Below are 44,635 nucleotides of genomic sequence, written 5' to 3' on the forward strand. Positions count from 1 at the left end.
GGGTGGTGCGGGTGTGTCCGGCTGAATATGCTTCCTTGCTACTGCAATTGCCTCCCCGAATCAACCTCTAACTCCGGCCGGACCGAGGGGCGAATGCCCCGAAGCGTGAATATGGTGTTATAAGATGTCGGCGACTTCATCGAATTTACTAAATGATCTTTATAATGTTTCATGCATTAATAAATGATTTAATTCAATTACTCTCTCTATTGTGATTCCATTTCTTTGTTCTATTGATAGTGGATGATCAGATTCTTCTAAGATTATTATCGGACATAATCCAACATCTCTCGTATGTACTTCACACTTTAGATTTATAGTATCAGGATATAATGGCAACCTAGTTGAAACCCATCCAAAATATCCGGGCTCTCGACTTCGGTCTTCTGATTCCCATAATTCAATTGCTCTCTCAAAATTGGTATTACTTACAGATGACCAGACGCTCCAAATAAACACTTCATCAGATCCGATTACAGGAATCTCCAAATGTCCTCTGATAAAATGATCTCTGGATTCAATCACACAAATATCATTATCAATATCACATTTCTGTTGATCTTCCTCATTCAGAACAAGGTAATGAAACGGAGCATGTGCACCAAAGCAAAATGATATTTCACCAATCTCCTCATTACAATGAGAACATTTCATTGTGGCCCACCTACAATAAAGTATTTGTGTTTCTCAAGCTCTTCGCCGATTTCTTATAACGTAATATTTGCGTATTTCGCATATTGTCGATAATTATGGGTGTTTACGAACTTCGCAAATAACCGTTTTAATCATTTATTCGTGAAGAATCATTCATTTTCCTTTTTATGGAACAGATAAAACATAGAAAGTCGAGAATTGTCTATTCAACCTCCAATATACGAAATAAACTCCAGTCCCATAATTCGGGACTGAAGTTTCTACTTCCAAGACTTTAGCAATTGTGTTTTGCATCACCATATATAACCAACCCGATACACGCTACTCCAAAATGCTGCCACCTGCAATGCGATCGCCTGAGTTTCCGGAAGGATCGGTTATTCCATCATCCTCATCTGCGTGAATGATAAGGGATTTGCCCCAGATAGAAGCATTTTTCCCCTGTTTTAAGGTTACGCCTTCAAGAACGAAATCGCCCTTAACTGTACCGTCTGCTTTAACCTCTAGGTTCTGAAGATCGCCTGCATGATGGCCATCCGGGTTATGAAAGCCGTGCTTCTTACCTGTAGGGTTATAGTGACCCCCCGCAGTCTTGAAGTCATTTCCTTCAATGGCTTTCTCATGAAGGTGGAAGCCGTGTTTACCTGGGGTTAACTTCGACGCTTCCACATGAATGTTCACTCCCTTGTCGCCTTGTGAAAGGTTCACATGACCAATCACAGTACCTGCAGCATCCTTCAGAGGAATTTCTACCTCGCCCATTTGAACCGTTTTGTAAACGTTAATGGAATCGCTCTTCGCAATTGCAATCCCTGATAAGAATAAGCTTCCGCAAAGAAAGGCAGCCACCATGTGCTTCATATTAAAACGCTTGTTCATCGAACATTCCTCCATTTTTCTATATCCTTCGATAATACCGATATGATCTTTAACACTTTGTCCCACTTTTACATCAACCATACTTTCGAGCTTGTAAGACAACAGCTTATCTGATTCGACTTCATAATCATCTAGAACATAACACAAAAGACGTATCCCCCTCATTGCAGGGTGAATACGCCTTTTATGGCATTAAATAATTATGTCGTTAAATGTCGAAAGCTAAGCTTTAACAGTCCATCCTTCAGCTTGTTCAACTGCTTAAGACCATCATACGCGGACAATGTCTGCTCCCGCAGAACGCTGTCTCCGTCCACTCCGTCAAGATAGCGACCTAGAAAATGAAGGAAAACATCGAGGATCCTTAGCTCAACAAGTAAGGGGATTACTTCGACTTCCCTTCTCTCCAACTGAAGCTGTTCGCCAGCCCCGGAGAGGAATGCTTCGATGCTGTCCATCGCTTGCTCGCTAGACAGAAGCCCGGACATGATAACCGCTAGTTCCATCACACGCAAATCATGGGTGCAGAACTCGAAATCCAGTACGGCTGCAATCCCGCTTCCCGTATCATCATCCGATATGAGCAGATTCGAGTGATTGATATCTCCGTGAATGAGCTGATGCGGCAGCTCCCGGAACTGAGGAAGCTGCGCTCGAAAGCTCTCTATCGCCTCCCCAATCACTTGAAGCTCCCCCGCTTCACCATGGAACTCACTTGGTGGAATGGAGCAGAAGGAAGCCACTTTCTCCGGTGCACAAAGAGGATGAGCCGAATCCATCTCGTAGTAAGCAGGGTATATAGGCTTGCTTTTCAACTTCAGCTGACCTAACGCATTGCTCAATTGCCCAGTTGCCCGTCCGATCGACTTAACGATAGAAGTATCGTTCTCTTCCGGCCTGTGCCCCTTGATATAAGTGAACAAACACGCCCACCGCTGCGAACCGTCAGTTAATTGGACAAGAGTGCTTCCATCATCGCACCGTGCGGGTAAAGGAATACGAAATGGCAGCTCTAGCTCGTTCAGAGCAAGGAGAATCTCATGCTCGAAGCGGATTTTGTCCGCATCTCGATGAGTTTCATAGATTCGAAGCACCCAGCGCTGCCCGCCCGTTTCGACGAATCGGGTCGTGTTGTTCCAGCCAGATTGTCCTTGTATGAGTTGCCAACCTTCTTTTATTCCATAACGCTGTAAAACTTGATCGAAAGGCATGTTTATTTTCCTACCTTCTCTACAACACGGTCAATCTCATTCGCGAATTCATCACTATAAAGCTTAAGAACCCAGAAGGACGCCCCCTTAAGCCCGTAACGCTTGGCTAGTCCGAGCTTATCATCCACTGTGAACACGAATTCGCTGCCGAAACTGATGCCTAGTATGAGCTTATTCTTGGGGACACCGGCTTCAAGCATCAGGGAGATCGCTTCCTCTACCTTCGCATTCGGCTCAGGGGTGTGATCCGGCGTGCCTGGAGGATGGAAATCATAAGCCATGAGAATTAAATCTTCAGCAAGTCCGGCCAGCGTCTTGTAGTCATATCCTTTGTATGACCCATTCGGCGGTGGCACAGCAACGGAAACTGTCGCGCCAAGCGGCGACAATTGGTCTACAAGCAGCTTCACATAGTTATTCAGCAGCTTCTGCTGCTGGAGTGGATCAAGATTTAATCCTAAACCCTCTAAATCCAATACGACACCGCCGAAGCCCATATCCCTTACCAATGCCGCCATGTTCGCAATTGAGCGATTCCGCAGCGTCTCATCGCTGAGCATCTTAGTGAGCTCGCCTTTACCATCTACGGAATACACCATAAGGTAAGGCTTAGCTCCTTGAGATGCGGAATCCTTGATGAGCGATTCCGGGGTAACCTCACCCGCCGCCTCAGGCCAATAGTAATCGTCTCCGTCTAATACAAGCTCACCGTTCTCGTTGATCCTGCTCCATCCGAAGGCAACGGAATCCATCGACGAGATTCTAGCACGCTGCTGGAATGATCCGAGCGCATAAAACGCACGAAGATGCATCTGTTTCTTAGGAGATTTAATCGAGACGGTCTTCGTTTCATTGCTCCAGCCCACGTTGGCTCCGAATTGCGTGCTGAAGAAGCTAAGAGGTATTAGCACACGAGCGTTCACCATCACGGGCGGGGTTATGAGCCTAACGGATTTACCATCTACCGTCGCCGTTTTCTGGCCAATCTTAAGAACGACTTTTTTCAATACGCCGTTTACTATACCTTGAGCACGAACGACGCTATTCGCGTTGTCCCATTCCACATTTATTCCTAAAGCTTGAGCAATCGTTCGAAAAGGAACGACAGTAACGCTGTTCTGGATCATCGGTGCAACGTTAAAGGAAAGTGGAACATCATCCAATACAATCTCGATCGGTGCAGCCGCAGCAGTGACTTGTGGCATAATCGACGCTCCGCTAATGATTGTGATTCCGAGCAGTAAGGATAGAGCTGTTTTTCCCCAAAGTTTCATCTCTTAATCTCCCATGTTATCTTTAATAGAATAGGGAGAATTATAGCAGAATTAACTGTATGTCGGAACCGTCCAAGGGACTAACTTGTTCTCCAAAAATACCCCTATCAATAGAATATCCTGATCATTCGCTGCCTTCCCCAACCCATTCCGAGCGCAGAATGCCCATCTGAATCACGTCCCAATACCGTCCATTTTTGTATTGCTTTTCTCTTAATCTGCCTTCTTCCTTAAATCCGCAGGATATGTAGCAGCGATATGCACGCTCGTTGAAATCATATACTTCAAGCTCCAAGCGATTTAAGTTCATCTCACGGAAAGCGAACGCGACAAGCAGCTTCATGGCCTCCGTTCCATAACCATAGCCCATATGATCTAATGAGCCTATGACGATCCCAATGCGTCCCACTCGGTTCTTCCAATCAATGGAGTCCAGGTTTACCTGACCGATATAAGCCTCTGCCGCGAGATCGGCAATGACGAACCCGCGGCTGTCTGAGCTGCCTTCTAGATTGGCATCTATGAAAGCTTCAGTCGACTCCATCGTGTGCGGATACAGAAAGATATCCGATAGGTAGCCGACGATCTCCGGATTGTTCACCCATTGGCGAATCCAAGGGAGGTCATCCCTTCGGTATTCACGCAGCATTATTCGACTTCCAAGCAGACGCGGCATATTATCGCTCCTTCATGATCGGGTCTTCACCCAATATCCCTTGCTCTATGGAACGCTGAACAATCTCTAAGGTGAATTCCCATAATGTATCAGACACTTGTCGAATAGGAGCGAGTCGCTTCAACACCTGAGACCGAACAATACCGTTGTTCTTCCAGCTAACTCCGCCAGTATAATAGTTATGGATGACAGGCTGAAGACGATCGAGTGCTGCAGCATATTGAGCCTCATACGTCTCACCGTCCTCGAATTCTCGCCAAAGCTTCATCCACTCCCCGCGCTGATCCTCTGGAAGCAGCCCGAATAGTCTATTGGCGGCAGCTTGCTCCCGCTCCTCTTTGTCCAAGTAACCTTGTGTATCATAGGCGAAAGTATCCCCTGCATCGATCTCCACCAGATCATGGAGCAGCAGCATCCGTATGACGCGATTCAAATCCACTGCTGGATTATTCGCATGCTCTTGAAGGACGATCGCCATCAAGGACACGTGCCAGCTATGCTCTGCCGTATTCTCAAGTCGGCTCTTATCCATAAGAAATGTTTTACGAAGTACACCTTTGAGCTTATCGATCTCCACGAGAAAAGAAATTTGTCCGGCCAAACGGTCATTACTCCAAAGCTGAGAATGAGACATATTTTATACTCCTCTATGGACTTCCATTTTTTTACTCATTGTACCATGTCCAGTTTTTCTATGTTGAAATTCTCATTCTCAAACCCGTACATATTGTGTTCATATAACTCATGTATGATGGTGAAGAAATTGGATTTCTATTTCATGTAAGTTCATAATATAAGTAAAATTTATTTCTTAAACTAGAAACGAGGATTCAACATGCGTGCATCCAAATCCGATAACTTAACCGCTGCCGCTAAAAATAATTGGCAAACGTTCTTTACCCTCATCCGCAAAGCGAAGCCTCATTACACCATGCTGATCATCGCACTTGTACTCAGCTTAGTTAACACGATTGTCGGGCTGTTCGTTCCCTTATTCACCAAAAACCTTGTGGATGGCTTCACTCTAGACTCCCTTGAATCCTACCAAATCGTCCTGCTTGTCTGTGCGTTCATTGCGCAAACGGTAGCAGGCGGACTATCGATCTATTTGTTGAACAAGTTCGGCCAACAGATTCTGTCCGGATTACGAGATCTGCTGTGGCGTAAGCTCCTCTACTTACCGGTAGAACACTACGATAAAGAAGAGACGGGCGGACTAATCAGCCGGATTACCAATGATACCGGTGTCGTGAAGCAAGTGGTCTCCGAGCACATGTCGGGCTTCGTTACCGGTATTATTTCCATCGTAGGCTCCATTGTTATTTTGTTGACGCTCGATTGGCAGATGACCTTGATGCTGCTCATCGCGGTTCCGCTTACACTTATTATTCTTATCCCTCTCGGCAGGAAGATGCATGTGATTTCTCGCAACATGCAGAATGAAACCGCAAGCTTCACATCCGTGCTGACACAGGTGCTCTCCGAGGTCAGACTCGTGAAATCCTCGAATGCCGAGCCGCTCGAATATGAACGTGGGAAGCAAGGCATCGTTAAGCTGTTCAAGCTTGGCGTTCGAGAAGGTAAAATCCAAGCATTTATCGCTCCGTTAATGGGCGTTGTTATTATGACTCTAATGGTCGTTATTATCGGATATGGCGGCTTGCGTGTCTCTAATGGATCTATTAGTGCGGGTGAGTTGGTTGCTTTTATCCTGTATCTCATTCAAATTGTAATGCCTCTGGGACAGATTACAGCTTTCTTCACTCAGCTGCAGAAAGCTATAGGCGCTACGGAACGAATGGTAGATATTCTGGGCAAGCCGGAAGAAATCCAGGATCAAGGCACGATAGTTCCTGCAATAGACGCTTCAATTCAGCTGCAAAATGTAACGTTTCGCTACGACGAAGGCGAAGAAATACTCAAAGCCGTTACCTTCACCATATTGCCTGGAAAGATTACGGCGCTCGTCGGACCAAGCGGCAGCGGCAAGACAACCCTATTCTCTCTCTTGGAGCGTTATTACGAGCCCCAAAACGGCAGGATTACCTATGGGGATTACGCGATAAACGATTTCTCTCTCGCAAACTGGCGTAGTCAGATTGGTTATGTCTCACAGGAAAGTCCTCTTATGTCGGGCACGATTCGTGAGAATATTACTTACGGGCTTGACCGGGAGGTTAGCGATGAACAGTTAAGAAACGTTGCGCTAATGGCGTATGCGGTTGGGTTCATAGAAGAGCTTCCAGAAGGCTATAACACGGAGGTTGGAGAACGTGGAATGAAGCTCTCCGGCGGACAAAGGCAGCGGATTGCCATCGCAAGGGCATTACTTCGCAACCCGCGAATTCTGATGCTGGACGAAGCGACTTCGGCATTAGACAGCACATCTGAAAAGGTTGTACAGGAAGCGCTGAACAATTTAATGAATGGCCGTACGACAATCGTCATTGCTCATCGTCTCTCGACTGTCGTAGGTGCGGATCGGATTGTATTTCTTCATAAGGGAAGCATTACCGGTATCGGCACACATGAAGAGCTGGTGAAAAGTCATGAGATGTATAGGGAATTCGCCCTGCAGCAGCTAACCTATCAAGAGCAGCTTGCCTAATCACGTATATAGGAAGGCGGCTGGAAGTAGTCCCCTCCCCATTTCGCAGCATTCCATTAGTTAACAACATTAAATATTGTGAAATTATCGCTTCCGCCATCTAGGCTGGAAGCTTTTGTGATGTGAATCACACCCTCTTGAAAGTTAGGTCTGTCGATTTATGTCCTCTTTCGTTATGATAGAGAGAAAGTATGAGTACATTTTTCCACTACTGATGATTGTTTTCTATGAATTTCGCTAACAGATTCAAAGAATGTCGGGAGGTGTGATTCTGTATGTTCATGTCACTGCGTTTCAAGATCGTTATCGTGATTGTGTTGCTTAACGTCATTTCCTTCGCCGCAATTAACCTCATCAATTATGAAATATCGAACAAACAAATGAACGAGCAGCTTATCAAGCAAAGTATGTCCAACTTGAAGAACACTGTCGCCAATCTTGAAAGCGCACTCTCTCTTATGAAGAAGGAAGTAGAGCTTGTTGGTCGATCAATGCGCTTACGCTCAGGAACTATAGGCCAGAAGCTCCAATATCTAAGAGACGAGAAAGCTCTAGTCACCATACCTTTTGTCAATATGGGGGTGGATGATGGCTTAGGTTCCTTGAAGATGATTGATGGCACCACTATACGTGTCGATCATCTTCCAGCCTATCATCAAGCGTTATCCGGAACGTCCGCTTACTCGGATCCCTTCTTAGACGCTAACGGTAAGTCAATCATGTGGCTCATGGTCCCTTTATATGATTCAACCTTATTAACTCTCTATGATATATCGCATCAGGTGCAAGGTGTTCTCGGTGTGGCCCTCAACTCTTCTAAGGTGTTTGAGAATGAACTGAAAATACATACCGACAACTATAAGGATAGCGCGTTTATTCTCATCGATAGGGATACGAATGTACTCTATTATAAGAATGAATCTATTGTTCTGCGGCGCAATTACGTGCAGGACGATCCCGCAGTCATTGACTTTGCAGAGCAAATAAGAGCCAATCAAGAAGGTTATGGTGAAACAGAGGTATTCGGTCGTCTGCTGAAAATGTTCTATTCAAAGGTATCGGATCAAGACTGGTATTTAGTATTTTCAGTGAATAAGAAGGAATTCGAAGCCCCTCTGCGTAACTCAATGTGGATTAATATTTTAGCAACAGCTTTAGTCGTCATCTTGTTAGGGACAATCTTGTATATCTTTACTGAACGTGCAATTCTAAGACGACTTAAACAAGCTGTTGAGGTTACACAGAAGGTAGCATCTGGAGATTTCTATACCCATCCTCTTCTGATAAAGAGCAAGGATGAAATGGGTACACTCGCAAGCTCTATTAATGGAATGATCGAAAATTTGCAAGATTTGTTTGAGCCATTTCAAGCCTTTATTCGGCACAATCAATATGCGATGATCGTAACCGACTCTCAATTCGTCATTACTTCTTATAATAAACGCGCGGAAGAGATGCTGGGCTATTCGGAGAATGAGGTCATCGGCCAGAGAACCCTGCTGCTGTGGCATGACGAAGTTCAAATCCAAGAACGTGCTAGATACTACACCGAAAAACTGAAGGTATCGGTACATGCGAATGAAGAGGTATTGTTCGTCCTCTCCGATGAAGTTAATCTGCAAGAGTGGGAATGGACATGGATTAACCGGAACGGTCTACGTACGCTCGTATCGTTGAATCCAAGCGTCATGCGCTATCCCGATGGAACAATCAAAGGGTACGTCCTAATTGCAAGAGACATAAGCGCGATTAAGAAAGCCGTTGAGACGAACACGAGGTTGCTAGAAATCATGGAAAGCGCACATGATATGATCGCTTCCTTCGACCTGCGCGGCCATATCTTCTATCTCAACAAAGCAGGTCATTCCTTCCTAGGTGTAGATTCGCTTAATGAACAGAATAATCGCCTCAGCCTATATATGCCTATACCGACTACGATGAAATTCGCAGATGGCTTATCGGAGGCGCAGAGGCTTGGGTTCTGGCAGAGTGAGACCGAGTTCATCGCCGTCAGCGGCGAGACTCACTTCGCCTCGATTACCGTAGTTGCCCATCTAACCGAGGATAATAAGGACAGCTTCTTCTCAACCATCGTCCGAGATATCTCAGGTCAGAAGGAAATTGAGCGTCAGCTAGTCAAAGCCAAAGAACAAGCAGACGAAGGAAATGCAGCGAAGAGTTCCTTCCTCGCGCGCATGAGTCATGAGATACGAACACCTCTTAATGGAATCATTGGTTTAGCCTATCTGCTGCAACGGTCAGAATTAACGGAGATTCAAGAGGACTACCTGAGTCAAATTACATCCTCCTCGCAGAATCTTCTACATATTCTGAACGACATTCTTGATTTCTCAAAGCTCGAAGCCGGTAAAGTAACGATCGAGCAAGTTCCCTTCCAATTAGAGGAATCATTGCAACGGCTTAGCAGCTTGTTCTCTGTACTCCTAGGACCTAAGCCTGTGGATTTTATCATTCATGTAGATCCGGAAGTGCCTGATCGTCTCATTGGCGATCCATCGCGCTTAGAGCAGATATTACTTAATTTAGGTAGTAATGCTATTAAATTCACCAATTACGGATTGATAGAGCTGCGAATTGGCTTGATTGAGCTTGATGGCGGATCAGCTTGCTTGAGCTTTACTTTGAAAGACACAGGTATCGGTATGACACCAGAGCAACGCCGTTTATTGTTCATGCCCTTTGTTCAAGCCGATGAGAAAACAAGTCGTAAGTATGGAGGAACGGGCCTCGGGCTTGTTATCTCTCATACCTTAATCGAAAGTATGGGCGGGACGATTAAGGTAGAGAGCACCTATCAAGTTGGCAGCACCTTCAAATTCCAGCTTACCTTCCTGATGGAGGAGCAAGATCCATTAATCTCTATCCCCCATGAGCCCTTTCATTTTAAAGTTCTGGTCTTGGAGGATCACTCTCAGGTTGCGACACATTGGCAGATCATGCTCTCATCCATGGGGTGCAAGGTTGTCACCATTAATACATGGGAGCATGCCCAGGTTATCCTGCATGCACGGAAGTGGGATTTATTCATTGTCGATATGGAACAAGAAGACATGCACGGGGAAGAAACATGGACGGCATGGAAGAACGAGCTTGACAGTCTTGGAGTTAAAGTCATTTCCTTCACGACCTTGCTCGGCCGTGATGCTTTGCAATATTTACCGATGAGCCTTAAGCCTAGTGCTGTATTAGTGAAGCCAACTTCCGCTAGACAGGTAAGACAAACATTGTTATACCTAAGCAACTTATCTTATCAGAATCCGTCGACAGAACTTTTGTCTGAAGATTGTTCTGACATGCGGCTTACAAATTCAGCTCCGAAGGTTGGACGAATTCTAGTCGTTGATGACCAAATTATTAATCGTATAGTCGCAGAGCATCTGCTAGAACAACAAGGCTTTGATGTGGAAACAGTTGAGAGCGGTATGAAGGCCTTGCAGGTATTGAATCAGTCCTCCATGGATTTAGTATTGATGGATTTACATATGCCGGATATGGATGGAATCGAGACCACCATTCTGCTGCGCAACCGGTTCAATTCCGAGGAACTGCCTATCGTTGCTCTGACAGCAGACATAACTGAGGATATGCATGTGAAATGCTTGACTGCCGGTATGAACGACATTGTAACGAAGCCGATCCAACCTGAGATTCTGTTCTCTGTTCTGCTGCGCCTCCTTCCAACCAAGCAGTTCTCTCCTACGATGGTAGATACCGATGAAGCTTGGCCGGAGACGCCGGGCTTGTATGTGTCTCTCGCGCTGAATCGCTTGGATGGTAAGAGCAATCTCTACTTGCAGCTGCTAGAGAAGTTCCTTCAACAATATTCCGATACAAAGAATCAATTAATAAACTTCATGAATGCAGGGGACCGAGCCAGCACAATAAGGCTTGTACATTCGCTAAGCGGGGCTGCTGGACACTTAGGTGCGACAATCGTTCAGGAAAAGGCTTCCACGTTGGAGCGCTTGCTACAATCCGAAGAGTCTATCGATATCCTCATGGAAGAGTTAATCTTATCTCTTGATCAAGTGCTTGAAACTATGAATAAACTCGTATTACAAAAAAGGAGTTAGACGAACAACCTTCGACAATATATAATAGGTATAATGGCAAATGTTAGTAAAGTATTAGCGTTCTTAACAATTTCCTAAAGGGGGGTGACGTTAATTGACGAGAGTTCTCGTTATTGAAGATGACCCCATCATCGGAGAAATGCTTACTCTCTACCTCACCGAAGAGCAATTCACCGTACAACGCGTTGGGACTGCACGCGAAGGTAAGATGGCTCTTAACACCTTTCAACCCGAAATCCTATTACTTGATCTCATGCTGCCAGATGCATCGGGTACTCAGCTATGCTCAGAATTCCGACAACTGACTCATTTGCCTATTATCGTAATTTCAATGAAGACATCTGTTAATGACCGAATTCAAGCCATCAGCTCGGGTGCAGACGACTATCTATGCAAGCCTTTCAGTATGCATGAGCTTAAGGTTAGAATGAACGCCGTACTACGGCGTTCATCTCACCATGTGGCTCCATCTATGCACTTGTCAGCTCCTAATGCCGCACCTGTCGCTACCCTGCATCAAGGTCTCTCACTGGACCTCGAACGCAGAACCATTGTGCTAGACGGAGAACACATCGAGACGACATTCTCAGAATATGAGATTATGAAGCTGTTCTACCAGAATCCAGGTCGCGTATTCAGTCGCGAGGAATTAATCAATGCTGTCCGTGGCATTGATTCCTTCATTAACGATCGAGCGATTGATGTACATGTGACCAACCTTCGTCGCAAGCTGGAGAAGAACCCCAAAGAGCCTCTATACATTAAGACCGTCTGGGGCGTCGGGTACAAATTCATTCGATAATCGTCAGAACTTAAGGCTCCTAACCGGGAGTCTTTTTTTTCATTCCATTGCGCTAATATTGGACCGCGAACTTTCTAAACGAATTGCCTTTATACTTAGCTAGATCAGCTAATGTGGAGGGATTGTATTGTTCAGATGGGGCAGCATGATACACCTTGTGAAGAACATGGCAGTCTTTAAACGGTCCCGACAACGCGAATTGGTAATCGATGAAATGACTGGTCTCCCCCGCTCTAAGCCGTTCATGATCCAATTGCAGATGATGATTAAGCAACGAATTTCCTTTCACCTTATCCTAGTAAGAGTTGAAGAGCTCAAGACGATTACGGAGCATCAAGTTGAAGCCTTTCACGATGAGCTGCTTAAGCAAATCAGCCAGAGATTATTGCAATGGCTTCCTCGATCTGGATCCTTGTGCCGATTAAATATACATGATTTCCTGCTCTATGTTCCGGAAGAAAACGCCGGGAAGGTCCTGAGGCTCCAGCCTGAATATTTACGAGAGATGCAGACTCTGCTCACCGACCCATACCTTATTCATGAAAGTGCCTGCCATGTGAACATCAGCACAGGAATGACGACTTATAAAGATGAAGATATCTCGGTCGAACAAGTGCTGTCGCGTACGGTTACTGATCTTAAACTTGTCAAAACGCAAGGGATTAATCAAATCGTTCAAAATCGTGAGAAGCAATCCAAACAAATTCGTGAACGCACACTCATGGAGTTCTACTTAGGTACTGCTATTAAAGAAAGCCAATTGACCTTGCATTATCAGCCTCAATACGACTTGCAGACAGGCTCCTTAAGGGGTTTCGAGGCACTTCTTCGCTGGAACCACCCAGAGATCGGAACCGTGATGCCGCTAGATTTCATACCGCTGGCAGAAGAATCCCAGCTTATTATTCCAATTGGAGAATGGACTCTTCAGGAAGCATGTCGAACGCTACAGCAATTAGCGCCTTCCCCATCGATGCTCACAATCGCCGTTAACATTTCTGCTCTGCAGCTTATGGATGAGCTGTTTGTTGAGCGTGTTCAGAAGGTACTAACCAAAACAGGCTTGAGCCCCAATCGGTTGGAGCTAGAGTTAACCGAGAGCAAGCTCACGAGCTCTTTTGACATGGCGGAGCGGCAGCTAAAGAAGCTGCAACGGCTAGGCGTTCAGCTCGCTTTAGATGATTTCGGAATTGGTTATTCTTCTATGGACTACTTACGTAAACTGCCCTTCAATATCATTAAGATCGACAAGAGCTTTATTGATGATATCGGCCAAACTCATGAAAGAGATGTAACTGGCTTCATGATTCAGTTTATTAAGCAACTTCGATATAAGATTGTTGCCGAAGGAATTGAATCGTACGATCAATTGACCTTTCTAAAAAGAGTGAATTGCGATTTTGCACAAGGTTACTTATTCGGCCGACCGATGCCCAAGGATCAGCTCCCTGCCCTTATTCAATCAGTGAATGAGGCCGGGAACTCAGTAGAGAAACGGAAGCCCTCCCCCCCTTGATTATTGCACTATCGAGTGTTTACTCGAACTACCAGCCCATCCGTTCGCGCAACGATGTAATATGAGCAACATGATGGCGGCCGTGCCAGGAGTAAGTCCCGAGAACGATATCTAAATGGAATACCTTGAGCGACTCGGGATGATAGAAGGTGCGAGCGAAATCCTCACTGGACATGGAGCGAAGCAAATAAACCCACCGATCATGCAGCGCATCGATTAGTGCCGTAGATTTCTCAACTGGCGCTTGAAGCGTATCGCCAAGAAGTGCCCACCGCTCTTCATAGTAGGGCTTAACGGCAGGCTGATCTTCCGTTAAAGCTAGCTTGAAGCGCGTGAAGCTATTGATATGGCTATCCGCGATGTGATGGGTCACTTGCCTTACGGTCCAGCCTTCAGGACGGTAAGGCGTATCAAGCTGTGCCTCGTTTAGCCCATCAAGCGCCGCTGCTAATTGTACCGGTAATTGCGCGATATCCGAAATCCAAGCTACTCGCTGCTCCTCCGATATCTCGCCATCAGAAACAAAATGTCCAATCGGGTATCTTAAGTCTGTCGTCATCGCTCGTCCTCCTCATAGTGTATCCGACGCAGCTCGGTTCATTAACCAATCCAAGCCGAAATCCACGCAATCTCTTTGCTTGAAAAGCTTGCATGCCGAAGCTGCAACCTGATGGATGGTGACCGGATAGCTCTTCTCGAAAGCAATCCCCATATCTACGAATAGCTCCGTCTGGTATTCAATCTCGGAGTAGGTCGCCCATACACGCTCACCTGCTTCTATAACCGGTGCACTTTCCGCTTTGACAATTCGATTAGGCAGGCGATTCTCTGCTAAGTGAAAAGAAGTATTGCTATCATAGTCGACTCCAAGCAGAAGCACAGAGCTATCTAGATCATATAATCGGGCTAATGGGGATTGTTCTCCCAAACCGAAGTCCAAGGAATGTCCATCTGTTATGAACCTCGCATCCTTACCCCACGCCGCGAAGGAGACGGATGGATGATAGCTGCGGATAACCTCCGGGAATGTCCGGAATACATCCGGCACCTTCCCCATTCCCCTCGTTGGACTATAAGTCGGATGGAACGCTGGCATTGTCTCTCGAATGGTATCCCACCAGTCTTCGGGAACGGATGGACATTGCCAATGGGAGGGATCTGAATTTTCTCCAGAATGAGTTGGCATCACTAAGGTTCCTTCTTCTGTAATGACCTCCATGAGCGCTTGAACGACAGTAACAGGACCACCGCTGACCCAGCCCAATGAACGAAGAGAGGAATGGACAATTAATGTCATACCTTTATAGAGCCCCAATCTCATGAACTCCTGAATGAGCATAGTCTTCGTTATGACATGCGGATACCTTTCTATCGCCTGCTCTTCCTTATCGATGTTCAATGCTTGCCATTCCTTCCATAGTTCAAGGTAATTAACCCACTATTTGACCCATAGCAGCGACGAATGTTTCCATTTCCTCATCCGTTCCGATGCTGACTCTAAGAAATTGATTAATACGCGGCTTGTTGAAGAAACGAACGAGAATCCCTCGTGCTCTTAGCCCGTCGAATAAGTGCTGTGCCGATTGCTGAGGATGTGTGATGAAGATGAAATTGGCCTGGGACTCTATGATTCGAAACCCTATTGGCTTCAAGGCTTGGATTGTACGTTCCCTAGTCGCTGTAACTTTACGTGTTGTTTCCTCGAAATAGGATTGATCCTCAATAGCAGCAATGGAACCGGCCAATGCCAGGCGATCCAGCGTGTAGGAGTTAAATGAATTCTTGATCCGATTCAAGCCTTCAATTAAATCCTTATGTCCCATAGCCATACCTACGCGCAAGCCAGCAAGGGAACGGGATTTGGATAACGTCTGTACAACGAGCAAATTCGGATATTCAGCTATGTAACGGATAGCAGAATCTCCGCCAAAATCAATATAAGCTTCGTCCACGATAACCACTTGTTCACGATTCGCATCGAGTATGATTCTTAAGGATTCGAGGGGCATATAACGGGCCGTTGGAGCGTTCGGATTCGGGACAATAATGCCGCCGTTCGGAATACGGAAGTGCTCAGGCTCGACTTTGAAATTCTCATCAACAGGTAAAGTCTCATAGGTTAGACCATACAGCTTCGCGTAAACCGGATAGAACGAATATGTAATATCTGGGAAAAGGATTGGTCTATCCGGGGAGAAAAATCCTTGGAATGCGAATGCAAGAATCTCGTCCGACCCATTACCTACAAAAACCTGATCTTCAGTTAGTCTATAATAATGGGCAATTTTCTCGGTGAGCTTCTCACATGTGGGATCTGGATATAGTCGCAAATCTTCGTTTACTGCCGCTTGTATAGCCTCTATAACCTTTGGGGAAGGCGGATATGGGTTCTCGTTCGTGTTGAGTTTAATGTATCGTTGATCCTTGGGCTGCTCCCCAGGGACATAAGGCACTAAAGAAGCCGTAAGCTTACTCCAATATTTACTCAAACTGTCATTCTCCTCTCCATTTTGGTTCCCTAAACTAACTGCTTCCATGATTATACAACCCGAGCGCGTATCGGTCTATTATCTCGATCGGAAGCCGGATGGCAGCCAATAATGGCTTAAAGATTAAGAACTGGCCAGAAAGCCGTTGAGTTTTGCACCCTGCGCGGATTATAATGAAAATTAGTGTTTATAAATCGAGAATCGAAGAAAAAGGTGTCGAGAGATGAGTATTCTTACTGTAAAAAATTTAACCCACGGTTTCGGAGACCGTGCCATATTTAATGACGTCTCCTTCCGTTTACTGAAGGGCGAGCATATTGGATTGATTGGCGCCAATGGCGAAGGAAAGTCCACGTTTATGAATATTATTACCGGGAGCCTGGAGCCCGATGCGGGCAAAGTCGAGTGGGCTAAGAAGGTTCGCATAGGCTATCTCGACCAGCATTCCGTATTACAAAAGGGTATGACCATTCGTGACGTCCTGCGGGGTGCCTTCCAATACTTGATGGATCTCGAGACAGAGATGAACGAAATGTATGACAAGATGGGCTCAGTGACACCGGAAGAGCTTGAAGAGTTATTAGAGGAAGTGGGTACTATTCAAGATACTCTTACTAATAACGACTTCTATTTGATCGATGCTAAAGTTGAAGAAATCGCACGTGGATTAGGTCTTGGCGATATCGGGCTAGACCGTGACGTACATGACCTGAGCGGCGGACAACGGACAAAGATATTGCTTGCGAAACTTCTGCTGGAGAAACCGGAAATCCTCCTGCTCGATGAGCCTACTAACTACTTGGATGAGCAGCACATCGAATGGCTGAAACGGTATTTACAGGAGTATGAGAATGCCTTCATCCTCATTTCACATGATATTCCATTCTTAAATAGCGTAATCAATCTCATCTATCACATGGGTAATCAAGAGTTAAACCGTTATGTCGGCGATTATGATACGTTCTTGCACCAGCATGAGGCTAAGAAGCAGCAGCTTGAGTCTGCATTCAAGCGCCAGCAACAGGAAATCGATGAACTGAAGGATTTCGTCGCTCGGAACAAAGCACGCGTCTCTACTCGCAACATGGCGATGTCCCGTCAGAAGAAGCTAGACAATATGGACGTCATCGAGCTGGCTAGAGAAAAGCCGAAGCCACAATTCCTATTCAAGGAAGCTCGTTCGTCCAGCCGTCTAATCTTCGAAGCGAAGGACCTAGTTATCGGTTACGAGGAGCCTCTCTGCCGTCCTATCGATCTGCTGATGGAACGAGGACACAAAATCGCGATCGTTGGTGCTAACGGGATTGGTAAAACAACGCTGCTACGCAGCCTTATGGGAGAGATCCCTGCTCTATCCGGTTCCGTCAAACAAGGCGAGAATATGTTCACGGGTTACTTCGAGCAAGAGATTAAAGGCGGAGCAGACGAAACCTGTATCGAAGCGGTGTGGAGGAACTTTCCTTCCATGACGCAATTCGAGGTTCGCGCCGCGCTTGCCAAATGCGGATTGACCACCAAGCATATCGAGAGCAAAATATCCGTCTTAAGCGGCGGCGAGAAAGCTAAAGTCCGTTTATGTAATCTGATCAACAAACAAACGAACGTACTCGTGCTCGATGAGCCGACCAATCACTTGGATGTAGATGCCAAAGACGAGCTAAAGCGTGCGCTTCAAGCTTACAAAGGCAGTATCCTCTTGATCAGCCATGAACCCGAATTTTATCGCGAAGTCGCCACTGAGGTTTGGAATTGCGAGGCCTGGACGACTAAAGTGTTCTAAAAGCATTCATGCTCCCCTTTTCAGTAAAATGGGGAGCTTTTTTTGTTGGACTTGGATTAATCATATTTGTCCTCATTCTATTTTGTAAATCATCTTCATTTGATCTTTATAAAACCTTCATAAGATCTTCATGATCGCTTAACCTTCCCATGTTATTATTAATCTATATTTAGATTAAGTATAATTATTGAGGAGGAATAATATGAACACGATCGCTTATGTACTGAATCAGCAAATCGCTAACTGGACGGTGCTGCATATGAAACTTCACAATTATCACTGGTATGTTAGAGGACCACACTTCTTTACTTTGCACGCTAAGTTTGAGGAGCTTTATACGGAATCCGCCGCGCGCATCGATAATTTGGCAGAACGACTCCTCGCCGTTGGAGGAAAGCCGGTTGCGACTCTCGCAGAGATTGTCCGTCTGTCATCCATTAAAGAAGCTGCAGGCGGTGAATCCGCAGAGCAAATGACCTCTTCGATTGCAGCTGATTTCACACAGCTAATCAGTGAATTGAAGCAGGGAATCAAGGCAGCTGCTTCCTATGAGGATGAATTCACAGCGGATATCCTCCTTGAAATTCAAGGGGAATTGGAAAAGCAAGTCTGGATGATAAATGCGTTTAGTGAATCTAAGCTTGTTACAGCAAACTAAAAAATTAAAGAAATGACAAAAGCCGAGTAAGTTGCTCTCAAAGCACTAATTCGGCTTTTGTCACTTGAAAAAGCCAGACCGGACTAAACGGTGACCATCCTTGATCCAAATCTGAAAAGTTTTGTAGGTGGCATCTGCCATGATTTCACCTCCTTCAACTACTACGCACATATGTTCGCTAATCTATTTTTATTTTACCATAATATGTGCGATAAAGAGAGGTCTTTGAAGATATTTCACGGAAGTCGCCGATTCACACCCTCTTAGCTCCTTGTGTCACTTGAAGAGGGCGTTCTCTCGGCGGATATGATGGAACTTACGGAGCTTCTGCAAATCAATCGCGCCAATCGTAATCAAGCTAACTCTTTTGGGAACCAGATGTCACCTTCCACTTCAACTACTGATTCAATTCATAATGCTCTACGGTTGGGAATGGATCATAGAAACGATGCAGAAGCGCCTTCCATTCTTGATAAGGCTGTGAGCCTCTGAAGCCAATTGTGTGGTCTTCAAGCGTTTCCCATTTGACTAGCAGGATATACTTGTTCTCTACCTCAAGGCATTTCTGAAGCTCATGGATTATGTAACCCTTCATGGAGGAAATAATACCAGAAGCGATCCTGAAGCTCTTCTCGAATTCTTCCGCTAACCCAGGTTTAACTTGCAACATTGCGACTTCTAGAATCATGTTTGCCACTCTCCTCTACACTCGTCTGCCCATAATAACCAAATCTCTTTCAATCCCGTCTAAAATAGCCACTCGAGGCAAGCAGCCCCATTGCTCAAAGTCAAACTTCTTAAGCAATGAGATGCTGGGCTCATTATGGCCGAATACCAAGCCCACAATATTAAGAATATCAAGGCTTGGACATTGTTTAATCGCCTCATCCAAGAAAATGCTGCCGACTCCCTGCGACCGGCACGACTCCGCGATGTAGATACTGATCTCGACGGTTGCATCGTAAGCTGACCTGCTATGGAAATTCTGAAAGCTTAACCAAGCGATGACCTCGCCCTCAACCTTCATTACCCATAGCGGTCTATGATTCTCTGAATGCTCGTTAAACCACTTCAACCTGCTTTCGACAGTGACCGGACTTAGATCAGCTGTTACTTTGCGCCCAGCTATTGTCGTATTATAGATGGCCACAATACTTGCTAGATCGTCCATTACGGCATGAACGATTTCGTACTTCCCAATCAACTGTCATTCCTCCGCTCAATCTATACTTCTGTAAGCTTATTGATTATTCCACCCAGCAATCAATCGTGCTTCACGATCCAGCGCCATTCCCGCCTTACGAGATGAATCTAGTCTTTGGGAATCCCACTGTAAAGTATCTATAATCGTTTCACTTAATGGGCGGAACACAAGTCCTTCAGAAATGGCTTTATCTACGTTAACAGAGAGCATAAAAGCAACCTTCTCTGTATCGCCTATACCCGGAATCCATAGAGGCATCTCTATCCATGGGCCCACGCCCTGCTGAAGCAGAAAATCATTGCTTAGCCATGTGAATTCAGCATTGCTCCTCGTAACCTCTCTGCACTTGTCGAGCAAGGTTTGCATGGTTAGGGGATAATCTGGCCCTGTTGCATTATAAACCCCAGTATTGCGAGCTTCCACCATACGAATCGTCCAGTCCGCTAGATCCCTAACATCAATCATTTGGATTGAAGCTTCTGGATGACCGGGAGCAAGAACCGTTCCGCCCTTATTCAACCTCGTAGGCCAATAAGTAAAACGATCCGTCGGATCCTGAGGTCCTACAATTAAACCTGGACGAATAACAAGCGCTCGATCCGGCATTCGAACCATGACCTCATGCTCACAGAGTGCTTTCAGTCCACCATAAGCTGAGCTTATATCTTCTGTTATAGGATCTTCCAGCTCTTCGGCAGGCGATTGCTCATGAGCACCCGCTTCAAGAAAGTCCCGATAAACCGATATACTTGAGATGAAAGTATAATGGTCTGTTGCGTCTGCAAGCAAGCTGACAGAATCCCGAACAATTCTTGGTAAGTAACCAGAAGTATCGATGACTGCATCCCACCGCCTGCCTGCTAAAGCATTAAGGTTACCGTCTCGATCGCCAACTAGCTTTTCCACTTCAGCAAACCACTCCGGATTCGTCTTACCGCGTGTAAAGATTGTTACGTTATGCCCCGCTTTCATTGCGCTTTGGACGAGATGGTATCCTAGAAAAAAGGTTCCCCCTAAAATTAGAACTTTCATAACCTACTCCACCAGACCCCTGTCCATGAAGGTACAATTGGGCTCTCTTTGCGATTGATATCGTCTCCAACCTCATCTCCGAAGAAGTCTCGGCAAAGCGTCTCTGCTTGCTCAACTGTATCGAAGTGAAAGTCTGTTTGTATAACCTTCTTTTGTAGTCCGAAATCGCGTTCCAACGATTCAAAGTAAGGCAGCAGAAAATGAGGTGGATTAGGCTTTTCCACTCCGGTTCCCATCGTTTCGAATATAATAATTTTACCACCAGGCTTTAACACCCTTCGCACCTCAGAGAAGAACAGCTTTAAGTTTTCTTTCCAATCCGGAGAATTACTGGAGGCCACATAACAGATGCTCCAACCTGCAACAATCAAATCGAATTCCTGATCTTTAACAGGCAACTCCCGTAAATCAGCGACAGTCGTCTTCCAGTTATCCAAACCCAGCTCAACTAATTTAACGGCATTAAGCTTCAGCATATCTGCTGCAAAATCAACTGCTTGAATAGAAGAAACATGAGGTGCTATCATACGAGTCAGTCTTCCAGTACCCGCCCCAATATCCAGCACATTCTTCCCCTCTAAAGTAGTAATGTCCGTTATAGCTCGCGGGATATTGTTAAACCGGTCCTCCTTAGAAACCAACACATCGTAAGGAGCAGAAATATGGTGGTACACATCTTCATTTCTTAACATCTTTGCTCTCCCCTTTCTTACAAACAAATATGAGTTCAGGTCCTTCGCTGATCGGTCGTCTGTCATAGTAGCCGTATTCATTAACGATACTAAAGCCAGATGCTTGTAGAAGACTTCGCAATTCATCCACATAATAATATTTCATAGCAAGTTATTCGATATATACCTTCTCATGACCTTCCGAATCCTCAATATAATATAGCAATTCCGGATAAGTAACTTGATTTTTAAGATCAATTCGTCGTTTTATATTAGTCCTTCTTACCTTTGTTCCACTTATAGGAACAACTTTAATCCAATCTTCACTCTCAGGCTGCACCCAGGATTCATCGAGCACGGCGTACGGCTTGAATGCAGTCACGATAAATATCCCTTCATCCGTTAGATGAGAAGAGATTCTATTCAGGCACTTCTCTGGCTGCAATTCCTCCGTCAGCAATTGAAAGGAACGAAAAGGAATGATCAGGAGCGGGAATAGCCTATCAAGCTGAAACTCAGTCATATCCGCTTGATATAAGTCTACTCGTTTTCTCACTGCTATTGGCTCTTGTTCAAGCTTTGCTCGGAGCCTGCTAAGCATATCGGAGGAAAGATCAACTCCCGTAATGTCATAGCCAGCTCTCGCTAAAGGAATAGTCACTCGACCTGTCCCGCATGCGACTTCTAATATTTCTCCGCCTGCCTTATTCGCAAAATCCATATAGAAGGAGATGTCATCCTTAACAATCTCTCGTTCATCTAAATCATAAAGCTGGGCGGTGTTCCGATAACTGTTCATCTATACCTTTTGCTCCTTTCGCGGCTTGTCACCAAGGCTGAGCTTCATCTAAATTTAACTCGAATTCCTCTAGAAACAATCGAAATATAAACTCGCAGTTCTCATCACTGCCGCAAAATGAAGGTGATAAAGCTATAGTAACCATGTCGTAGGAATATAAGTTTTTCAAAAATTGCAGCTGTTCTCTGATTTGTTTCTCTGGGTACAGCTCTCGATCCGCCAAATCACTAAGCTTCAACTTAAACACATCTAAATCCAAATCCAGAATAACTGAGTTCGGTGTGTTAAATACTTGCTCCAGGTTCTCTGCCTTCAGCAAATGCTGCTTAAATTGTTCAATAGACTCGAATCTCAAACCATTATATTCTCTTTCCCTCAAAAGCTGCTTAATAGGCTTTAACTGCTCCCCTTCAAGATTCCAGCTAGAAAGGTCGAATGGTTCGGAGGAATCTATGTCTTTGGGACAGACATAGATGATACGATCTATAATCTTTGCAGCAAAACCAGCCCATATGAAATTATCAATCTCAAGCTTACCGGCGACCTCAAGGATCTCCTCGGTATTTCCCATCTCGTGAAGCCCCTCAACAATGACGCCATCCCAAGTGTCATCTAAATGCGCATCTACGTGCAGTAATATCGTTTTATCACCGATTATGCCCGAACCTTTACCTATCGTCCATGCAGCGAATGCCCATTGATGATTTCGAGAGATAAACACTCGTTTTTTAGGGAAGCAAATACGGTAATTATCTTCAAATATACTCATCCACTTTGCTCCTCAGAAACCTCTCATTAAGTCCATTCTTATAAAAGCTGAAAGGCTTACCCGTGAGTTCCTGCGCTCTATCAATGATTTGCCCTAAGTGATAACTCGTATGCTCTACAAGATTGTAAAGCTCGTGTAGATCTTCAAACTCAAGTTTCCGTGTGTCATTGATATACTCTGATAGGACTTCTCTCCACTCTGTAATCTGCGTACGGAGATCAGTAATCACTTCAGCAGGCTCCGTATCTGATCTAGGAAAGAAGGTAACATAATCTTCTGTAAACGTATCCTTGCGATTCTTAAGTGAAATTTCATTCATTCTTATGTGTTCGCAAATATGGTTGATCATTCCGCCAATGGAATTGTTGCTTATCGCTATTGGCTGCCACAATTGTTGTTTGGTTAGCGTAGCAAGCGCGACCTCTAACTTGCCCAAATAGAGGTCACAAATACGATGCAAGGAAATTTTCAAGAATACTTCTTGGAAGTCCTGCTTCTTCATTTTCATACACCTCAAAACCTATTAATAATTCAAAAGCCCATTAATATTAATGTCGTTAATTGATTGTACAATGTGATCTGCCTCAGATAAATCCTGATTCCCCGAGTTTTCATTCACATACCCGATACACTTCATTCCTGCTGCCTTCGCTGCTTTTATTCCATTTCTGGAATCCTCGATTACGATGCAGTGAAGCGGATTTACCCCCAGAAGCTTAGCTGCTTCAAGATAAACATCCGGTGCGGGTTTTCCTTGATTTACTTCTTCTCCACTAACTACACAATCGAAATAATGTCTGATATGAAACTTTTCTAGCACCTCTTCAATAAAAACCCTTGGAGAAGAGGATGCGATTCCGATGGGTAAATTTCGATTTTTAATTTCATGAATAAGCTCTTTAATTCCCTCAATCGGCTCGATGACTAACTCTCTCAGAGAACGAATCTTTGCTGATAGCTGATATTCTATGATCTCCGAGACTGTCTGCGTAACACCGTATTCCTCTTTAATAAGCGCCCACATCTCTGGATTTGTCATGCCTACGAATCTCTCTAACTGCTCCTTTGTAATCTGAGCACCGAGGTAACTCATTGTCTGAATATCAACCTCGAAGTGAAGTGGTTCGCTGTCTATGATGACTCCATCCATATCAAAGATAAATGCTTTCATCATTCTCCCCTCCGATTAGGTGAGCTGCTCACTTCCTAACCTTAAATGATTTAGGAGCTTTGGTAAGGTAAGCATCACTTATGACACTCGCGATTTCTTCCCAGTCGGCGTTACGATCTAATCGCAGTCCCACCCACCCAAGGTGAGCAACATAAGGGGGGAGGAAGTAGATTTCTGGGTTGGATTCGACAAGCATAGATTGTATCCCTGGCGCTGCTGCGCACCAGAGTGCGATCCGGCCGTCCCCGTGGTGATGCCAATGATATTGTACGAATGACTTCTTATCGCGGACAAAAAAAGTCGGGGAACCATGACTCACGTGCTCGTTCGTCTCTGGGAAGGATAAACATAGCTGTCTGATTTGTTCCAGAAGTGCTGCATGAAATGGAGAATCGTTGACTTCACTATTTCCTTCTTGGCTCATTTCCCTTCGCTCCTTCATCAGACGCATCTAATCGAGCATAACCTCTTTGGTATCACTTCTGATCATCTCGAAGAGCTTCTTAATCTGCTTCTCTGTATTTCGCTCAGCAGATAGATCTGGTAAGTGATCTTCATCGAAGAATGCAACCTCGGAGGTTTCTAACCCTGCCGCTATCTGACCGCCAACTATCTCGCATAGAATGAATATTTTATATACATGGGAGGCTGTCGGTGGATGATCATGAAACTTTTTGTCCAGAACTCCTAATAGCCTTATCGCCTTCACATCTAGACCGGATTCTTCCTTCGTTTCCTTCACGGCAACCTCTTTGGGTGACAGCCCAATATCTGCCCAGCCCCCTGGTAACGCCCAAGCACCATCTAGCCGTTCTTTAACGAGTAGAATCTTATTGTCTTGGAAAATAACACATCGGACATCAACCTTAGGAGTGGCATAACCCGTCTCGTTCGCGAACAGCTCTTTAATCTTCTCAACTCCAACATCCGTATACTCATTTAGAATCTCGACACTCATGTCTCGGAGCATCTCAAACCTCTCGATATCGTAAATGTCCTTAGAATATTCAAGCCCCGTCTGACTAATCGCCTGAATTTGTTTGGCCCACTCCAACCATTTGAGTTGTACGATTAAGATCGAACTCCCTTCTATTATAAAGACGAATGAGCATTCAATTTAGTTATCATGTCTTCCATTCTTTTCTCCTAATTCTTAGAACTAGGTTAAAGGGTGAGATAATAATTGTAGAATTCATTGTCTCTCTGGTAGCCATTACGTTCGTATATCCTCTGTGCGACTATATTATCGATAGCAGTCGATAGAGATAACCCCTTCGCGCAGGTACTGTTGGCGTAGTCTTGTGCCGCATCTAATAGCTGCTGAGCCGCTCCTCTACCTCTGAATTCCTCCAATACATACAGATCATTCAAGATCCAGGATCTCTTCATCGAGATCGAAGAGAATGAAGGGTATAGCTGTGTGAATCCAATGACTTTGCTGAGCTCGCCATCCTTGACCTTAAAGATGACCGATTCATCCTTCTCTATTCTCTCAAGCAAGAATGCTCTTGCTTTCTCCAAATCCGTTGGCTGCTTATAGAATATCCGATACTCGTTGAACAGAATGGCTATTTGCTGTAGATCTTCAAGGGTTGCCTTTGAAACTTCTAATAGGTTACTCATCTATTTTTCACCCTCTGCTATCTCTATTGTTCATACTCTATAGTCTCCTAGCCATTCATTTATTTCTTTCGGCTATTTTCTTCAACTCTTCAATCCGATGCTCTAAAAACTTCTTCATGTAGCTTTCTAACACAAACCTCTCCACGATCCAGCCAATTAATCCAAACGGAGCCTCAAAATAAAGAGTGTCCTTCATGATAGTCTTATTGCCGTTCTGCTCGAACTCATGAATATGTTTTAAGCTCTTAAAGGCACCCTTCTGCATCTCATCGACGAAGTGGTAGGGCTCTCTGATTTCCGTTATCCGCGAGGTCAACGTTTGTCTCACCCCGAGATGTATAGCTTCAAAGGTAAGAGTCTGATCATAGCCAATCGGACCTGTAGTTACGCCACGGATGGCTCTTTCCTTCGTATGTTTCTATACCGTTTGTGTATGTATATGGATATCCCTAGCCAAATCGAAGCAAAGCTGAATCGGCGCAGCAATCTCAATCTGTGTCTTTACAATAACCATTTCGTAGCCACCTAGCCTTATGATACAACCCAGCCTAAGATAAAGATATCTTGGACTGGGTCGCTTTATATGCTCATAAAACAAATATACCACTACCCCTAAAAAATGGTAATGGTTTTTGCTTGAAGATAACCCGAGAAACATTCAGCCAATGCTTCGGAAAATGGTAGAATCGTATTCTGATTCCATTCCGACCTTCTATTCTTATGGATCTCTACCCACAAGCGTTTCTTAGAGGGCCAATATGTCAGCTCCATCACTCCTGAGCTTTCACCTTGTTTGAGGGAGCATTCGTAATCTCGTAGTGTATCATTACATGTTTCCCCACCTACATCATATTCAATTGACCTCTTAACGTTGTAACGGATTGCCCTGAAAGGATGATTCTTTCTTGTCCTACCTCTAGCTTTAATGTACCTTGACGTGCAGAAAGTTGAATGGCATTAAGACTGCTCTTGTTTAACTTGTTCATCCAATAAGGTCCTAGGCAACAATGCGCCGAACCCGTAACGGGATCTTCATCTACGCCTACTGCTGGATAGAAGCATCGCGAAACGAAATCATAGGATGGATCTTTCGACGTGCTCGTTACAATAATGCCTCTTGCCCCAACTTCCTTTAGTAAGCTGTAATCAGGTTTCAGACTCCTAACGATTTCTTCGCTTTCTACTTCAACGATATAATCCATACGGTTTTTACCTATATATTTGTATTCTACACCCAAACCCTGAACCAACGCTTCTGGAGCTGAGCATTCTGTAGCAATCTCCACAGGGAAATTGAGATGAATCCAATTATCGCTCTTGAACGCCTTGAGTATACCACTTTTGGTCTTGAAAACAATTCCTGAGCTCTCGCAGAAATTCTCTTCCCAGAGAATATGTGCACTCGCTAGCGTAGCATGACCACACAAATCAACTTCCGCCAGCGGAGTGAACCATCTTAGATTGTAGGCATCATCTTCCTGATATAAAAAAGCAGTTTCTGACAAGTTCATTTCAGAAGCGACATCTTGCATCCACTGATCAGGTCGGATGGAATCAAGCATACAAACGGCAGCAGGATTACCTTTGTAAGGAACATTAGTAAACGCGTCAACGATATAGATCTGCATAATTACACCTCATATTAATTCCTTTTATTTAGGAAGCGTGTTGTCCCATCATCATTCCCAACGATTACTGTATCTGTCATCTGAATAAACAAACCATGATCGACAACTCCAGGTATAGAGCTAAGAATCTCACTCTGCTCCTTGGGATTAGCTATTTCTTTAAACTTACAATCGATAATCAGGTTTCCGTTATCCGTAAAGAAAACCTTCTCATCCTTTTTCCTTATAACAGGTTTACATTGAAGTGCTTCTAGCTTCTTAAGCGTTAACTCTGCTGCAAAAGGGACGATCTCGACGGGTAATGGATATTCCCCTAGTGTATTCACTAGTTTAGACTCATCAATGATAACAATAAACTTGTGACTGCTAGCTGCAAGGATCTTCTCCCTAAGCAGAGCGCCGCCTCCACCCTTGATCAAATTGAAATCAGGATCAACTTCATCCGCACCATCAATAGTGATATCAATGACACTGATTTCGGCAAATGTGACTATGGGTATTCCCCATTGAATGGCTAGCTCTTCTGAGCTTTTCGAGCTTGCTACAGCTCTAATCTCTAAGCCTTCCTGTACCCGGTCGGCAAGCTTGCGTATCGCCCAATAAGAGGTTGATCCGGATCCAAGGCCTACAACCATCCCATCCTTTATGAATTCAACAGCTTTATCTGCAGCAGCCTGTTTGGCTTTCATCTACTCGTACTCCTCTACTTCATATGTACATTTAAATCTTTCAACACCGGGATATTTCTCCCCTAGGCTTTCAATCGTAAAACCAATGTTTCTATAGAAATTAATTGCATCCTCATCGGTTTCCACTATAATCTTACTTGGCGATTTTTGATGAAGAATTTCAAGAATGATCCCTCTACCATACCCATGACCTTGTTCCTCGGGAACGACTGCAATATGCATAAGCTCTAACGTGTTATTTCCATGCATTCGATACCCTATCAGTCCGATCAATTCCTCCTCTGAATAATACCCCATAATCTCTTGGGTGGAATCATTCTTATAGCTCTCAATCACTTTTTCAACCCGCCCCGGTTCGGGAAAAATAGCAAGTTCAATCAGCTCGTGAATAGATGGATCCTCAAGCTTTGATTTAATGTCGATTAACAATTATATCGCTCCTATCTATCCGATCATTATTTTTGGTCTCTGATATCGAGAAGCTCCCCATTCGGAATGTCTTTGTTAGCTATTATTTTAAGGATATAGGCTGCGACATCACTTGGTGACTGGAGATCACCGTTCTCCTTTAAGGCAAGAAATCGATCTAAGCTATGGAAGTTTTCTTTCGGCGTCATGCGGATTTCCTGCTGCATCTCTGTGTCAATCACGCCTGGTGAAATGGAGAGTACCCGTACTGGATATTCCTCAGCCGCTTGTTCGACTCCAACACACCTGGTAAACAGATCAAGACCAGCTTTGGCACTACAGTAGTTACTCCAGCCATAATAAGGCTTCTTTCCCGCTCCAGAGGAAATGTTGATAATCTGTTTGTCGGATTGCATGTCTGATGTATTGGAAATAAATTCAGATGTGAGTATCATCGGGGCAGTCAGATTTATCTGAGTATTCATTATGATTTCCTCACTTGAACATAATTCAATAGGTTTAATCGGAGCTAATATCCCCGCATTATTAATGAGAACAACGGATCGTACGCTTGTCTTCTCCATCTTCAAGAAGATGTTCTTCATCATCAAGTCGATATCGTTAACCCGAGCTAAATCGAACTGAATATATTCTAATGGAACTTGGAGATCATCAGCTAATTCTACCAGCTTCGCGTTTTGATTCCTAGAAATACAGAATACGTGATTGCCTTGAACAAGAAGTTTCTCGGCAATGGCCTCGCCTAAGCCGCGAGAGGTGCCGGTGATGATGTAGCAGTTCATGCTTTCCCTCCTCTATTGAGCAAGCAAAATGACTCCTAAAGTTATTATAATGGAAGCGAGAATACGATTTCTTCCTTGAGATTCTTTAAGAATGAAAATCCCCATTAGTGTTCCGAATACAGTGCCAATCTCTCGCATAGGAGCTAGTTGGGAGACGGGCATGATTTCGAGACCCTTCAGAAATAAAATGTATCCACCAGGCGCCAGAAGTCCGCCTAGTATAATGGTTCGCCAATTCACCCGCCACTCCTGTCGGATTCCATTAGACTTGAAAGTTAAATAAGTAAGTGCTAGTAAATTACCGATATTCGTTGCTTGATTTAAGGTTATAGCAGGAAAGTACTCCAATGTAACCTTATCCACTACAGTGTAAGAAGTGATCATTAATCCAACCATAAAGGCCAACAAGATCGAACGGTCAAAACCTTTCCATCGATTTTTTGACTTGTAATCCCCTATAAGAATAATCCCGCCAACTATACTCATTATGCCGACCCACCCTTGAAAACGGAGTGACTCTTCTAAAATAAGAACACCAATAATGGGCACTAACAAAGGGCTTGTTCCTCGCATGATGGGATAGACTTGAGACAAGTCACCTATCATATATGTTTTTGCCAGTAAGAAGACATATGCACCATGCAGAACCATGCTAGCAACAATGAGTAACCAGCCAATGGAAGGTACAGCATCTAACGTTCTTACTTCAATAATAAACAACGGAAGGAAAATAATAATGGCCGCCCACTGACAGAACCAGAGAAATACGATCTTATTTATACTTTTCTTGGTGAAGAGGTTCCATATTGAATGAATTAACCCAGATAAGACGACAAGTACAATAGCGATGAAGGTCATTTATTCACCTTTCTTAACCACTAATCAAGATAAAATGCTGACTAATAGAATAACCGCGGCTACCCACATTACAATAGCGGACACCTTATTCAATAGAAGAACTATGTTGCCTGAATGATCTTTGCTGCCAACCAGACGTCCTAATAAGGTTAAAAGGAAAAACCAGATCCATGAAACAGTAACACATGAAAGTGTAAATACCAGCTTTTCCGATCCTTCATAATTTAATGAACTGGTCCCAATCACCCCAATAGTGTCAATAATGGCATGAGGATTAAGGATAGAAATCATGATCGTATAAGCGATCAGCTTGCTGTTTTTCTGAATTCCATCCATATTGTTGTAACTTTTCTGCGGTTTTGCCTTCCAAGTCATGTATCCCATATACAATAGGAACAATGAACCGCATAACACGAGTATTGTTTTCATCCATACAAAATTAAGCACAACTACAGAGACACCCGAAACGGCAAGCACAATGAGCAGTGTGTCGCATAATGAAGCGGTTATCGTGATTGGCAATACGTAGATCAATTTACTTTTTGTTGCTCCTTGGGAAAAAATAAAGAAGTTCTGAACACCGAGAGGAATAATTAAACCTAGTGCGAGTATAAATCCATGGAAAATGGCTGCTGTCATTGCTTCTCCTTTAGTTTTAGCATTTTTATTCTTCCTTCAACCTGACCTAAACCCATTGCTTTTCTTTAAATTTATGGTAACTAGATCTTGTAAGCTCTTCAAGTTCTGCCAATTGTTCTTGATTTATTTCCTTGAAATTAAAGCAAGATTTCCCCTGCATTCGTTTCTTAAGCATATCTGATAATCCCGCAAGCAATTCCGGAAAAACATAGACTGGCATGAGATGATAGCTAACATAGTTCTTCTTAATAACCGATGCCGCAAAAAATATAGGCTTTTTATTATTTGGATTAATCGTGTAAGTATCAAGGTAATAGTTATCCAATGAATCTATTTTTATATCTAACTCAGATTCGTACACCTTGAGAATGTCTCTTAATTGATTAAAAACTTGTCGAAAGTCTTTTTCTTTGGACATTTAAGATCCTCCTAGTCAGCTATTTTGATATTCATTTTCATCAATAATACTCAATAATTAATTCGTTAACCACCTTTAATTCGTATTCGACAAAAAATACACTCTTTAGAAGTTATCAACTTCTAAAGGGTGTATTTTTGATCTGAATTATCACTAGTATGATGTTATTTTGAATGCGAGTGTTCCCTGGTAAGCTCACGAATTCTATTTAAAGTTAGTCCAGTATTGTGCATCACATCAATGACACTAGCATTTCGATGAATCACAAGGTACTCTTTAATCTTTGTAAGATCATCCCTTTGAAGCTTGATACAGTCGTTGCACAAATCAATATATTTCTTGAGAATTACTAATCCGCAATCCGAGCAATTAATGACCCCCATATTGAACCTCCTGCATGATCATCATGACTTCATTTAGCGTCTTTACGTACTAATACGTAGAAGGCTATCATTTTTTGGGGGTCAAATCTAAAGTTCATGAATTTTTTCGAGTATGATCGACATTTTAGCGCTTATTTTGATTTTCTTCTTGTATTTTATCATCATTTTGGTTTTTCGCTTTTTCTTTCTTATTATCGATTTTATCTTCTTTCTTATCAACTTTCTTATCTTCTGCTGTGACCTCTATCTCAACTTCTTCCATCTCTTCTTCCTCATCTTCATCTAGGACTTTTTCTTCAACTTCTTTCTTATCTTCTAATTCTATATCTTTCTCAACTTTTTCGGTTACATCTTTCTCTTTATGCTTTTCTTTGACCTCGACTTTTTCTTTGATCTTGGCTTTTTCTTTGATCTTGGCTTTTTCTTTGATTTCGTCCTTTTCTTCCTTTGCCCCATTTTTATTAACGTCCTCTAACCTAACCTCTTCTTTCTTTACTGTATCCTTCTTGTCTTCTTTTTTTGCCTCTGCATTCTTGTCTTCCGTTTCCTCTACTTTTTCTATCTTTTCTTCAAACTTTTCCTCAACCACTGCTTCCCTTTCAGTTTCATGGGGAACTGATACTGGATTTTCTTGATTACTAAAAAAGCTCTCAGGATCCAAGCTTACATGGGATAATGATGCCGTTATAGAATGGGTCCGAAGCTCATCGATGTTTAGGGTAATCCCCTTTTGTTGAGCTTGCTCATAGACCATGTATTTGTTTAAGGATAATCCGATCTCTTTGGCTTGTTCTTGTTTTTGAGGGGTGAGGTGATTTAGTTTAAGGTTGTAATCTTTCAGTGTTGGCGGTAACTTCTTGAGATCGACATCAAAGATTTCCTCTCCTAAATCCACAACCGACATAAAAATATATTTCTTCTCGGATTCTGCCTTTAGATACCCTTGCTCCTCTGCTTTGGTTACGATTATTTGCATAGCATTATAGAAGGGGCTTCCAAGCAATTCCTTCTCTGCTATCAACAGCTTTGCATCGTCATTAACCAACGTCACTTTAGTCACTTTTTCACCCTTATCCACCCATAACTCGACGCTTGGATTAATATCTATAGCAATCATGGCTACTGGCTCGGATACACTGTCTACAGATCTAAGCATCCATACCAATCCGATTAATAACATCAACGAGGCAGCAACACTTCCAAACCACAGCTTACCGAACACCCTGCGGTTTGCTTGCAGCTTGGATATTGCCGGTCCTATGGGAACATCTATTTTCTCTCCTAATTTAGGCATGACAGACTTATGTGGCAGGTTACGGAATTTACCGTCTTCGGCAAGGACGATGATACGATTTTCTGTTATTTTCATGACGACTCCACGCATCATCTTCACTCCCCCAATCCAGCAAATGATATTGAACTGCGTATACGACTAAAATCTTCAAAAGTAAAGATCAGAATAAGAGCAATTAGATATTTCCGATTGCGCTCCAATGTTTTTTTACTAACGCCCGCGATCTTGAGCATTCCTTTAATCGGTAGCTGCTTCGTTCTTTGCAAAGATTCCCGCAATTCAGTGTGGTCGACTACCTGTTTGGCAAGCCGAATCATCTGTCTACGTGTATCTTGATGAGTTGGGGAACATTCCTCCAGCTCCTCCAGTTGAACGCCATACCTTTGGAGCATTTCGTCATAGCGAATTAATTCATGAGTTAATTCTTCTGATGACTTTTCTTTTTCATAAGCTTCAAGAGAACTGAAGATATCGCTAGAGGATAGCTCAAACTCATCATCGTCATTGAATACCAAATTTTCGGTTTTCAATTGTTTGCCGTTTCTACGAAATTCATCGATGAGACGATTGCGAATAATCATAAATGCAAAATTATCGAAAGTCTTCCCCTGCATCGCATCATAACGATCAATCGCCTCATTAAAAGCAATCAGACCAACGCTTGCTTCATCGTCATTCCAGTCCATATGACTTTTGCATATGTGGCAAACCGCTCGAATAATAAACGGTCGATATTGTACGATCAACCATTCACGTTGTGACGTTTCCCCGCTATGTATCTCCTGAAGAATCTGCTCTAGCGACTTATGCATATATACATGTCACTTCCTAATTCGTTATGCTTAGTCTATTTGTGAGGGTGATTTAAAAATATATTTAACAACCTACTATATATATCGAAAATAATGTCGAAATCTGTAACGTTTACTGAGCTTTCTGGCCTGAATTCAACAAAAAAGATGCCGCGATCAGAACGATTTCACGTTCCTCTCTTGGCATCCCAGCATTTCAATGGATCAACGACTTGCAAAATACTCTTTAACTTCGAGCCAGCTATCCACCCGGTCGTAGCCAATTTCATTAACGTTATGTGAAGCTGTAAATAATATACCTTGACCCTTGAAGTTCTTAAAGTGTCTCGAATTATCATCAATTAAATAATCCGCATGAATAATGCTTTTATCACCGCAGAACACAAAATTCATATCATCCAGATAATCAAAATGCTCCTTCAACCATTCATACTTTGCTGTGAATGAGGTTGGGAATTCCATTGCTGCTGTCGTAATGAATATTTCATATTGTGTGCTTAGATATCTAATCACTTCTTGGCTGTCTTTAATCGGGATAAGATCTCTGAAGAATAGAGGATCCCTGATTAGTTCTAATATTTCATTCGTCCATTCGGGTCTTATCTCTCGTAGTTTCGACCCCTGAATATCCATTAAGGTAAGACTCTCATTAAATTTCTCGTTAAACAATCTAATGTGCTTAGAAGTAAAATCTGCGATTACTTCATCCATGTCAATAGCTATTCTCTTCATTAGAATCTTTCGTCTCCGATCTCAAGCCATTTATTGTTGCAAAGAACGACCGATGTCTCTATTTGCCTATCCGGTATCTCCCAATATTTCTTTAATAAACTTACCTTCTTATCTTGAGAGACGAGCTCAAAGCCATTCCTTAAATAAAACTGTATAGCCCATTCTGCCGACTCCCACGTCCCAATCAAGAATGGTTTGTCAGTTAAATGCGTTAAATGAGAGAGTAATTTCGTTCCTATTCCGCTATTTCTTAGAATTGATCTCACATATGCATGTCGGATTAGAGAGACATCACCTTTATCCTGAATACCCATGATTCCATTTAGCATTTCATTCTCTTCATATCCCCAGAACGTAACTCCCGCCTCAATTTCAATGACTAGCTCATCCATGGTCATATAAGGCACATGATACCGATCTGCTGGAATAATTCCTTTATACGCTCTAGCTGCATCATTGATGATTTGAAATATCACTTCTAAATCCATGCTGTCGCACAATCTAATCATGATATAATCACCTCTAGTCCCAATTATTAAATATTATCTCTTCATACGTTCTTGGCTTCCAATACTGAGCCTGTTTTATTTCGGCTTCATCTAATGATTCTACTTCACTCACTAGGAGATCCTGGTTAAGAACTTCTCTGCTCAATATTTTATATTTAAATTGTTTTAGCTTGGGAAATTGTTCTTCGATTTCATCGGCATTCAAATATCCAAAATTACTTTTGGGTGACTCTCTCCTAATCGCGACGAGCGGGTAAAATGCATTCAGAAAAAAACTGAATTCTTGATCGTTCGTCGATACTAAAAACCAATAATAGTTCTTTCCTACGATATCAATATCCTCCCACTCCACCTTCCCTTGCATAATGGAATGTATGCACGTTAAAAATGATTTTGTATCTTCAAGGGTTTCATTGTTACGCGTACTAGAGAAGCCAGTAATCCCTTTCTGGATCAAATCGTTCATTATACACCTGCTATCTTTTCGTAATTTCTTCCTAAATACCATTATAATCCAAAAATCAAAAATAAAAAAAATGTTCTCTCTCACACAAAAAATGATGTTTTATAATTTCGTTATCTTGCTGTTATATACTAAAAAACATACAAACCTTCGTTTTCGGGGTTATACTGCAGTAGAGGTGAATGCGAATGGAAACACTGACGGACGATAAATGGCAAGCTATCATCAACAATGATACTTCCTACGACGGACAATTTTACTACGCGGTCAAGACCACGGGCATTTTTTGTCGACCCTCCTGTAAATCCAGACAGCCAAACAAGGAAAATATTGGCTTATTCTATACTGCCGAGCAAGCGTTGTCCGCTAAATTTCGTCCATGCAAACGTTGTAAGCCAACGGGGGAGCGGCTTCCGGATGATGAATGGATAACCTTAGTAACGGAATACATCGATAGGAACTACATGGACAATATAACGCTGGACATTCTTGCAGATATTAGTCATGGCAGTCCATACCATCTGCATCGAACTTTCAAGAAAGTTAGGGGTATCACTCCGGTTGAATATATTCAGCAGCAACGGATCGAACAGGCCAAGGAACAGCTTATAACGACGGGAAAAGCCATTGCTGAGGTAGGCTCGAGCGTAGGCTTATCGAATTCACCCTACTTTATTACTCTGTTCAAGAAGAAAACCGGATACACGCCTGCAAGCTACCGTCAGAAGCAGATTCAAAAATTGGGGGAGGTATTGGAAAATGGGAATTAAAACGGCTTTTCCGATTTATTGGACGTTATTAACGCATGAAGATTGGAATATGCACATCGCGGCCACCTCTAAAGGTCTTTGTTATACGGGGTCTCAAAATTTACCCTTCGAGGAATTGGCACACTGGGCAAAATTACGGTTTCCACGCAGCACATTGATTCAGGATAATGAAAAGCTTCAGGCCTATGTGGGAGAGCTTATCGAATATTTCCAGGGGACGCGTATAAGCTTTACAATTCCATTCGATTATCATGGAACTCCTTTTCAATTGGCTGTATGGAACGCGCTTTGCAGTATTCCCTATGGTCAAACCAAGTCTTACTCAGATATAGCCAACCAAATCCAGAAATCAGCCGCAGTTCGCGCAGTCGGCGCTGCCATTGGTGCAAATCCCATATTGATCACAATACCCTGTCATCGTGTAATCGGGAAGAACGGAGCTTTAACCGGCTACCGCGGCGGCATAGACATGAAAACGAAGCTGTTGCAATTGGAGCGCAACGGTGCACTTATTGATGAAGGTTATCTGAATTCCAGATAGTATTCAAACGTACTTTTTAGGAAACCATATTCCAGGTACATAAAAAGGAGTGAAGTTCTTGGACAGAGATATAAATGATGTTGATTCCTATACTGAAGCATCGACTCCGACGCCGCCAAATCAAGAGGATGTCTCAGCGCTCGACCTGGTCAGTGATGCAGTTGAAAAAGTTATCGATAATGTGCGTGACGGATTAGGATTGAATAAAGAAAACCTAGATAATAACAAGTAACACCTGAGGACGCCATTATTGGTGTCCTTTTTATTCTATGACTAGAATGTTTTCATTCAGCTGGTCTTCAATGTTACTAAATTCGCTCATGTTTTCTCTCCCCTATTCCCCGCAATCAGTTCCAAAATACTCCATTATTATTACTATCTACAATTAATAGTTGTTTTTCAAAGCTCTCATCTGGTATTATATCATCTACGAAATGCCATCTGTCTTTACTGTCTTTCCAATAAACTTTCCAGGTATTGTTCTCGAACCTAAATTGAGCTACTGGAAATTCGACTCTTCGTCCAGGCATGTATGACGGTCTTTCTTGAGACAACGTTAAAGTATTACCCCTGAACTTATATCTGATTTGAATTTCTTTTTTAAGATGTATAGGTATCTTTCGTTCAATGTAATGATCGAGAATTTTTTCAATCCTCTTCTTTGTAAATGCATCCAGCAACATAATCACTCCTCTATATTTAGCTTTGGCCAAATTTCTTTCCAGTTCTTATTCGTAACTCTACTTTGATAATATTCCCTATCCTTAAATAATGGACTCCTTCTTACTTTCATTTCATAAATATCATCCACCCCATATGGAGCAATTATTGTGATACGATCATCCTCTTCTAATCTTATACCGACAGCTGTCACTGTCTCAGGCCATCTACTAATTGCGTCATCTATTGAGTTATAAGGTTCGTCATTGTTCTTTATATGCATTCGTGCCTGATTTTTTACAGACCATATAGATAAGTTGGTCATATGGTTTAACCAGTTTTCAAGGTTTTTTTCATAATTCTCACTAAGATTACTTTTATCATAGTAAATAACATCAATATCATTAAGTGGTGTACAAGTAGAGTAGCCATGTAATTTATCCCAAATGTGATTCCTTACATATCCTGCTGCAATATACCAATTTGGCAAGTTTAATTGTCTTACCAGTTCAAGATCCCTCACCAAGTGTTCATGTGTCTTCATGTTCATGATAAGTTCTTCTACTAACATCTATGAATCCACCTACTTGTTTATAGAATTCTTAGTGAACTGCTATTGATTCCGCAACAATATAAAATGATTGCTTGTTGTACGTATATCAAACTTTTCTTAAACTCATACCCGACAAAGTAATTCGAGGAAATAGCTTCATCATTAACTTCTTCATTTCTAAAAAACGGTGGACAGGGATTTAGGATCGAATCCTTTTTAGTTAACTTCATTCTATCTAAGGTTATTTGAAATTTATCGATATACTCATTTGTTCGTAAATTAACGGGCATCGAATCCGTCAGAATCACATCGCTGTTCTTTAGTACAGGTATAAGATCTGTGTGAAACTTATAATTACGGTTATCCGCACTTAGTTCATTACCTCGCAAACAAACGTGGTTAAAATTGAGATCCATAATTTTCGCCATATCCGTCCATGATTTAGAGATATTACCCGCAGGACCAACGAAGGTATATACAAGGTCTCTATAATTTTCCTTTATATTTCTAATTGAGTAAAGGTCAGATATAACCTCACACGGATGATTTTCAGTGGTCATCGCGTTAATGATCGGAATTGAAGTATACTTTGATAATTCTTGAAGCTTCGAATAATCTGAGTGTCTAATGACAACCCCATCCGCCCAGTTTTCGATATATTGAATACGATCTCTTAATTCTTCTCTACCATCTAATGATTCAGGAGGAAATAATACGCAATTTGCTCCCATATCTTTTATACCTCTTTCAAAAGTAATTCTAGTTCTTATACTTGTTTCAGGGAAAAATAGTACAAATGTCTTTCCACTTAATACATTTGAATGTTTTTGCTGTTTCAGAATATCTGTTAGGTTAAATATCTCTGATACTTGGACCTCTGATAAATCATTAATATCCAATAAATGCATTTAAGCTCCACGTCCTTCTTTTAACACCTTATTAATTGTTATGACTTCTATTACCAAAATTAGTAAATACACAATTATTAACATCTCTGAAGGTAAAAATAGCCGATCATCCATATTCATAAAAGAAATCAACAACAAAATGATAGAGACAATAAACCAGGCATAAATAGATCTGTTCACCATACTTTTTTATCACCCTCACCTTTATGTTTTTCTATTCACGACTCATGTATTTATTGCCTTTGCGTCTTTCGGAAGAACACGTACCTTCTCTAAATATGCCACCACATTTGTATGATCATGGGTAGGATATCCATAGTTAAGCTTATCCCCAATCTCCTGGCCAACATCCTTTGTAAGTCTAATGACTTCAAATAGAGAGTTCCATATATCCGTATTAGCAGGACCACTATATGTATTCTCAAATGAATCCCATAACTCCACAGGCAGGTATTTCTTAAGCCATTTCAATGCGGTTCCTGTATTAACACTCCAATTATTATTCATTCCAACATACCAATTCAATAAATTCATAAAATCCTGTCTGACTATGATATCCAACATGAATTTTGCATATGGTAACTCGCTTCTCCACAAACCTTTTGCCACATTGGTCGAGCACCACAAAATATTATTAATTTTTTTATCGAATTCTTCCTTTGTCGGTTGCAATGTGAGATATGATTTCTCTGATGGAGGCTCGAAATTTTTTAGACAATTATCTTTATCCAAAAGCACCTTAGTCAGACTATCGTTAAAATGTTGATTAATTGTCTCTACTCTTCTAAATGAAAGATCAATTCGTACCCCGTCAGTAAAGAGCATTAAAAAAATATATTCATCTTCACTTTCAGTTTCAATATTGTTCTGTTGCATCATAATTAGACCACCAAAATTATTTATCCAATCTTGGTGAACTAAATAGTTTTTAGGGTCAGTAACAACAAATATCACATCATAATCACAGAGTAAATCCTTTGTAACATTCGGATTTACTCTCGACCCATTTAATATGACTGCCATTACCTTCTCGTCAGCTTGGGCAAAATGTAATAGTTCAGTTTCTATTTCTGTTTCTTTTCTCACCTGTAATCCCCCATACTTACCATCCCTTACGGGATATTAAAGATTCTATTTGAGAAATGTGATGTTGGTTGTGCCATAGAAACCTTTGAAGAGCTGTATCAATAGTTATTAACCCTAGTGCTTGCGTTCTTAATTTTCTATTAAAATCTCCCGGGTTCAAACCACCAAGTAGAACCAGAAACCGTCTGTGAAGTGTATCAAGTAATAATAGTGAGATTTCAATAGGGACAACCCTGTAATCACTTAGTTCTGCCCATAAATCCTCACGATAAGAACTTGACATTGGTTCATCTTCGGTTAACGCCCTTTTAAAACGTAAATAAGCGTTCATATCATTATCAGCTAAATGATGTACGATTTGTTGAATGGTCCATCCATCTTGACGATAAGGGATATTGAGCTGTTCAGGCTTTAGATCCTTCGTTATAATTCTAAGTTTCTTACTGATTTCTCGGATCTGATTTATGAAATTTGCTCGCTCTTCAATAGAAGGATTGATAATTGGTTCAAACTGACCGATAGGATATCGTATTTTATCCACTCCTTAACTAGCCTCCTCATTTAACTGCAGTAATTTCGCATAACGTTTCTGGACCTTGTTTTTAGTATTTTCCTTTTGACAAAATTAGAGCATCATTTATAAAAATCCTACAGCATGCAGTAACCCAACCACCTATGGAAACCTTTATTATTTCATTTGAGCCTTCTCCAGTCTTTATTCGTCCATATAATCGGACTCGTAAATCAAATCCAACTTGTTCATCTTGCAGTTCACCATCAACATATAGTTTTTCTCCACCAAACCATCTGTTTTCAACTCTTATAGTGTGACCCTTGTAATCAATTTCCCATACTTTAAGCATATTTGTCCTCATTTCATAATAAATTTTGGAATAGATGCTGTCCCGCTGCTCCGTTAGTATTCCATTGTAGATTGTACCCATCAGGATTATGTAATCTATCTAAATGTTCCTTCATTACTTAAAACTTCCTTTTGTCTCTTCCTTCATCAAGGTCCTAGCGTTTTCTAAACGCCCTACGTTCCGCATAAGGAACGCACTTAGCACACACCTTGATCCGTTTGCCTTTATCGTTCAGGTATTTTCGAGATTCTATTGCTTTCTTATTGCAAACTGCACACTTTGATCCGAGTATCCATGAAAACATTAACTTCACCTTGATAAAATAAACCTCGAATAGGTATTATATGCATGGGGAGCGTGAATATAGTGTTATATTTGGGGCCCTCATCAAATTAGCTGACTCAAATTTTGTTTTATTTCTTCGCTTAATTCCGTTTTATTTAGCAATTCTCTTAATATATCGCTATTCACTTTTTCAACATTATTTCTTAAATATTCTAGGATTAACTCCGCTTTTCTTTGCCTTTTCATTAAGGAATAAGCTACATACCAAATTTCCGGACTTGATAAGTTTATGTTGTCCCACTTACCAACGTTTTTCATTGGCAAGTGAAAGATCCCTTTTTCAGTATGAAACGCAAAATATCCTATGAACTCAACATTAATTGAAGGTAAATTTATTCTGTACTGACTTGCGAATGGATAGTCACCACTTCTTCCTTCTACCCAATCAAATTCATTAATTGCTTCTAATAATTTTTCCTTTGGACATTCTATAGTAATATCCCAATCATTTACTGTATCTATTAATCTCAAGGAATACAATAATCCACTGCCACCTAGAGAATATGAAATGTTATTTTCTTCTAATCTTGTAATTATTGGAATAAGATCATGATGATTCATTAATAATCAATCCTTTTATTGGCAGTTTCCTTGAATAACCTATACATTAATTTTCACCTGCTCTTGTTGATTGTCCGCCGGTTTAAATTTTATTCATTTAATAGTATTCATGTCGACTGATTTCATAAACTTGACCATTTATATCGATTACTGCCAAACCGCTCCTATTGCTTTACTAATCTTCATAATGAACACTCCTTCCTTCAAGAACTAACTTGTTTATGGTTTTGAACTAACGTTCTGGTATTCAGAAAATCCATATATATTCTTGCAAGAGAACTTAGAATTTCTATACTTTCTTCAACGTTATCAGTCTCCAATGAATGATTTGCATTAGGAATTTCTATTACTTTTCTATTATTGGTCATGAAAATTTGATTTGCCATTTCATTATTAAACAATTCATCCTTTGTTCCATAAATCACAAGTCCGTCTGATGAATTAATGTACTGAATTGTGTCATTGAGAGGGGTCAAATAAATATGTTTTATCGGTATTTCAAGCCTTTTATGAACTTCTCCAGCTACTATTGTCCCTAAGCTCTTACTAATAAATATGACATGATCATAATCACTAATTATTCGTTGAATTGAATCTTCGATTTCTTCTATTACTCTTGGCAAGTCATTAATATCCAAATTAGTTCTTGCAGCCTGATAACCATACTCTAAAACCATTAAGTCAAAACCACATTGAATTGCAGAAGTTCCAGCATAATGAAGACTAGGCTTCTCACATGGATAGTTCTTTCCGGGAAATAGAACAACTAATCTTGAATTTTTCTCTTTAATTTGAAAATGTCTTTGTTTCATATCCGTTTCCCAAAACGATGGAACCGTTAAAATGTCTAATTTCATGTTTCCCCATCCTTTCATGCTTCGGGTGGTTTTTCTAATCTTCTTGTATGCTATTCCACTCTTCTTCTTTCATATCCAGATTCATAGATTTACTTTCTATTATTATTGCTGTTAGGCCTTTATCTGTTCTTGTTTCATGCCATTCTTCTGCTTCCCAAAACACAGCATAACCAGTTTGTATTCTATATTCGATCCTTTCGTTGCCTTTCACCCATCCTTCACCATTAACTATTAGCAGCAGTTGAGGTATTGTGGCCTGGTGGAGGCCGACTTCTCCATTTTCCTCTATATGCATACAACCGACATAGGTATGATCAGAGTCCTTCAATATTCTTGTCATAAATAAATTATTACTATTGAATGCCTGAATGTTCTTTCCAAGCTCTTTACTAAAGTTATAAATTCTCATAATTTAGTCCTCCTAGTTTAAAAGCAGTGGTTTCTAATATAATGTTCTGCAATTTTCTTATTTATCACTTGATCGTCCCTCATCGAAAAATGTCATATGGTGCTTTTCTTTTCTATAATATTCCATACGATCCTCAAGTTTACCTGTATGAAATTCAAATTTGTGCCCGTCAGGATCTGTAAAATAAATAGATCTTTTATCCCTATCGTCTCTAGTTCTTCCTGGGAGGATAGTTACATTAAGTTTCACTAGCTTATCTATTGCTTTGTCAAATTCATCGTCGTCAATTGTAAATGCGATATGAGTATACGATTCGTTAATCTCAGTCCTTGGAATGCCTGCTTCTTCATTTAATGCAATCCATATTCCGTTTAAATCAAAATAAGCAAGCTTTCTGCCCATTACTAAAAGTTTGGCATCAAAGACTTGCTTATAAAAATCAACAGAGCGTTCTAAATTAGAGACTGAAAAACAAAGATGATTGATCCCATTTAACGACATATGCCAGAAGTCTCCTTCCTCAACGAAGTAGGTGGGGGATGAATGGCGTTTTACCGAACCTCCGAACCCCTTCGATATACGAACATATGTGTGGTATAATGAACATACTACATACCAAACAGATGTTCGTAAAGGGGGGGATAGCCATGATCCGAGCCCGAATTGTTCATATTCAGGCATCTAAACGAAATATCGACCGATTATTTGCCTGTAACCGAGAGTCTGCTCGGGTCTGGAACGAATGTTTGCAGATATCCAAAGACTATTACGCTGAGCACCAGAAATGGATATCTCAATCCGAGATTCAGAAGCAAACCAAAGGCAGGTTCCATCTGCACAGTCAATCCATTCAGGCCGTCTGCCACAAGTACCTATTTGCTCGAGATTCCGCGTATCAAGCGATACAAAAAGGAATCAGAACCGCACGGTACCCCTATAAAGGCAAGAACCACTACAACACAAAATGGGCAAAAGATGGATTCAAAGTGTATGTGAACGGCAGAATCGAACTATCCATGGGTAATCATCATGGAAAGAGAGAGAGGCCCATTGTGGTTCAAGCGACCCATCTACCCGAGGGGCATATCAAAGAAATAGAGCTTTGCTATGATAACGGATTATACCTCGCCGTCGCTTATGAGGATGGGATCGAAAGCAAACCTTATCACAAGAATCGTTCAATTGGTGTAGATCCAGGTGAAATCCATACAATCACCGCTTTTGGAGAAGATGGCGAAAGCCTGATCATAACAGGTCGAAAAGTACGTGCCATTCATCGTTTGCGCAACAAAAAGTTGGGTGAGATTCAGCGATTCCAGTCGAAATGCACGAAAGGTTCTCGCCAATGGAAGAAATACCAACAAGCCAAACGGTATATTCTCTCCAAGTCTGAAAAACAGTTGAGAGACGCCCTGCACAAGACAACGAAAAGTTTTGTGGATTGGTGTATCGCGCAGTCTGTATCGGATGTCCATATGGGAAATGTCGATGGTGTACAACGTAACACACGCAAGAAGAAACGTGTCAACCGTAAGC

54 protein-coding genes are annotated in these 44,635 nt (G+C 42.1%); 10 read left to right on the top strand and 44 right to left on the bottom strand.

What is annotated here, in order from left to right; genetic code table 11:
- Positions 1–159: 159 nt before the first annotated feature.
- The 6 genes from ACESLK_RS23685 to ACESLK_RS23710 all read right to left on the bottom strand — a co-directional run bounded on the left by ACESLK_RS23685 (position 160) and on the right by ACESLK_RS23710 (position 5,328).
- Complete coding sequence (locus tag ACESLK_RS23685) at positions 160–654, bottom strand: DUF2199 domain-containing protein (RefSeq protein ID WP_373232185.1); 495 nt, start codon at positions 652–654, stop codon at positions 160–162.
- A gap of 321 nt (positions 655–975) precedes the next feature.
- On the bottom strand, positions 976–1,680 hold the full coding sequence (locus tag ACESLK_RS23690; protein ID WP_373232186.1) for a superoxide dismutase family protein: 705 nt from the start codon (positions 1,678–1,680) through the stop codon (positions 976–978).
- A 53-nt stretch (positions 1,681–1,733) separates the two neighbouring features.
- Entirely contained in the window at positions 1,734–2,744 is a 1,011-nt protein-coding gene (locus ACESLK_RS23695) for a phosphotransferase enzyme family protein (protein ID WP_373232187.1), read from the bottom strand.
- Between the two features lie 2 nt (positions 2,745–2,746).
- A complete protein-coding gene (locus ACESLK_RS23700; protein WP_373232188.1) occupies positions 2,747–4,018 on the bottom strand; it encodes a stalk domain-containing protein in 1,272 nt (423 codons plus the stop codon).
- Between the two features lie 124 nt (positions 4,019–4,142).
- Complete coding sequence (locus ACESLK_RS23705) at positions 4,143–4,694, bottom strand: GNAT family N-acetyltransferase (RefSeq protein WP_373232189.1); 552 nt, start codon at positions 4,692–4,694, stop codon at positions 4,143–4,145.
- 1 nt (position 4,695) lies between these two features.
- Complete coding sequence (locus ACESLK_RS23710; RefSeq protein WP_373232190.1) at positions 4,696–5,328, bottom strand: HD domain-containing protein; 633 nt, start codon at positions 5,326–5,328, stop codon at positions 4,696–4,698.
- Between the two features lie 201 nt (positions 5,329–5,529).
- Here ACESLK_RS23710 and ACESLK_RS23715 point away from each other — a divergent pair, with 201 nt between their 5' ends.
- The 4 genes from ACESLK_RS23715 to ACESLK_RS23730 all read left to right on the top strand — a co-directional run bounded on the left by ACESLK_RS23715 (position 5,530) and on the right by ACESLK_RS23730 (position 13,714).
- Complete coding sequence (locus ACESLK_RS23715; protein WP_373232191.1) at positions 5,530–7,302, top strand: ABC transporter ATP-binding protein; 1,773 nt, start codon at positions 5,530–5,532, stop codon at positions 7,300–7,302.
- A 275-nt stretch (positions 7,303–7,577) separates the two neighbouring features.
- On the top strand, positions 7,578–11,396 hold the full coding sequence (locus tag ACESLK_RS23720; RefSeq protein ID WP_373232192.1) for a response regulator: 3,819 nt from the start codon (positions 7,578–7,580) through the stop codon (positions 11,394–11,396).
- Positions 11,397–11,490: 94 nt separating this feature from the next.
- Positions 11,491–12,198 (top strand): response regulator transcription factor, encoded by a 708-nt coding sequence (locus ACESLK_RS23725; protein WP_373232193.1) that lies wholly within the window; start codon positions 11,491–11,493, stop codon positions 12,196–12,198.
- Between the two features lie 127 nt (positions 12,199–12,325).
- Complete coding sequence (locus tag ACESLK_RS23730; protein ID WP_373232194.1) at positions 12,326–13,714, top strand: putative bifunctional diguanylate cyclase/phosphodiesterase; 1,389 nt, start codon at positions 12,326–12,328, stop codon at positions 13,712–13,714.
- Between the two features lie 28 nt (positions 13,715–13,742).
- Here the strand turns inward: ACESLK_RS23730 and ACESLK_RS23735 are convergent, their stop codons facing one another.
- From ACESLK_RS23735 to hisC, 3 genes are all read right to left on the bottom strand, one after another.
- Positions 13,743–14,273, bottom strand: coding sequence for a YfiT family bacillithiol transferase (locus tag ACESLK_RS23735; protein ID WP_373232195.1), 531 nt, complete (start codon positions 14,271–14,273; stop codon positions 13,743–13,745).
- 12 nt (positions 14,274–14,285) lie between these two features.
- Positions 14,286–15,053, bottom strand: a complete 768-nt coding sequence (locus ACESLK_RS23740) for an AAC(3) family N-acetyltransferase (protein WP_373232238.1) — start codon at positions 15,051–15,053, stop codon at positions 14,286–14,288.
- Positions 15,054–15,144: 91 nt separating this feature from the next.
- Entirely contained in the window at positions 15,145–16,203 is a 1,059-nt protein-coding gene (gene hisC, locus ACESLK_RS23745; protein WP_373232196.1) for a histidinol-phosphate transaminase, read from the bottom strand.
- A 223-nt stretch (positions 16,204–16,426) separates the two neighbouring features.
- Here hisC and ACESLK_RS23750 point away from each other — a divergent pair, with 223 nt between their 5' ends.
- Together ACESLK_RS23750 and ACESLK_RS23755 are read left to right on the top strand one after the other, a co-directional pair.
- Positions 16,427–17,983, top strand: coding sequence for an ABC-F family ATP-binding cassette domain-containing protein (locus ACESLK_RS23750; RefSeq protein WP_373232197.1), 1,557 nt, complete (start codon positions 16,427–16,429; stop codon positions 17,981–17,983).
- 202 nt (positions 17,984–18,185) lie between these two features.
- Positions 18,186–18,641 carry a Dps family protein gene (locus ACESLK_RS23755; protein WP_373232198.1) on the top strand — a complete coding sequence of 152 codons (456 nt, stop codon included), beginning with the start codon at positions 18,186–18,188 and terminating at the stop codon, positions 18,639–18,641.
- 397 nt (positions 18,642–19,038) lie between these two features.
- On the opposite strand, the gene ACESLK_RS23760 is transcribed toward ACESLK_RS23755, so the two are convergent.
- From ACESLK_RS23760 to ACESLK_RS23880, 25 genes are all read right to left on the bottom strand, one after another.
- On the bottom strand, positions 19,039–19,329 hold the full coding sequence (locus tag ACESLK_RS23760) for an antibiotic biosynthesis monooxygenase family protein (RefSeq protein WP_373232199.1): 291 nt from the start codon (positions 19,327–19,329) through the stop codon (positions 19,039–19,041).
- A gap of 15 nt (positions 19,330–19,344) precedes the next feature.
- Positions 19,345–19,812: a GNAT family N-acetyltransferase gene (locus ACESLK_RS23765; RefSeq protein WP_373232239.1), complete on the bottom strand. Its 468-nt coding sequence runs from the start codon at positions 19,810–19,812 to the stop codon at positions 19,345–19,347.
- 69 nt (positions 19,813–19,881) lie between these two features.
- Positions 19,882–20,877: an NAD-dependent epimerase/dehydratase family protein gene (locus tag ACESLK_RS23770; protein ID WP_373232200.1), complete on the bottom strand. Its 996-nt coding sequence runs from the start codon at positions 20,875–20,877 to the stop codon at positions 19,882–19,884.
- Entirely contained in the window at positions 20,874–21,569 is a 696-nt protein-coding gene (locus tag ACESLK_RS23775) for a class I SAM-dependent methyltransferase (RefSeq protein ID WP_373232201.1), read from the bottom strand. Before ACESLK_RS23775 ends, ACESLK_RS23770 begins: the two co-directional genes overlap by 4 nt.
- The gene (locus ACESLK_RS23780; RefSeq protein ID WP_373232202.1) at positions 21,556–21,714 is read right to left on the bottom strand and encodes a hypothetical protein; all 159 of its coding nucleotides are present in this window, start codon (positions 21,712–21,714) and stop codon (positions 21,556–21,558) included. Before ACESLK_RS23780 ends, ACESLK_RS23775 begins: the two co-directional genes overlap by 14 nt.
- A gap of 6 nt (positions 21,715–21,720) precedes the next feature.
- Entirely contained in the window at positions 21,721–22,347 is a 627-nt protein-coding gene (locus tag ACESLK_RS23785) for a class I SAM-dependent methyltransferase (RefSeq protein WP_373232203.1), read from the bottom strand.
- A gap of 28 nt (positions 22,348–22,375) precedes the next feature.
- Positions 22,376–23,116, bottom strand: a complete 741-nt coding sequence (locus ACESLK_RS23790; protein ID WP_373232204.1) for a peptide arginase family protein — start codon at positions 23,114–23,116, stop codon at positions 22,376–22,378.
- Complete coding sequence (locus ACESLK_RS23795; protein ID WP_373232205.1) at positions 23,103–23,618, bottom strand: hypothetical protein; 516 nt, start codon at positions 23,616–23,618, stop codon at positions 23,103–23,105. Before ACESLK_RS23795 ends, ACESLK_RS23790 begins: the two co-directional genes overlap by 14 nt.
- 21 nt (positions 23,619–23,639) lie before the next feature.
- Positions 23,640–24,287, bottom strand: coding sequence for an HAD family hydrolase (locus ACESLK_RS23800; RefSeq protein WP_373232206.1), 648 nt, complete (start codon positions 24,285–24,287; stop codon positions 23,640–23,642).
- Between the two features lie 28 nt (positions 24,288–24,315).
- Positions 24,316–24,711 carry an MmcQ/YjbR family DNA-binding protein gene (locus ACESLK_RS23805; RefSeq protein WP_373232207.1) on the bottom strand — a complete coding sequence of 132 codons (396 nt, stop codon included), beginning with the start codon at positions 24,709–24,711 and terminating at the stop codon, positions 24,316–24,318.
- A 27-nt stretch (positions 24,712–24,738) separates the two neighbouring features.
- Positions 24,739–25,341, bottom strand: coding sequence for an NUDIX hydrolase (locus ACESLK_RS23810; RefSeq protein WP_373232208.1), 603 nt, complete (start codon positions 25,339–25,341; stop codon positions 24,739–24,741).
- Between the two features lie 110 nt (positions 25,342–25,451).
- A complete protein-coding gene (locus tag ACESLK_RS23815) occupies positions 25,452–25,910 on the bottom strand; it encodes a GNAT family N-acetyltransferase (protein WP_373232209.1) in 459 nt (152 codons plus the stop codon).
- Between the two features lie 55 nt (positions 25,911–25,965).
- Positions 25,966–26,238: an SRPBCC family protein gene (locus ACESLK_RS23820; RefSeq protein WP_373232210.1), complete on the bottom strand. Its 273-nt coding sequence runs from the start codon at positions 26,236–26,238 to the stop codon at positions 25,966–25,968.
- Between the two features lie 514 nt (positions 26,239–26,752).
- Positions 26,753–27,538: a PhzF family phenazine biosynthesis protein gene (locus tag ACESLK_RS23825; RefSeq protein ID WP_373232211.1), complete on the bottom strand. Its 786-nt coding sequence runs from the start codon at positions 27,536–27,538 to the stop codon at positions 26,753–26,755.
- A 14-nt stretch (positions 27,539–27,552) separates the two neighbouring features.
- The gene (rpiA, locus tag ACESLK_RS23830; RefSeq protein ID WP_373232212.1) at positions 27,553–28,227 is read right to left on the bottom strand and encodes a ribose-5-phosphate isomerase RpiA; all 675 of its coding nucleotides are present in this window, start codon (positions 28,225–28,227) and stop codon (positions 27,553–27,555) included.
- Positions 28,228–28,656 carry a GNAT family N-acetyltransferase gene (locus ACESLK_RS23835; RefSeq protein ID WP_373232213.1) on the bottom strand — a complete coding sequence of 143 codons (429 nt, stop codon included), beginning with the start codon at positions 28,654–28,656 and terminating at the stop codon, positions 28,228–28,230.
- A gap of 26 nt (positions 28,657–28,682) precedes the next feature.
- Positions 28,683–29,438, bottom strand: coding sequence for a (S)-benzoin forming benzil reductase (locus tag ACESLK_RS23840; protein WP_373232214.1), 756 nt, complete (start codon positions 29,436–29,438; stop codon positions 28,683–28,685).
- A gap of 12 nt (positions 29,439–29,450) precedes the next feature.
- On the bottom strand, positions 29,451–30,296 hold the full coding sequence (locus ACESLK_RS23845) for a DMT family transporter (RefSeq protein WP_373232215.1): 846 nt from the start codon (positions 30,294–30,296) through the stop codon (positions 29,451–29,453).
- A gap of 24 nt (positions 30,297–30,320) precedes the next feature.
- Positions 30,321–30,935 (bottom strand): LysE/ArgO family amino acid transporter, encoded by a 615-nt coding sequence (locus ACESLK_RS23850; RefSeq protein ID WP_373232216.1) that lies wholly within the window; start codon positions 30,933–30,935, stop codon positions 30,321–30,323.
- Positions 30,936–30,981: 46 nt separating this feature from the next.
- On the bottom strand, positions 30,982–31,353 hold the full coding sequence (locus tag ACESLK_RS23855) for a hypothetical protein (RefSeq protein WP_373232217.1): 372 nt from the start codon (positions 31,351–31,353) through the stop codon (positions 30,982–30,984).
- A gap of 507 nt (positions 31,354–31,860) precedes the next feature.
- On the bottom strand, positions 31,861–33,123 hold the full coding sequence (locus ACESLK_RS23860) for an anti-sigma factor domain-containing protein (RefSeq protein WP_373232218.1): 1,263 nt from the start codon (positions 33,121–33,123) through the stop codon (positions 31,861–31,863).
- Between the two features lie 2 nt (positions 33,124–33,125).
- A complete protein-coding gene (gene sigI, locus ACESLK_RS23865) occupies positions 33,126–33,842 on the bottom strand; it encodes an RNA polymerase sigma-I factor (RefSeq protein ID WP_373232219.1) in 717 nt (238 codons plus the stop codon).
- Between the two features lie 204 nt (positions 33,843–34,046).
- Positions 34,047–34,574, bottom strand: a complete 528-nt coding sequence (locus tag ACESLK_RS23870) for a 5' nucleotidase, NT5C type (RefSeq protein WP_373232220.1) — start codon at positions 34,572–34,574, stop codon at positions 34,047–34,049.
- Positions 34,574–35,083, bottom strand: coding sequence for a GNAT family N-acetyltransferase (locus ACESLK_RS23875; RefSeq protein ID WP_373232221.1), 510 nt, complete (start codon positions 35,081–35,083; stop codon positions 34,574–34,576). Before ACESLK_RS23875 ends, ACESLK_RS23870 begins: the two co-directional genes overlap by 1 nt.
- 13 nt (positions 35,084–35,096) lie before the next feature.
- Complete coding sequence (locus ACESLK_RS23880; RefSeq protein WP_373232222.1) at positions 35,097–35,549, bottom strand: hypothetical protein; 453 nt, start codon at positions 35,547–35,549, stop codon at positions 35,097–35,099.
- A 185-nt stretch (positions 35,550–35,734) separates the two neighbouring features.
- Between ACESLK_RS23880 and ACESLK_RS23885 the strand changes: the two genes are divergently transcribed.
- Genes ACESLK_RS23885 through ACESLK_RS23895 form a run of 3 tightly spaced genes read left to right on the top strand, consistent with a single transcriptional unit; the run spans position 35,735 to position 37,089 of the window.
- The gene (locus ACESLK_RS23885; RefSeq protein WP_373232223.1) at positions 35,735–36,316 is read left to right on the top strand and encodes a bifunctional transcriptional activator/DNA repair enzyme AdaA; all 582 of its coding nucleotides are present in this window, start codon (positions 35,735–35,737) and stop codon (positions 36,314–36,316) included.
- Positions 36,306–36,857 (top strand): methylated-DNA--[protein]-cysteine S-methyltransferase, encoded by a 552-nt coding sequence (locus ACESLK_RS23890; RefSeq protein ID WP_373232224.1) that lies wholly within the window; start codon positions 36,306–36,308, stop codon positions 36,855–36,857. Before ACESLK_RS23885 ends, ACESLK_RS23890 begins: the two co-directional genes overlap by 11 nt.
- A 58-nt stretch (positions 36,858–36,915) precedes the next feature.
- Complete coding sequence (locus ACESLK_RS23895) at positions 36,916–37,089, top strand: hypothetical protein (RefSeq protein ID WP_373232225.1); 174 nt, start codon at positions 36,916–36,918, stop codon at positions 37,087–37,089.
- Between the two features lie 115 nt (positions 37,090–37,204).
- Here the strand turns inward: ACESLK_RS23895 and ACESLK_RS23900 are convergent, their stop codons facing one another.
- From ACESLK_RS23900 to fosB, 10 genes are all read right to left on the bottom strand, one after another.
- Positions 37,205–37,540 carry a DUF3024 domain-containing protein gene (locus tag ACESLK_RS23900; RefSeq protein ID WP_373232226.1) on the bottom strand — a complete coding sequence of 112 codons (336 nt, stop codon included), beginning with the start codon at positions 37,538–37,540 and terminating at the stop codon, positions 37,205–37,207.
- Between the two features lie 2 nt (positions 37,541–37,542).
- Positions 37,543–38,088, bottom strand: a complete 546-nt coding sequence (locus tag ACESLK_RS23905) for a nucleotidyltransferase family protein (RefSeq protein ID WP_373232227.1) — start codon at positions 38,086–38,088, stop codon at positions 37,543–37,545.
- Positions 38,089–38,108: 20 nt separating this feature from the next.
- Complete coding sequence (locus ACESLK_RS23910) at positions 38,109–38,978, bottom strand: ornithine carbamoyltransferase (protein WP_373232228.1); 870 nt, start codon at positions 38,976–38,978, stop codon at positions 38,109–38,111.
- A 225-nt stretch (positions 38,979–39,203) separates the two neighbouring features.
- Positions 39,204–40,064 (bottom strand): aminoglycoside 6-adenylyltransferase, encoded by an 861-nt coding sequence (locus tag ACESLK_RS23915; protein ID WP_373232229.1) that lies wholly within the window; start codon positions 40,062–40,064, stop codon positions 39,204–39,206.
- Positions 40,065–40,080: 16 nt separating this feature from the next.
- Entirely contained in the window at positions 40,081–40,605 is a 525-nt protein-coding gene (locus tag ACESLK_RS23920; RefSeq protein WP_373232230.1) for a YfiT family bacillithiol transferase, read from the bottom strand.
- Positions 40,606–40,666: 61 nt separating this feature from the next.
- A complete protein-coding gene (locus ACESLK_RS23925) occupies positions 40,667–40,927 on the bottom strand; it encodes a hypothetical protein (protein ID WP_373232231.1) in 261 nt (86 codons plus the stop codon).
- Between the two features lie 387 nt (positions 40,928–41,314).
- Positions 41,315–41,833: a hypothetical protein gene (locus ACESLK_RS23930; RefSeq protein WP_373232233.1), complete on the bottom strand. Its 519-nt coding sequence runs from the start codon at positions 41,831–41,833 to the stop codon at positions 41,315–41,317.
- 203 nt (positions 41,834–42,036) lie between these two features.
- Complete coding sequence (locus tag ACESLK_RS23935; protein ID WP_373232234.1) at positions 42,037–42,690, bottom strand: alpha/beta hydrolase; 654 nt, start codon at positions 42,688–42,690, stop codon at positions 42,037–42,039.
- A 34-nt stretch (positions 42,691–42,724) separates the two neighbouring features.
- Complete coding sequence (locus ACESLK_RS23940) at positions 42,725–43,099, bottom strand: cupin (RefSeq protein ID WP_373232235.1); 375 nt, start codon at positions 43,097–43,099, stop codon at positions 42,725–42,727.
- Between the two features lie 57 nt (positions 43,100–43,156).
- Positions 43,157–43,600: a metallothiol transferase FosB gene (gene fosB, locus ACESLK_RS23945; RefSeq protein ID WP_373232236.1), complete on the bottom strand. Its 444-nt coding sequence runs from the start codon at positions 43,598–43,600 to the stop codon at positions 43,157–43,159.
- A 146-nt stretch (positions 43,601–43,746) separates the two neighbouring features.
- Here fosB and ACESLK_RS23950 point away from each other — a divergent pair.
- On the top strand, positions 43,747–44,635 hold an 889-nt coding region (locus ACESLK_RS23950), incomplete at its 3' end, for a transposase (RefSeq protein WP_373232237.1).

The organism is Cohnella sp. (assembly GCF_041640265.1).
Classification (GTDB): domain Bacteria; phylum Bacillota; class Bacilli; order Paenibacillales; family Paenibacillaceae; genus Cohnella.

Coding starts and splice junctions, on each gene's coding strand:
- ACESLK_RS23685 (WP_373232185.1), bottom strand. CDS start 654: ATGAAATGTTCTCATTGTAATGAGGAGATTGGTGAAATATCATTTTGC.
- ACESLK_RS23695 (WP_373232187.1), bottom strand. CDS start 2,744: ATGCCTTTCGATCAAGTTTTACAGCGTTATGGAATAAAAGAAGGTTGG.
- ACESLK_RS23700 (WP_373232188.1), bottom strand. CDS start 4,018: ATGAAACTTTGGGGAAAAACAGCTCTATCCTTACTGCTCGGAATCACA.
- ACESLK_RS23705 (WP_373232189.1), bottom strand. CDS start 4,694: ATGCCGCGTCTGCTTGGAAGTCGAATAATGCTGCGTGAATACCGAAGG.
- ACESLK_RS23710 (WP_373232190.1), bottom strand. CDS start 5,328: ATGTCTCATTCTCAGCTTTGGAGTAATGACCGTTTGGCCGGACAAATT.
- ACESLK_RS23715 (WP_373232191.1), top strand. CDS start 5,530: ATGCGTGCATCCAAATCCGATAACTTAACCGCTGCCGCTAAAAATAAT.
- ACESLK_RS23720 (WP_373232192.1), top strand. CDS start 7,578: ATGTTCATGTCACTGCGTTTCAAGATCGTTATCGTGATTGTGTTGCTT.
- ACESLK_RS23735 (WP_373232195.1), bottom strand. CDS start 14,273: ATGACGACAGACTTAAGATACCCGATTGGACATTTTGTTTCTGATGGC.
- ACESLK_RS23740 (WP_373232238.1), bottom strand. CDS start 15,053: ATGCTCATTCAGGAGTTCATGAGATTGGGGCTCTATAAAGGTATGACA.
- ACESLK_RS23750 (WP_373232197.1), top strand. CDS start 16,427: ATGAGTATTCTTACTGTAAAAAATTTAACCCACGGTTTCGGAGACCGT.
- ACESLK_RS23755 (WP_373232198.1), top strand. CDS start 18,186: ATGAACACGATCGCTTATGTACTGAATCAGCAAATCGCTAACTGGACG.
- ACESLK_RS23760 (WP_373232199.1), bottom strand. CDS start 19,329: ATGATTCTAGAAGTCGCAATGTTGCAAGTTAAACCTGGGTTAGCGGAA.
- ACESLK_RS23765 (WP_373232239.1), bottom strand. CDS start 19,812: ATGGACGATCTAGCAAGTATTGTGGCCATCTATAATACGACAATAGCT.
- ACESLK_RS23770 (WP_373232200.1), bottom strand. CDS start 20,877: ATGAAAGTTCTAATTTTAGGGGGAACCTTTTTTCTAGGATACCATCTC.
- ACESLK_RS23775 (WP_373232201.1), bottom strand. CDS start 21,569: ATGTTAAGAAATGAAGATGTGTACCACCATATTTCTGCTCCTTACGAT.
- ACESLK_RS23780 (WP_373232202.1), bottom strand. CDS start 21,714: ATGAAATATTATTATGTGGATGAATTGCGAAGTCTTCTACAAGCATCT.
- ACESLK_RS23785 (WP_373232203.1), bottom strand. CDS start 22,347: ATGAACAGTTATCGGAACACCGCCCAGCTTTATGATTTAGATGAACGA.
- ACESLK_RS23790 (WP_373232204.1), bottom strand. CDS start 23,116: ATGAGTATATTTGAAGATAATTACCGTATTTGCTTCCCTAAAAAACGA.
- ACESLK_RS23795 (WP_373232205.1), bottom strand. CDS start 23,618: ATGAAGAAGCAGGACTTCCAAGAAGTATTCTTGAAAATTTCCTTGCAT.
- ACESLK_RS23800 (WP_373232206.1), bottom strand. CDS start 24,287: ATGAAAGCATTTATCTTTGATATGGATGGAGTCATCATAGACAGCGAA.
- ACESLK_RS23805 (WP_373232207.1), bottom strand. CDS start 24,711: ATGAGCCAAGAAGGAAATAGTGAAGTCAACGATTCTCCATTTCATGCA.
- ACESLK_RS23815 (WP_373232209.1), bottom strand. CDS start 25,910: ATGAGTAACCTATTAGAAGTTTCAAAGGCAACCCTTGAAGATCTACAG.
- ACESLK_RS23825 (WP_373232211.1), bottom strand. CDS start 27,538: ATGCAGATCTATATCGTTGACGCGTTTACTAATGTTCCTTACAAAGGT.
- rpiA (WP_373232212.1), bottom strand. CDS start 28,227: ATGAAAGCCAAACAGGCTGCTGCAGATAAAGCTGTTGAATTCATAAAG.
- ACESLK_RS23840 (WP_373232214.1), bottom strand. CDS start 29,438: ATGAACTGCTACATCATCACCGGCACCTCTCGCGGCTTAGGCGAGGCC.
- ACESLK_RS23845 (WP_373232215.1), bottom strand. CDS start 30,296: ATGACCTTCATCGCTATTGTACTTGTCGTCTTATCTGGGTTAATTCAT.
- ACESLK_RS23850 (WP_373232216.1), bottom strand. CDS start 30,935: ATGACAGCAGCCATTTTCCATGGATTTATACTCGCACTAGGTTTAATT.
- ACESLK_RS23855 (WP_373232217.1), bottom strand. CDS start 31,353: ATGTCCAAAGAAAAAGACTTTCGACAAGTTTTTAATCAATTAAGAGAC.
- ACESLK_RS23860 (WP_373232218.1), bottom strand. CDS start 33,123: ATGATGCGTGGAGTCGTCATGAAAATAACAGAAAATCGTATCATCGTC.
- sigI (WP_373232219.1), bottom strand. CDS start 33,842: ATGCATAAGTCGCTAGAGCAGATTCTTCAGGAGATACATAGCGGGGAA.
- ACESLK_RS23870 (WP_373232220.1), bottom strand. CDS start 34,574: ATGAAGAGAATAGCTATTGACATGGATGAAGTAATCGCAGATTTTACT.
- ACESLK_RS23875 (WP_373232221.1), bottom strand. CDS start 35,083: ATGATTAGATTGTGCGACAGCATGGATTTAGAAGTGATATTTCAAATC.
- ACESLK_RS23880 (WP_373232222.1), bottom strand. CDS start 35,549: ATGAACGATTTGATCCAGAAAGGGATTACTGGCTTCTCTAGTACGCGT.
- ACESLK_RS23885 (WP_373232223.1), top strand. CDS start 35,735: ATGGAAACACTGACGGACGATAAATGGCAAGCTATCATCAACAATGAT.
- ACESLK_RS23890 (WP_373232224.1), top strand. CDS start 36,306: ATGGGAATTAAAACGGCTTTTCCGATTTATTGGACGTTATTAACGCAT.
- ACESLK_RS23900 (WP_373232226.1), bottom strand. CDS start 37,540: ATGTTGCTGGATGCATTTACAAAGAAGAGGATTGAAAAAATTCTCGAT.
- ACESLK_RS23905 (WP_373232227.1), bottom strand. CDS start 38,088: ATGTTAGTAGAAGAACTTATCATGAACATGAAGACACATGAACACTTG.
- ACESLK_RS23910 (WP_373232228.1), bottom strand. CDS start 38,978: ATGCATTTATTGGATATTAATGATTTATCAGAGGTCCAAGTATCAGAG.
- ACESLK_RS23925 (WP_373232231.1), bottom strand. CDS start 40,927: ATGCTTAAAGTATGGGAAATTGATTACAAGGGTCACACTATAAGAGTT.
- ACESLK_RS23930 (WP_373232233.1), bottom strand. CDS start 41,833: ATGAATCATCATGATCTTATTCCAATAATTACAAGATTAGAAGAAAAT.
- ACESLK_RS23935 (WP_373232234.1), bottom strand. CDS start 42,690: ATGAAATTAGACATTTTAACGGTTCCATCGTTTTGGGAAACGGATATG.
- ACESLK_RS23940 (WP_373232235.1), bottom strand. CDS start 43,099: ATGAGAATTTATAACTTTAGTAAAGAGCTTGGAAAGAACATTCAGGCA.
- fosB (WP_373232236.1), bottom strand. CDS start 43,600: ATGTCGTTAAATGGGATCAATCATCTTTGTTTTTCAGTCTCTAATTTA.